At 67.7% G+C, this 55475-nt stretch carries 55 protein-coding genes, 2 pseudogenes and 1 riboswitch (1 of these 58 running past the window's edge); of the genes and pseudogenes, 34 read left to right on the plus strand and 23 right to left on the minus strand.

Annotation, left to right across the window (positions count from 1 at the left end; genetic code table 11):
• The first annotated feature begins 79 nt into the window (after positions 1–79).
• The gene (locus NX068_RS17780) at positions 80–661 is read left to right on the plus strand and encodes a Uma2 family endonuclease (RefSeq protein WP_263462602.1); all 582 of its coding nucleotides are present in this window, start codon (positions 80–82) and stop codon (positions 659–661) included.
• Here NX068_RS17780 and NX068_RS17785 read toward each other — a convergent pair whose 3' ends face one another.
• From NX068_RS17785 to NX068_RS17795, 3 genes are all read right to left on the minus strand, one after another.
• Positions 662–1243 (minus strand): YggT family protein, encoded by a 582-nt coding sequence (locus tag NX068_RS17785; RefSeq protein WP_263462603.1) that lies wholly within the window; start codon positions 1241–1243, stop codon positions 662–664.
• A 6-nt stretch (positions 1244–1249) separates the two neighbouring features.
• Positions 1250–2074, minus strand: a complete 825-nt coding sequence (proC, locus tag NX068_RS17790) for a pyrroline-5-carboxylate reductase (RefSeq protein ID WP_263462604.1) — start codon at positions 2072–2074, stop codon at positions 1250–1252.
• 67 nt (positions 2075–2141) lie between these two features.
• A complete protein-coding gene (locus tag NX068_RS17795) occupies positions 2142–2867 on the minus strand; it encodes a YggS family pyridoxal phosphate-dependent enzyme (RefSeq protein ID WP_263462605.1) in 726 nt (241 codons plus the stop codon).
• 91 nt (positions 2868–2958) lie between these two features.
• Between NX068_RS17795 and NX068_RS17800 the strand changes: the two genes are divergently transcribed.
• Together NX068_RS17800 and NX068_RS17805 are read left to right on the plus strand one after the other, a co-directional pair.
• The gene (locus tag NX068_RS17800; RefSeq protein WP_263462606.1) at positions 2959–4002 is read left to right on the plus strand and encodes a type IV pilus twitching motility protein PilT; all 1044 of its coding nucleotides are present in this window, start codon (positions 2959–2961) and stop codon (positions 4000–4002) included.
• Between the two features lie 69 nt (positions 4003–4071).
• Entirely contained in the window at positions 4072–5205 is a 1134-nt protein-coding gene (locus NX068_RS17805; protein WP_263462607.1) for a PilT/PilU family type 4a pilus ATPase, read from the plus strand.
• A gap of 3 nt (positions 5206–5208) precedes the next feature.
• Here NX068_RS17805 and NX068_RS17810 read toward each other — a convergent pair whose 3' ends face one another.
• Positions 5209–6378: a THUMP domain-containing class I SAM-dependent RNA methyltransferase gene (locus NX068_RS17810; RefSeq protein WP_263462608.1), complete on the minus strand. Its 1170-nt coding sequence runs from the start codon at positions 6376–6378 to the stop codon at positions 5209–5211.
• 220 nt (positions 6379–6598) lie between these two features.
• Between NX068_RS17810 and NX068_RS17815 the strand changes: the two genes are divergently transcribed.
• The 5 genes and pseudogenes from NX068_RS17815 to NX068_RS17835 form a co-directional block, all read left to right on the plus strand.
• Positions 6599–8254, plus strand: a complete 1656-nt coding sequence (locus NX068_RS17815; RefSeq protein WP_263462609.1) for a FecR domain-containing protein — start codon at positions 6599–6601, stop codon at positions 8252–8254.
• Positions 8255–8404: 150 nt separating this feature from the next.
• Positions 8405–11284 carry an EAL domain-containing protein gene (locus NX068_RS17820; RefSeq protein ID WP_263462610.1) on the plus strand — a complete coding sequence of 960 codons (2880 nt, stop codon included), beginning with the start codon at positions 8405–8407 and terminating at the stop codon, positions 11282–11284.
• Between the two features lie 86 nt (positions 11285–11370).
• Complete coding sequence (mobA, locus tag NX068_RS17825; RefSeq protein ID WP_263462611.1) at positions 11371–12030, plus strand: molybdenum cofactor guanylyltransferase MobA; 660 nt, start codon at positions 11371–11373, stop codon at positions 12028–12030.
• Positions 12027–13367 (plus strand): glutathione-disulfide reductase, encoded by a 1341-nt coding sequence (gene gorA / locus NX068_RS17830; RefSeq protein WP_263462612.1) that lies wholly within the window; start codon positions 12027–12029, stop codon positions 13365–13367. Before mobA ends, gorA begins: the two co-directional genes overlap by 4 nt.
• Before the next feature lie 13 nt (positions 13368–13380).
• Positions 13381–13584: pseudogene (locus NX068_RS17835) on the plus strand (hypothetical protein); the annotation flags it as partial.
• A 216-nt stretch (positions 13585–13800) separates the two neighbouring features.
• On the opposite strand, the gene NX068_RS17840 reads toward NX068_RS17835, so the two are convergent.
• Positions 13801–14034 carry a thioredoxin family protein gene (locus NX068_RS17840; RefSeq protein ID WP_263462614.1) on the minus strand — a complete coding sequence of 78 codons (234 nt, stop codon included), beginning with the start codon at positions 14032–14034 and terminating at the stop codon, positions 13801–13803.
• A gap of 111 nt (positions 14035–14145) precedes the next feature.
• Between NX068_RS17840 and NX068_RS17845 the strand changes: the two genes are divergently transcribed.
• The 9 genes and pseudogenes from NX068_RS17845 to NX068_RS17885 all read left to right on the plus strand — a co-directional run bounded on the left by NX068_RS17845 (position 14146) and on the right by NX068_RS17885 (position 19676).
• Positions 14146–14694: a MarR family winged helix-turn-helix transcriptional regulator gene (locus NX068_RS17845; protein ID WP_263462615.1), complete on the plus strand. Its 549-nt coding sequence runs from the start codon at positions 14146–14148 to the stop codon at positions 14692–14694.
• Between the two features lie 31 nt (positions 14695–14725).
• Entirely contained in the window at positions 14726–15061 is a 336-nt protein-coding gene (locus tag NX068_RS17850; protein ID WP_263462668.1) for a type II toxin-antitoxin system VapC family toxin, read from the plus strand.
• 354 nt (positions 15062–15415) lie between these two features.
• Positions 15416–15518, plus strand: a pseudogene (locus tag NX068_RS17855) (pilin); the annotation flags it as partial.
• A 107-nt stretch (positions 15519–15625) separates the two neighbouring features.
• Positions 15626–16096 carry a hypothetical protein gene (locus NX068_RS17860; protein ID WP_263462616.1) on the plus strand — a complete coding sequence of 157 codons (471 nt, stop codon included), beginning with the start codon at positions 15626–15628 and terminating at the stop codon, positions 16094–16096.
• A gap of 255 nt (positions 16097–16351) precedes the next feature.
• The gene (locus NX068_RS17865) at positions 16352–17080 is read left to right on the plus strand and encodes a hypothetical protein (protein ID WP_263462617.1); all 729 of its coding nucleotides are present in this window, start codon (positions 16352–16354) and stop codon (positions 17078–17080) included.
• Complete coding sequence (locus tag NX068_RS17870) at positions 17077–17928, plus strand: hypothetical protein (RefSeq protein ID WP_263462618.1); 852 nt, start codon at positions 17077–17079, stop codon at positions 17926–17928. Before NX068_RS17865 ends, NX068_RS17870 begins: the two co-directional genes overlap by 4 nt.
• Positions 17929–18079: 151 nt before the next feature.
• Positions 18080–18373, plus strand: a complete 294-nt coding sequence (locus NX068_RS17875) for a type II toxin-antitoxin system Phd/YefM family antitoxin (RefSeq protein WP_263462619.1) — start codon at positions 18080–18082, stop codon at positions 18371–18373.
• A complete protein-coding gene (locus tag NX068_RS17880) occupies positions 18370–18753 on the plus strand; it encodes a type II toxin-antitoxin system RelE/ParE family toxin (RefSeq protein ID WP_263462620.1) in 384 nt (127 codons plus the stop codon). The genes NX068_RS17875 and NX068_RS17880 overlap by 4 nt, the downstream gene beginning before the upstream one ends.
• Positions 18754–18773: 20 nt before the next feature.
• Positions 18774–19676 (plus strand): ABC transporter ATP-binding protein, encoded by a 903-nt coding sequence (locus NX068_RS17885; RefSeq protein ID WP_263462621.1) that lies wholly within the window; start codon positions 18774–18776, stop codon positions 19674–19676.
• 14 nt (positions 19677–19690) lie between these two features.
• Here NX068_RS17885 and NX068_RS17890 read toward each other — a convergent pair whose 3' ends face one another.
• From NX068_RS17890 to NX068_RS17900, 3 genes are all read right to left on the minus strand, one after another.
• Positions 19691–20263 (minus strand): Uma2 family endonuclease, encoded by a 573-nt coding sequence (locus NX068_RS17890; protein ID WP_263462622.1) that lies wholly within the window; start codon positions 20261–20263, stop codon positions 19691–19693.
• A 102-nt stretch (positions 20264–20365) separates the two neighbouring features.
• Complete coding sequence (locus NX068_RS17895) at positions 20366–20776, minus strand: CopD family protein (protein WP_263462623.1); 411 nt, start codon at positions 20774–20776, stop codon at positions 20366–20368.
• Positions 20777–20821: 45 nt separating this feature from the next.
• Positions 20822–21697: an NAD-dependent epimerase/dehydratase family protein gene (locus NX068_RS17900; RefSeq protein ID WP_263462624.1), complete on the minus strand. Its 876-nt coding sequence runs from the start codon at positions 21695–21697 to the stop codon at positions 20822–20824.
• A 21-nt stretch (positions 21698–21718) separates the two neighbouring features.
• Here NX068_RS17900 and NX068_RS17905 point away from each other — a divergent pair, with 21 nt between their 5' ends.
• The 4 genes from NX068_RS17905 to NX068_RS17920 all read left to right on the plus strand — a co-directional run bounded on the left by NX068_RS17905 (position 21719) and on the right by NX068_RS17920 (position 28210).
• Positions 21719–22741, plus strand: a complete 1023-nt coding sequence (locus NX068_RS17905; protein ID WP_263462625.1) for a CDP-6-deoxy-delta-3,4-glucoseen reductase — start codon at positions 21719–21721, stop codon at positions 22739–22741.
• A 19-nt stretch (positions 22742–22760) separates the two neighbouring features.
• Complete coding sequence (locus NX068_RS17910) at positions 22761–23897, plus strand: EAL and HDOD domain-containing protein (RefSeq protein ID WP_263462626.1); 1137 nt, start codon at positions 22761–22763, stop codon at positions 23895–23897.
• Between the two features lie 95 nt (positions 23898–23992).
• Positions 23993–25993, plus strand: a complete 2001-nt coding sequence (locus NX068_RS17915; protein WP_263462627.1) for an ATP-binding protein — start codon at positions 23993–23995, stop codon at positions 25991–25993.
• Positions 25994–26044: 51 nt separating this feature from the next.
• Positions 26045–28210 (plus strand): EAL domain-containing response regulator, encoded by a 2166-nt coding sequence (locus tag NX068_RS17920; RefSeq protein WP_263462628.1) that lies wholly within the window; start codon positions 26045–26047, stop codon positions 28208–28210.
• 93 nt (positions 28211–28303) lie between these two features.
• Here NX068_RS17920 and NX068_RS17925 read toward each other — a convergent pair whose 3' ends face one another.
• The 3 genes from NX068_RS17925 to NX068_RS17935 form a co-directional block, all read right to left on the minus strand.
• Positions 28304–28612: a c-type cytochrome gene (locus tag NX068_RS17925; protein ID WP_263462629.1), complete on the minus strand. Its 309-nt coding sequence runs from the start codon at positions 28610–28612 to the stop codon at positions 28304–28306.
• Between the two features lie 161 nt (positions 28613–28773).
• Entirely contained in the window at positions 28774–29631 is an 858-nt protein-coding gene (gene queF / locus NX068_RS17930; protein ID WP_263462630.1) for an NADPH-dependent 7-cyano-7-deazaguanine reductase QueF, read from the minus strand.
• A gap of 8 nt (positions 29632–29639) precedes the next feature.
• Entirely contained in the window at positions 29640–31127 is a 1488-nt protein-coding gene (locus NX068_RS17935; RefSeq protein WP_263462631.1) for a cobyric acid synthase, read from the minus strand.
• A gap of 304 nt (positions 31128–31431) precedes the next feature.
• Here NX068_RS17935 and cbiB point away from each other — a divergent pair, with 304 nt between their 5' ends.
• From cbiB to NX068_RS17955, 4 genes are all read left to right on the plus strand, one after another.
• Positions 31432–32394 (plus strand): adenosylcobinamide-phosphate synthase CbiB, encoded by a 963-nt coding sequence (gene cbiB / locus NX068_RS17940; protein WP_263462632.1) that lies wholly within the window; start codon positions 31432–31434, stop codon positions 32392–32394.
• A complete protein-coding gene (gene cobD / locus NX068_RS17945; protein ID WP_263462633.1) occupies positions 32387–33415 on the plus strand; it encodes a threonine-phosphate decarboxylase CobD in 1029 nt (342 codons plus the stop codon). Before cbiB ends, cobD begins: the two co-directional genes overlap by 8 nt.
• Positions 33412–34329, plus strand: coding sequence for a cobalamin-binding protein (locus NX068_RS17950; RefSeq protein ID WP_263462634.1), 918 nt, complete (start codon positions 33412–33414; stop codon positions 34327–34329). The genes cobD and NX068_RS17950 overlap by 4 nt, the downstream gene beginning before the upstream one ends.
• 220 nt (positions 34330–34549) lie before the next feature.
• Positions 34550–35596, plus strand: a complete 1047-nt coding sequence (locus NX068_RS17955; RefSeq protein ID WP_263462635.1) for an MBL fold metallo-hydrolase — start codon at positions 34550–34552, stop codon at positions 35594–35596.
• Between the two features lie 58 nt (positions 35597–35654).
• Here NX068_RS17955 and NX068_RS17960 read toward each other — a convergent pair whose 3' ends face one another.
• From NX068_RS17960 to NX068_RS17975, 4 genes are all read right to left on the minus strand, one after another.
• Positions 35655–36350, minus strand: a complete 696-nt coding sequence (locus tag NX068_RS17960; RefSeq protein WP_263462636.1) for a succinate dehydrogenase iron-sulfur subunit — start codon at positions 36348–36350, stop codon at positions 35655–35657.
• 34 nt (positions 36351–36384) lie between these two features.
• Positions 36385–36729, minus strand: a complete 345-nt coding sequence (gene sdhD, locus NX068_RS17965) for a succinate dehydrogenase, hydrophobic membrane anchor protein (protein WP_263462637.1) — start codon at positions 36727–36729, stop codon at positions 36385–36387.
• On the minus strand, positions 36726–37112 hold the full coding sequence (gene sdhC, locus NX068_RS17970; protein WP_263462638.1) for a succinate dehydrogenase, cytochrome b556 subunit: 387 nt from the start codon (positions 37110–37112) through the stop codon (positions 36726–36728). The genes sdhD and sdhC overlap by 4 nt, the downstream gene beginning before the upstream one ends.
• A 283-nt stretch (positions 37113–37395) precedes the next feature.
• Positions 37396–38526: a M48 family metallopeptidase gene (locus NX068_RS17975; protein ID WP_263462639.1), complete on the minus strand. Its 1131-nt coding sequence runs from the start codon at positions 38524–38526 to the stop codon at positions 37396–37398.
• Positions 38527–39095: 569 nt separating this feature from the next.
• Between NX068_RS17975 and NX068_RS17980 the strand changes: the two genes are divergently transcribed.
• The 9 genes from NX068_RS17980 to NX068_RS18020 all read left to right on the plus strand — a co-directional run bounded on the left by NX068_RS17980 (position 39096) and on the right by NX068_RS18020 (position 51474).
• Positions 39096–40682, plus strand: coding sequence for a DEAD/DEAH box helicase (locus NX068_RS17980; protein ID WP_263462640.1), 1587 nt, complete (start codon positions 39096–39098; stop codon positions 40680–40682).
• A 91-nt stretch (positions 40683–40773) separates the two neighbouring features.
• Positions 40774–40986: riboswitch (cobalamin riboswitch) on the plus strand.
• A 184-nt stretch (positions 40987–41170) separates the two neighbouring features.
• Positions 41171–42130 carry an ABC transporter substrate-binding protein gene (locus tag NX068_RS17985; protein WP_263462641.1) on the plus strand — a complete coding sequence of 320 codons (960 nt, stop codon included), beginning with the start codon at positions 41171–41173 and terminating at the stop codon, positions 42128–42130.
• Positions 42127–43182 carry a FecCD family ABC transporter permease gene (locus tag NX068_RS17990; protein ID WP_263462642.1) on the plus strand — a complete coding sequence of 352 codons (1056 nt, stop codon included), beginning with the start codon at positions 42127–42129 and terminating at the stop codon, positions 43180–43182. The genes NX068_RS17985 and NX068_RS17990 overlap by 4 nt, the downstream gene beginning before the upstream one ends.
• Positions 43179–44069 carry an ABC transporter ATP-binding protein gene (locus NX068_RS17995; protein ID WP_263462643.1) on the plus strand — a complete coding sequence of 297 codons (891 nt, stop codon included), beginning with the start codon at positions 43179–43181 and terminating at the stop codon, positions 44067–44069. Before NX068_RS17990 ends, NX068_RS17995 begins: the two co-directional genes overlap by 4 nt.
• A 26-nt stretch (positions 44070–44095) precedes the next feature.
• Complete coding sequence (gene cobW, locus NX068_RS18000) at positions 44096–45187, plus strand: cobalamin biosynthesis protein CobW (RefSeq protein ID WP_263462644.1); 1092 nt, start codon at positions 44096–44098, stop codon at positions 45185–45187.
• Positions 45187–48981: a cobaltochelatase subunit CobN gene (cobN, locus tag NX068_RS18005; protein ID WP_263462645.1), complete on the plus strand. Its 3795-nt coding sequence runs from the start codon at positions 45187–45189 to the stop codon at positions 48979–48981. The genes cobW and cobN overlap by 1 nt, the downstream gene beginning before the upstream one ends.
• Complete coding sequence (locus tag NX068_RS18010; RefSeq protein WP_263462646.1) at positions 48978–50063, plus strand: magnesium chelatase ATPase subunit I; 1086 nt, start codon at positions 48978–48980, stop codon at positions 50061–50063. Before cobN ends, NX068_RS18010 begins: the two co-directional genes overlap by 4 nt.
• Before the next feature lie 182 nt (positions 50064–50245).
• Positions 50246–50728 (plus strand): vWA domain-containing protein, encoded by a 483-nt coding sequence (locus NX068_RS18015; protein ID WP_263462647.1) that lies wholly within the window; start codon positions 50246–50248, stop codon positions 50726–50728.
• Positions 50729–50790: 62 nt separating this feature from the next.
• Positions 50791–51474, plus strand: a complete 684-nt coding sequence (locus NX068_RS18020; RefSeq protein ID WP_263462648.1) for an energy-coupling factor ABC transporter permease — start codon at positions 50791–50793, stop codon at positions 51472–51474.
• A gap of 63 nt (positions 51475–51537) precedes the next feature.
• Here NX068_RS18020 and NX068_RS18025 read toward each other — a convergent pair whose 3' ends face one another.
• From NX068_RS18025 to NX068_RS18060, 8 genes are all read right to left on the minus strand, one after another.
• Positions 51538–51942 (minus strand): GFA family protein, encoded by a 405-nt coding sequence (locus NX068_RS18025; RefSeq protein WP_263462649.1) that lies wholly within the window; start codon positions 51940–51942, stop codon positions 51538–51540.
• A 93-nt stretch (positions 51943–52035) separates the two neighbouring features.
• Entirely contained in the window at positions 52036–52455 is a 420-nt protein-coding gene (locus tag NX068_RS18030) for a type II toxin-antitoxin system VapC family toxin (protein WP_263462650.1), read from the minus strand.
• Positions 52452–52700, minus strand: a complete 249-nt coding sequence (locus tag NX068_RS18035; protein ID WP_263462651.1) for a FitA-like ribbon-helix-helix domain-containing protein — start codon at positions 52698–52700, stop codon at positions 52452–52454. Before NX068_RS18035 ends, NX068_RS18030 begins: the two co-directional genes overlap by 4 nt.
• Positions 52701–52886: 186 nt before the next feature.
• Complete coding sequence (locus tag NX068_RS18040) at positions 52887–53738, minus strand: hypothetical protein (RefSeq protein ID WP_263462652.1); 852 nt, start codon at positions 53736–53738, stop codon at positions 52887–52889.
• A 102-nt stretch (positions 53739–53840) separates the two neighbouring features.
• The gene (locus NX068_RS18045) at positions 53841–54440 is read right to left on the minus strand and encodes a GNAT family N-acetyltransferase (RefSeq protein ID WP_263462653.1); all 600 of its coding nucleotides are present in this window, start codon (positions 54438–54440) and stop codon (positions 53841–53843) included.
• 51 nt (positions 54441–54491) lie between these two features.
• Positions 54492–54731 (minus strand): hypothetical protein, encoded by a 240-nt coding sequence (locus NX068_RS18050; RefSeq protein ID WP_263462654.1) that lies wholly within the window; start codon positions 54729–54731, stop codon positions 54492–54494.
• A gap of 95 nt (positions 54732–54826) precedes the next feature.
• Positions 54827–55096: a hypothetical protein gene (locus NX068_RS18055; RefSeq protein ID WP_263462655.1), complete on the minus strand. Its 270-nt coding sequence runs from the start codon at positions 55094–55096 to the stop codon at positions 54827–54829.
• Between the two features lie 18 nt (positions 55097–55114).
• Positions 55115–55475: the 3' portion of a VOC family protein gene (locus NX068_RS18060; protein ID WP_263462656.1), read on the minus strand. The gene runs 56 nt beyond the window's last position; only the last 361 of its 417 coding nucleotides appear in the window; the start codon falls outside the window, past its right edge — the gene reads right to left on this strand; it ends in the stop codon at positions 55115–55117.

Here is a 55475-nt window from a genome sequence, read left to right on the forward strand (position 1 = left end):
GCCGCCGGGGTCCGCACCCCGACGGCGGGCGTTATACTTTCTGCCAGCCCCATCCGCAGCGATACATGAGGAGCACGACATGGGCCTGGCTCTGTGCGACGACCGGACTTACACCTACGCCGATTACCTGACGTGGCCGGACGACGTTCGCTACGAGTTGATCGACGGCGTTCCCCATGCGATGTCGCCGGCACCGTCACGGACGCATCAGGAAATTCTGCTGCAAATTGCAAGCCAGACGCTCAACACGCTGGACGGTAAGCCCTGCCGCCCCTTCGTCGCCCCCTTCGACGTGCGCCTGCCGCGCGGCAATGAAGCCAACGACGACATCGACACCGTGGTTCAACCCGATCTCGTCGTGGTCTGCGACCGCAGCAAACTCGACGAGCGCGGCTGCCGCGGCGCGCCGGACTGGATCGTCGAAGTGCTGTCACCCTCGACCGCCGGCCACGACCTCATCACCAAGCGCCGGCTGTACGAACGCGCCGGCGTGCGCGAATACTGGCTGGTGCATCCGGTCGACCACGTCGTCACCGTGTACCGGCTGCAGGACGGCGCCTTCGGCGCCCCCGACATTCACGAACTGAAGGAAACGCTCGCCGTCGGCGTGCTGCCCGAGATCGTCATCGACTGGGAGCGCGCGCTGCGCAACGTCGGCTGATCAGCCGCCGAACAGCAGCGGCGCGAAGTTGCCGCGCATGCCTCCGAGCAGCATCAGCACGATCTGCAGCACCAGCAGCAGGATCAGCGGCGACAGATCGACATTGGCGATCGTCGGCACGATGCGGCGGAAGGGGCGCAAAAAAGGTTCGGCCAGCGCATGCAGCAGCGGCGCCAGCGGCGCGTGCGGGCTGACCCAGGACAGCACCGCCGAACCGAGCACGACGGCGAACAGCAGATACACCATCATGCGGATCAGCTCGATCAGGCCGACGCCCCACAGGCCCACCAGCACCGAACCGACGTTGCCGCTGAACACCGCGCCGCGCAGGCTCAGCTCGATGGCGACCAGCAGCACCTGCACTACCCAGGCCGGCAGCAGGCTGGCCATGTCCAGGCCGAACAGGCCGGGCACGAAGCGGCGCAGCGGCCGCACCAGCCAGTCGGTGGTGGAGACGACGAACTGGCCGATCTGGTTGCGGAAGGAAATGCGCTGCCACTGCATGTAGAAGCGTGCCAGCAGCATCAACGTCAGGAAGCCGCCGGCGACGTCGAGGACCAGCAGCAGGATGTTGGCGAGCATCGTGGATCAGTCCTTGCCGAGTTCGGCGCCCAGTTCCTGCCCGCGTGCCCGCGCCGCGCCGACCGCCCTGACCAGCGCGCCGTGCCAGCCGGACTCGGCCAGGCTGTTCAGCGCCGCCGCGGTGGTGCCGCCCTTGGAGGTCACCTTCTCGCGCAGCACCGCGGGCGAATCCTCGGAGCCGGCCGCCAGCTTCGCCGCGCCAAGCACGGTATCGATCGCCAGCCGGCGCGCATCGGCCTCGTCGAAGCCGAGCGCACGCCCGGCATCTTCGAGCGCCTCGATGAAATGGAACACATAGGCCGGGCCGCTGCCGGAAATCGCCGTCACCGCGTCCATCTGGTCTTCGGTGTCGGCCCACACCACGCTGCCGACCGCGGCCAGGATGCGCTCGGCGGCCTCGCGGCCGTCGGCATCAACGCTCGGATCGGCATACAGCCCGGTGACGCCGGCACCGATCAGCGCCGGCGTATTGGGCATGCAGCGCACCAGCCGGGAGTAAGACTGGCCCGGCGCACCCAGCCAGCGGCCGAGGTCGTCCAGGCGCAGGCCGGCGGCGACGCTGATGACGATCTGCCTGCTCAGCTTGCCCGCGACCGGCGCCAGCGCGGCCTTCATCTGCTGCGGCTTCACTGCCAGCATCAGCACGTCGCAGTCCAGTGCCGCCGCGTCGAAGGACTCCACCGCGCGCAGGCCGAAGCGTTCGGCCAGCCGCGCACGCGTCTCGGCGCCGAGGTCGACGACCTGGATGTTCGCCGCTTCGAAACCGCGCTCGATCATGCCGCCGATCAGGGCCGCCGCCATGTTGCCACCGCCCAGGAAAGTGATCTTCATGATGTCCTTCTCTCTGTGAATGCCGGGCCAGACGCCCGGCTGTCATCCGTTGAATGTGCCTGCCGGCTCAAGACTCCACCGCCGGCCGCGTGCGCTCGCCGAAAATCGCCGTGCCCACGCGCACCATCGTCGCACCTTCGGCCACCGCCGGCTCGATGTCGTGCGACATGCCCATCGACAAGGTGTCGAGCACCAGCCCTTCGTCCGCCAGTTCCGCCTTCAGCGCGCGCAGCAGCGCGAAGCGCGAGCGCAACAGGGCTTCGTCGTCGGTCGGCTCGGGAATGCACATCAGCCCACGCAGTTGCAGGCGCGGCAGCGCGGCCACCGCTTTCGCCAGCGCCGCGGCCTCGTCCGGCGCGACGCCGCTCTTGCTGTCCTCGCCGCTGACATTGACCTGGATGCAGACATTCAGCGGCGGCAGATGCATGTCGCGCTGCGCCGACAGGCGCTCGGCGATCTTCAGCCGGTCGATGCTGTGCACCCAGTCGAAGGCATTTGCCACCGGCCTTGTCTTGTTGCTCTGCAGCGGGCCGATGAAGTGCCATTCGAGCGGCCCATCCAGCCCCTCTTTCGGCATCGACCCGCGCAGTGCCTCGACCTTGGCGACGCCTTCCTGCACGTAGTTCTCGCCGAAGGCGCGCTGGCCCGCGGCGGCGGCTTCGCGCACCGCATCGGCCGGCCAGGTCTTGCTGACGGCGAGCAGCCGGACCGAGGCCGGATCGCGCCCGGCCGCCTGAGCCGCCGCTGCAACACGGGCCTGCACGGCCCGCAGGCGCTGCTCGATTGTCGTCATGTCCGTGGTCTACTTCCTCTGGCTGAAGCGGCGAAAAGTATAACATTCCGCACCGATCGATCTTTTTGGGCGCCGCCCCCCAGGGAACACGATGGACATCACCGAACTGCTCGCCTTCGCCGTCAAGAACAAGGCTTCCGACCTGCACCTTTCGGCCGGCCTGCCGCCGATGATCCGCGTCCATGGCGACGTGCGCCGGATAAACCTGCCGCCGATGGAGCACAAGGACGTGCACGCCATGGTGTACGACATCATGAACGACGGCCAGCGCAAGCAGTTCGAGGAAACCTGGGAGTGCGACTTCTCCTTCGCCGTGCCCAACCTCGCCCGCTTCCGGGTCAACGCCTTCAACCAGAACCGCGGCGCCGGCGCGGTGTTCCGGACCATTCCGTCCAAGGTGCTGACGCTCGAAGAGCTGAACTGCCCGAAGATCTTCAAGGAGATCGCCGACACGCCGCGCGGCATCGTGCTGGTCACCGGCCCCACCGGCTCGGGCAAGTCGACCACGCTGGCGGCGATGATCGACTACATCAACGAGAACGAGTACGGCCACATCCTGACCGTCGAGGACCCGATCGAATTCGTGCATGAATCCAAGCGCTGCCTGATCAACCAGCGCGAGGTGCACCGCGACACGATGTCCTTCAACAACGCCCTGCGCGCCTCGCTGCGCGAGGACCCGGACGTGATCCTGGTCGGCGAAATGCGCGACCTCGAAACCATCCGCCTGGCGCTGACCGCGGCCGAGACCGGCCACCTGGTGTTCGGCACCCTGCACACCTCGTCGGCGGCCAAGACCATCGACCGTATCGTCGACGTCTTCCCCGCCGCCGAGAAGGACATGGTGCGCTCGATGCTGTCCGAATCGCTGCGCGCGGTGATCTCGCAGACCCTGCTCAAGACCAAGGACGGCCAGGGCCGCGTCGCTGCGCACGAGATCATGATCGGCACCCCGGCGATCCGTAACCTGATCCGCGAGAACAAGATCGCGCAGATGTACTCGTCGATCCAGACCGGCCAGAACGTCGGCATGCAGACCCTGGACCAGTGCCTGGCCGACCTGGTGCGGCGCAATGTGGTGTCGCCGGTCGAGGCGCGCCTGCGCGCCCAGAACAAGGACAGCATCGCCGGCTGAACGCCGGCTGTCATCCTTCCTTAACGCCTCCCGACCCCGCACCCCCACTCCGCAGGAGAGCACGCCCCGATGGAACGCGACCAGGCACTCAAGTTCATGCACGATCTGCTGCGGCTGATGCTGCAGAAGAACGGTTCCGACCTGTTTCTCACCGTCGGCTTTCCGCCGGCGATCAAGATCGACGGCCGCATCACGCCGCAATCCAACCAGGCGATGCAGCCCCAGCACACTGCCGAACTCGCGCGCGCGATCATGAACGACCGCCAGGCGGCCGAATTCGAGGCCACCAAGGAATGCAACTTCGGCATCTCGCCGGCAGGCATCGGCCGCTTCCGCGCCAACGCCTTCGTCCAGCAGGGCAAGGTCGGACTGGTGCTGCGCACCATCCCGCAGCGCATTCCCGGCCTGGAAGAGCTGGGCATGCCTGCGGTGCTGAACGACGTGGCGATGAGCAAGCGCGGCCTGGTGGTGTTCGTCGGCGGCACCGGCACCGGCAAGACGACTTCGCTCGCCGCCATGGTCGATCATCGCAACGAGAACAGCTACGGCCACATCATCACGGTCGAGGACCCGATCGAGTTCGTGCACCCGCACAAGAACTGCATCGTCACCCAGCGCGAGATCGGCATCGACTCCGACTCGTGGGAAACGGCGCTCAAGAACACCCTGCGCCAGGCGCCGGACGTCATCCTGATGGGCGAGATCCGCGACCGCGAGACCATGGACTACGCCATCGCCTTCGCCGAGACCGGCCACCTGTGCCTGGCCACGCTGCACGCCAACAGTGCCAACCAGGCGATCGACCGCATCATCAACTTCTTCCCCGAGGAGCGCCGCCAGCAGTTGCTGATGGACCTGTCGCTGAACCTGCGCGCGATGATCTCGCAGCGGCTGCTGCCGCTGAAGGAGCGCAAGGGCCGCGTGCCGGCGGTGGAAGTGATGCTGAACTCGCCGCTGATCGCCGACCTGATCTTCAAGGGCAGCATCCCCGAGATCAAGGAAGTCATGAAGCGCTCGCGCGAAAGCGGCATGCAGACTTTCGACCAGGCCTTGTTCGAGCTCTACGAGGCCGGCAAGATCACTTACGAAGACGCGCTGCGCAACGCCGATTCCATCAACGACCTGCGCCTGCAGATCAAGCTCCACAGCAAGCTCGGCGAACAGCCGAGCAGCGGCGGGCTGCAGGACCTCGGCCTGGTCTGAGGCTCAGCCTGCCGGGTCCGGCGCCCGGTCCTTGCGGCGATTGCTGCCGCTGACCATGCGGTACTCGAGCAGCCGGCATTCCAGTGCGCCGTTGAACAGCGGCGTGCGCTTGCTGGCCTTCAGGCCGATCAGCTTCGGCAGCGCCGGATCGGCGCTGAAGAAATAACAGCGCCAGCCACCCCAGCGCTGCTTCAGCGCATCGCCCAGGCGCGGATAGAAGGCGGCCAGTTCCTCGGCCTCGCCGATGCGCACGCCGTAGGGCGGATTCGCCACCATCACGCCTTCGGCCGCGGGCGGCGTCCGCTCCAGCACGTCGGCGCGGTCCAGCGTCACGCACTTCGCCAGCCCGCCCGCATCCAGATTCACCCGCGTGCGCCGCACCCATTCGCCGACGATGTCCGAGCCGAAGATCGGCAGGACACGCGGCGCCTGGCGCCGAGATTCCGCGGCGCGGCGCACCGCCGCCCAGCCGCTGCGGTCGTGGTGGCGGAACTTCTCGAAGCCGAAGCCGCGCCCCAGCCCCGGCGCGATGTCGAGCGCCATCATCGCCGCCTCGATCAGGAAAGTGCCGCTGCCGCACATCGGATCGAGCAGCACTTCGCCCGGCGTCCAGCCGGACAGGCGCAGGATGCCGGCGGCAAGGTTCTCCTTCAGCGGCGCCTCGACCGCAGCGGGCTTGAAGCCGCGCTTGTACAGCGGCTCGCCCGATGTGTCGACGTACAGCGTCGCCGTGTCCTCGGTCAGGAAGAGATGGATGCGTACCACCGGATTGACCGTATCGACGCTCGGCCGCCGGCCGCTGACGGTGCGGAAGTGGTCGCACACCGCGTCCTTGACCCGCAGCGTGATGAACTCCAGGCTCTTCAACGGCGACTTGCGCGCGGTGACGTAGATGCGGATCGTGTCGTCGGCGGTGAACCACTTCGCCCAGGTCACGCTGTAGGCGAGCTTGTAGATGTCGATCTCGGCCCGGTAGCGGCCCTGCGCCACCCGCCACAGCACGCGCGTGGCGAGCCGGCTTTCCAGGTTGGCGCGGTGGCAGGCCGCCCAGTCGCCCTGCCAGGCCACCCCGCCATGCACCGCCTGCACGCCCTTGGCGCCGAACGACCGCAGTTCGTCGGCGAGCAGGGCTTCGAGGCCTCGCGGACAGGGTGAAAAGAAGGCTTCGGCCATTGCGGGCTCCGGACAGAAAGAGGAGCGCATTGTACCGCCGGCCGCGGGCCTGCCGGGCGGAACGCCGCGTATCCGGCGCCGCCGACGCGATATGAGCAGGAAATATGCATTTTGGCGTTTTCCATGTATTTCTGCCCCCGCCTGGGGCTATCATTCAAAATGTAAGAAAAAACGTCGGGCGACGGCGGCCAGCGCATCGTCCACTGCCGCGAGGACCATCATGGACATCAGACCCCAGCAGCGACCGCCTGCCTCGCGCGCAGCCGGGATGTCGCCCTTCCTGCTCGGCCTCGCCCTGCTCGGCCACTGCGCCGCCGCCCAGGCGCAGCAGGATTTCGACTACATCGTCCAGCCCGGCGACAACCCGTGGAACATCACCACGCGTTATCTCAAGCACATCAACTACTGGCCGCGGATCCAGGACTACAACCAGATCCTCCAGCCGACCCGGATTCCGCCCGGCACCCGGCTGCGCATGCCGTTCGCGTGGATGCGGGTCGAAGCCGTGTCGGCACGCGTGCTCGATGTGCTCGGCACCGTCGAGCACGACAGCGGTGGCCGGACGGGCAGCCTTTCGCCCGGCATGACGCTTTCCGCCGGCACCCTGATCCGCACCGGCCATGACGGCAGCGTGACGCTGCAGCTTCCGGACGGCAGCCGCAGCCTGATCGAGGCCAACTCCGAACTGCAGATACACACGCTGCATCGCCTGCAGGCCTCGGACGGGCAACTGGTCGGCTTCGAACTGAAGCACGGCCGCATCGACAACAGCGTACAGTCCGTCCGGCACAACGGCGGCCGCTACACCATCGAGACGCCCGCTGCGGTGGCCGCCGTCCGCGGCACCGAATTCCGTGTCGCGGCGCTGGCCGGCGGCATGCTGGCGGAAACGGTGAGCGGCGAAGTCTCCCTGCGCAACCAGCGCGGCGAAACCCGCCTCGGCTCCGCCACAGGCGCGTATGCAGCCGCGGGCAAGGCGCCCGGGCAGGCCGTCCGCCTGCTGCCTGCACCGAGCGTGAAAGCCGTGCCCGACGTCATCGACCGCCTGCCTTTCCGCCTGCCGATCGAAGCCGTCGCCGGGGCGGTGCAATACCGTACCCAGATTTCTGCGCAGCAGAACTTCACCGCGCTCGCTTCGGACCTCGTCGCCGACGAAGCCGCGGTGCTCGGCAGCGCCGCGCTGGCCGACGGCCGCTACCGCATGCGCGTACGCGCGATTGACAGCCGCGGCCTGGAGGGCTTGAGCACCGAGCGCGAGATCGTCGTCGATGCGCGGCCGGAGCCGCCCTTCCCCAGCCAGCCGCCGGCAGGCGGCTTCGCCGTGGAAGACAAGGTCGCCTTCCGCTGGGCACGCGTCCCCGACGCCCGGGCCTACCATTTCCAGCTCGCCACCGACAGCAGCTTCGCCGCGCCGGTCGTCGCCCATGAAGCACTCGACGGCACCGAGTTCGTTGTCGACGACGGCCTGCCCGCCGGCGATTATTTCTGGCGCATCGCCGTCAGCACGGCGGCCGAAGGTCGCGGACCGTGGTCCGATCCCCAACCCTTCCGGCGCCCGCCGGCCGGCCCTTCCGCCGCACAGGCCGAAGTGGACGACGACACCCTCCGGCTGCACTGGCGCGCCGGCGGCGAGGGCGATCGCTACCAGATCCAGCTCAGCCGTGACGCCGGCTTCGAGTCACCCGAGCACGAGTTCGACACCGCCACCCCCGAGATCGCCCTCCACCAGCCCGAAGCGGGGACCTGGCACGTGCGCATCCGCATCCAGGAACCCGGCAGCCCGCCCGGCCCCTGGGGCCAGCCGCAGCAGATCGACGTACCGCACAACCGCTGGCAGGCGCTCTTCCTGCTGCTGCCGGTCATCCTCGCCCTATGAACTCCATCGCCCCCCCATCCACGAGAAACGCTTCCCCGCCCCCGGGGATGGCGAAGGGAGGCCGTTGCGGCGCATGTCGCCAGTTCGATGGATGGCATCACGCACGCATGATCCTGAACTTCCTGGCCGGGGTGAAAGGAGGCTAGCCCAGTGAGCCGCAGTCGCCTGGCCGAGGCCTCCGGACGCCACCTGCCATGGGCAGCGGCAGCCGCTCTCGCCTGCGCGCTGTCACTGCTGTCATGGCTGCCGGTGCAGCGCTTCGACCTGCTCGCCTACGACACGCTCGAACCGCTGTTCCACGGCAAGACCCGCACGCAGGATTCGGTCGTGATCGCGATCGACGACGACGCGCTCGACGCGCTCGGACGCTGGCCCTGGAGCCGTGCCGTGCATGCCCGGCTGATCGACCGGCTCAGCGCCGCCGGGGTATCCGCCATCGGCATGTCGATCCTGTTTGCCGAACCCTCCGCCGACGACCAGCGGCTGGCAGCGGCGATTGCCGCCTCCGGCCGCGTGGTCCTGCCGGTCGCGCCACGCGAAGCCGGCGACGCCGGCGGCGGGGTGACCGACCTGCTGCCCACGCCCGAACTCGGCGCCGCTGCGGCCGCGCTCGGCCACGTCGACGTCGAGCTCGACGCCGACGCCCTGGTGCGCCGCACCTACAGCCGCGCCGGCAGCGGCACGCCGCGCTGGGAAGCGCTTGCGCTGGCAACGCTGCGCCTGTCCAGCCCGGCCGGCCACGCGGCCGCCCTCGAGCAGCAGGCACAGGGCAGCGCATGGATTCGCCGCATCGCTTCCAGCCCGCTGTGGGTGCGCGAAGGCGAGCTGCTGCTGCCCTATCCCGTCGGCGAAACCAAACCGGCTCGCGTTTCGTATCACAGCCTGCTCGAGCACCCCGAACTGGCCGAGCAACTGCGCGGCAGAACCGTGTTCGTCGGCCCCACGGCCAAGGGCCTCGACGCCAGCCTGCCCACGCCCGACTCTCGCCACAGCCAGCCGATGGCGGCGGTCGAATTCCATGCCCGTGCTTACGACGCCCTGCGCAGCGGCCTGGTCTATCGCGGCGCCGGCAGCAGCGCCGCCCTGGGCCTCGGCCTGGCCTTGCTGGCGCTTGCCGCCGTCGTCCACGCCCGTATCCAGTCACCTTCCATCGCCGCTGCCGCAGTAGCCGGCCTTGCGCTTCTTCCGCTCGCCGCCAGCGGCATGGCACTCAATGCCTGGCAGTTGTGGATCCCGCCGACCCCTGCGCTGAGCAGCCTGCTGTTCGGCAGCCTGCTGTGGTTCGGGCTGTACCTGCAGCGCACCCGCGGCAGGCTGCGCCACGCCCAGCAGGACGCCGACGCCACGCTGCGCTCGATCGCCGACGCGGTATTCACCATCGACGAAAGCACCCGCGTCACGCTGACCAATCCGGTCGCGGAACGCCTGACCGGACTGAGCCGCGACGAAGCCCAGGGCAGCCTGATCGGCAACCTGGTTCGGGAACACACGGAGCAGACCTCGCAGATCGTCGGAACCGTGCTCGCCTGTCTGAAGAACCGGCACACGATACGCCTGCCGGAGCCGATCGAATGGCTGGGTCCCGACGGCAACAGCTACGCCCTCAAGCTCACCGCGACGCCGGTCGGCGGTGCCGGCGGCGGCGCGGTGCTGGCGTTCAACGACGTCACCGACGCCATCGCCGCCACCATCCGGCTGCGGCACGAAGCCACCCATGATCTGTTGACCGGACTGCCCAACCGCGCCCTGCTGCTCGACCGCCTGCGCCTGGCGCTTGCCAACGCGCGGCGCCACAACAGCATGCTGGCGCTGCTGTTCGTCGACCTCGACCGCTTCAAGCGCATCAACGACAGCCTGGGACACGACGCCGGAGACACGGTGCTGCGGGACGTGGCCGCGCGCCTGCAGGCGTCGGTGCGGGCCGGCGACACCATCGCACGCTGGGGCGGCGACGAATTCATCATCCTGCTGGACAAGCTGGAGGACCGCAACGCGGTGATCGCGGTGGCGCTCAAGGTGCTCGAAATCCTCGATCGCGAATTCGAGGCCGACGGCAACACCGGCCTGCTGCTGTCATGCAGCATCGGCATCAGCGTCGGGCCCGACGACAGTCCGAATGCCGAAACCCTGCTGTCGATGGCCGACAAGGCCATGTACCGGGGCAAGATCGAAGGCGGCAGCCGCTACACCTTCTATTCGCCGGAGATGAACACCTGGTCGCGCGACCGCCTGGACATGGAAACCGCGCTGCGCCACGGCCTGGCCAACCAGGAGTTCGAGCTGTTCTATCAACCGCAGATCGAGATCGCCAGCGGCCGCCTGGCCGGCCTCGAATCGCTGATCCGCTGGCAACGCCAGGGCAAGGGCCGGGTGATGCCGGACGAGTTCATCCCCGCAGCGGAGGAATCGGGCATCATCCGCGGCATCGGCGAATGGGCGATCCATGCCGCGATGAGGCAGACCGCCCACTGGAACCGCGAAGGGCTGCTCACGGTGCCGCTCGCGGTCAACGTATCGGCGCGCCAGTTCTCCGACATGACCATCGTCGACACCATCCGCGAAGGCCTCGCCGACAGCGGGCTCGCGCCATCGATGCTGAAAGTGGAGCTGACCGAATCGACCGCGATGCGCAATCCCGGCTACGCTGCCGAGCTGCTGCACAGCATCCACAACCTGGGCGTCAGCATTGCGGTGGACGATTTCGGCACCGGTTACTCCTCGCTGTCGCTGCTCAAGCGCTTTCCGGTTTCGGAACTGAAGATCGACAGGAGCTTCGTCGGCGACGTCAACGACCACGACGCCGCCGCCATCGTGCGCGGCACCATCGCGCTGGCCCACGGCCTCGGCATGACCGTAGTGGCCGAAGGTGTCGAGACCCAGGCGCAACTGCGCTTTCTCGCCGACCACGGCTGCGACGTCGCCCAGGGCTACCTGTTCGCCCAGCCCCTGCCGCCGGACGAGATCCGCAACTGGCTCAGCGGCCCGCCGCCGCACGTGCTGCACGCCATCGGCCTGCTTTCCAGCAAGTGAGCACCCGCGGCCCGGGTCCGCCTCGCCCTGCTTGCCGGCGAGCCGCTACAATCGACAGACTATCCCGAGACCTCATCGCCCGCACGATGTCCACACCCGCTCCACGTCCAGCCGACCGCCGCGTCACCGGGGTACTGCTCGCCGGCGGCCAGGGCAGCCGCATGGGCGGCGTCGACAAGGGTCTCACGGAGCTGGCCGGCAGGCCGATGGCGGCGCACGCGCTCGAGCGCCTCGCGCCGCAGGTGGATGAGCTCGTCATCAATGCCAACCGCAACCTCGATGCCTGGCGCAGCTTCGGCCACCCGGTGTTCGGCGACGACATCGGCGGCTTCGCCGGCCCGCTCGCCGGCCTGCATGCCGCGCTGCTGCACGCCCGCCACCCGCTGGTGGCCACCGTGCCCTGCGACTCGCCCTTCCTGCCGGGCGATCTCGTCGACCGTCTCGCCGGCGCGCTGCACACGGCCGGCGCCCAGCTCGCCGTCGCGCGCACCTTCGACCGGCTGCAGCCGGTGTTCTGCCTGTGCCGCCGCGAACTCGCCGGCCCGCTCGCCGAATACCTTCGCGGCGGCGGGCGCGGCGTCGCCCGCTGGCACGACACGCTGGACGTGGTAGAAGTGTCCTTCGACAACGAGGCCGCCGCCTTCCGCAACATCAACACCCCCGCGGAACTCGCGGAGGCCGGCCGCAGCATGAGCCTCGACGGCGCCCCGGCCGTCACCGACATCCAGCAAAGGAACCCGACATGAAGCAATACGACTACATCGCAATCGGCGGCGGCAGCGGCGGCGTCGCCACCGCACGGCGCGCGGCGGAATACGGCGCCAGCGTGCTGCTGGTCGAAGCCGCCCGCCTCGGCGGCACCTGCGTGAACGTCGGCTGCGTGCCGAAGAAGGTGATGTGGTACGCCTCCAACATCGCCCAGACCATGCGCGATGCACCCGGCTACGGCTTCGACGCGCCGGCAAGCCGCTTCGACTGGAACACGCTCAAGACCCGCCGCGACGCCTACATCGCCCGCCTCAACGGCATCTACGCCAACATGCTGGACAAGGCCGGCGTCGACGTCGTCGAAGGCTGCGCCCGCTTCGTCGATGCCCGCAGCATCGAAGTCGAGGGCCAGCGCTACAGCGCGCCGCACATCGTCATCGCCACCGGCGGCCGCCCGGCGCTGCCGGACATCGAAGGCGCCGAACTCGGCATCGACTCGGACGGCTTCTTCGCCCTCGACCGGCAGCCGCGCCGCGTCGCCGTCGTCGGCGCCGGCTACATCGCAGTGGAACTGGCCGGCGTGTTCAACGGCCTCGGCAGTCAAGTCGACATGCTGGTGCGCGGCCCCCACCTGCTGCGCCCCTTCGACACCATGCTGCGTGACGAACTCGGCGAACAGATGCAGGCCAGCGGCGTGCGCCTGAACTTCGGTACCCAGCCCAAGGCCGTCAGCCGCCAGTCCGACGGCAGCCTGCGCATAGCCTGCGGCGACGGCAAGGTCTTCGAAGCCGACGCGCTGGTGTGGGCCACCGGCCGCCGCGCCAACACCGACCGCCTGAATCTCGAAGCCGCCGGCATCGCCGCCGACGACAAGGGCGTCATCCACACCGACGCCTTCCAGAACACCGCCGTGCCCGGCGTCTACGCCATCGGCGACATCACCGGCCGCGCCGAACTCACCCCGGTCGCCATCGCCGCCGGCCGCAGGCTGGCCGCCCGCCTGTTCCTGGACCAGGCCGACAGCCGGCTCGACTACGACGACATCCCCACCGTCATCTTCAGCCACCCGCCGATCGGTACCGTCGGCCTCACCGAAGAAGAAGCCCGCAAGCGCTTCGCCAAGGTCAAGGTCTACACCACCCGCTTCACCGCGATGTACCACGCGCTGACCGAACACCGTCCGCGGACGGCGATGAAGCTGGTCTGCGAAGGTGCCGACGAACGCATCGTCGGCCTGCACGTCATCGGCGACGGCGCCGACGAGATGCTGCAGGGCTTCGCCGTCGCCGTCCGCATGGGCGCGCGCAAGGCCGACTTCGACCGCACCGTCGCCATCCACCCCACCAGTGCCGAAGAACTCGTCACGCTGCGCTGAGGGACCGGACACCATGCCGATGAACTACGAACAGCATCTGGACGAAGTCGCCACCCTGCTCTACGAACGCTACGAGCAGAGCGAAGAAACCGCGATCAAGCTGGTCATGACCGCGCAGGAGGACGACTTCTTCAGCGGCCACGACGACGATCCGTCCATCTGTACGCAGGAACGCGCGGAGGCCGACGCCCGCGCGGTTTACCGGAAGTACGGCCAGCCGCGCCCGGCGGCGGCTGCACAAAAACAGGCGGAACAACGGCCGAAGCGGAAACCCAAAAGGAAATGAGATGGCGATTCAAGGGCGAAGCGCTGGATGGCGTACGCCCTTGAACCAGCAATGATGGCCCCGGCCTGACACGATCGGCAGCACTTCACCATCGACTGCATGCGCCGGAACCTGCAGCGATCGCCGGCCCGCCGTGGCCGGGCACGCCTACTTCAGATCATCCAGCGAAGCGCCGAAGTTGATGTGGAAAGGCTGGCCGTCGATGACCAGCGCCGGCACCGACTTGACGCCAAGGCCTTCGGCTTCGGCGATGCGGGATTTCTGCTCGCCCAGATGCACGACTTCGACCGTATAGCGCGCAGGGTCGAGCGCGCTGGCGAACTGCTGCTCCGCAGATACGCAAACCGGGCAACCCGCGTGGAAGAACACAGCCTTGCTCATGATGACTCTCCTCTGTTCCATGGACATTTATGCATCGACTCGATGCATATTAAGCTTAGACCCCGCACATCATGCTAGTCAAGTCATGCATCGAGGCGATACATTATCTCCATGAGCACCGCCACCCTGTACCTCGAACGCCTGAGCGCACTGCTCCAGCAGGCCGTGCGCGAGGACGCTGCGCGCCACGGCCTGCTGCCGATCCACATCCAGGTGCTGCAATACCTCGTCCAGGCCAACCAGTACAGCGACCTGCCGATCGCCATCGCCGACTACTTCGGCATCACCCGCGGCACGGTATCGCAGACCCTGGCCGTACTCGAACGCAAGGCGCTGATCGTCAAGCAGGCCGACGCGCGCCACGGCAAGCGCATCCACCTGAAGCTGACGCCCGCCGGCATGGCGGTGCTGCAGGACAGCTGGGCCGAGCGCATGCAGCGCGCACTCGACATGCAGCCCGACGGCGCCGCGCTCGCCGGCACCCTGCGCGACATCCTCGTCGCCCTGCAACGCCTCAACGGCCAGCACGCCTTCGGCATCTGCCGGCAATGCGCCCACTTCCGCACCGACGGCGGCACCACGCACTGCGGCCTGACCGGCGAAGCGCTGGCCACCGAACAGACCGGGAAAATATGCCGAGAATGGGCAACGCCCGCCTGACGGCGAGATTCCCGTATCAGTTCTGCAGTGCCTGGCGGCCGTCAGCGCGCGAAATCACCGCGTAGTGATCTCGGAGATCACCTATGCAGAAATGCGCTATGGCCAGATCGGCAGAAAAGCCTTCCCTCGTCACAAGACGCTGGTCGACGAGTTCGTGCTTCGGCTGGATGAGATCCTGCCCTGGGACAGACACGCCGTGGACGCCGCCACGGAAGTGAAAAGAGCGCTGTCACAGGCAGGGACACCCATCGGCCCCAACGATGCAGCCATCGCAGGCCATGCCATTTCAAGCGGCCGCATACTGGTCACGAACAGCACGCGCGAATTCTGCAGGGTTCCCCGACTGATCCATGAGGATTGGGTCTGACCGGCCTGCGCCGCCTCTTCAGCGCCTTTCCTTCGGCGCAGAATCCTGCTCCGGCTTGCCCCGGACAGTCTGGCTACAGCCAAATCAGCCATCGCTGTCCGCAGCTCCCGGACATGCAGCCCGACTCTGTACGGTCATTTGCGCCGAATGACCGGCATGACTCCGAAGCGGAAAGCGGGAATGTCAACTTTTGACAATCCCGCTTTCCGCTTTGTCACATCCCGCCCCGCCCTGCTGTCAACCCGGCGGTCAAAAATCACGGAAACTTCCCCGAATTTGCGCTCCCGGACCTGGCACGGCTTTCGCTAAGTAGTTCTCAAGCGGAATGACCGCCGTACTCAAGGAGCAAGACAAATGAAAAAGATTCAGAAAGGCTTCACGCTGATCGAATTGATGATCGTCGTGGCGATCATCGGCATTCTGGCTGCGGTGGCGATCCCGCAGTTCAATGAATATCGTGCGAAGGCGAATGACTCGACAGCTCAAGCTGATGCCAAAAACGCAATTACCGTAATGACTGCGGCTCAACGCTAAGTCTGGTGACGAGAAATCGGAGATACTGAAATGAAAAAACTGCTTCTTTCCCTCGCCCTGGGGTTCGGCTTGGCCGGAAATTTGATGGCGGCTGACAACGCGGGCACAACAATTGCCGGAGCCGTTACCACTACCGATTGCAGCCTCCTGACAGAGGACGTCAGACTCAACCTTTCCTCCGCAGTGTTTGGCTCATATGCTTGCAATACCACCGACAACGTCATCGGCATTGCAACCTGCCACCCGCAAGGTCGTAAGGGCAACGTAACTGTAGCTTGCGACCCGGTTGATAACCCCGCCGCAATCCCACCATACACTGCCCCGGATGGTTGCACTGTACGAGCAGGTGGAACCGGTCCTAACGACGGTGAGATGACGGTACAGGGCGGTCTTGCATTTACTGCAAGCTCGGCCGGAGGCCGAGTTCAGGGAGAAGCCGCTCAGAACTGCACCACTGGCGGCAACACCAATGCTGAAGCTGAAAACGCGGCAGGGCTGTAAAAGCTGAAATAATCTGTATTCTGCTGGCCGAGCATTTAGGCTTTAGTCCATCGAAACCAAGCCATTGCGGTATCTACACGCAGGGCTTGGTTTTGGCTTTTTCATATCTATGTATCGATATTTTCAGAATAGTCCGGCTACTCAAAATAATCGTTTCGATAAGCCTACTTCAAAATGAAATTCCGACCGAAGGTCTATGCCGGGTTTCGCATTGCCCTCCGGGCACGCGTTGCATTTTTCGCTCTCTGGATAATCTTGATAGTTGTTGCCTGCGCAGTACTAGCAGCCCAATTCAGCGCCCGTCAACCAGTTACCACAGCACTCGATGTCGGGCTCACCACGATTCGACTGGCACTTCCGATCATAGCCATCCTCCTCCTCCAGGAACTCCTCTCCCGCGAGTTCGACCGCAAGCTCTATCTGACTTCCCTGACCTACCCGCGCCCTCGCCACCAGTTCCTGCTCGGCCGCGTCGCCGCCATCGCGCTGCTGATGCTCGGCCTGCTCGCCGTACTCGGTGTTTTGCTCGCCGGCCTGACCACCTGGATCGCCCACGGCTACGCCCAGTCCACACCCCCCGATCTCGGCCTGTCCTACCTCGTCACCCTCGCTTTCATCGCACTCGACCTGCTGGTCGTGCTCGCCATCGGCACCCTGATCGCCGTCACCACCACCACGCCCAGCTTCGTCCTGATCGGCACCCTCGGCTTCATGCTGGTGGCGCGCTCCTATTCCGCCATCGTCGCGCTGCTGACCCGCGACAGCACGCTGGTCGGCCATGCCGACAGCTACCAGTCGTCGCTGAGCCTGCTCGGCTATCTGCTGCCTGATCTGGCCGCGCTGGATGTGCGGATGATCTCGCTCTACGGCCAGTGGCAGTTCCTGCCCGAGGACTGGGCGCTGCGCGTGGTGTCGGCGCTGGCTTATGCAGCGGCGCTGCTGGGGCTGTCGGTATGGGCGCTGAACCGCAAGAAGTTCGCATGATGGATCGGAGGAACCTCGCTCCGCTGGCGGTCGCGGTGGCCGGCTTCGGCCTGTTTGCCACGATCTGGGCAACGCGCCCGCTCGTCAATGCCACACCATCGGCCGAAGTGTTCGACCGTGTGGTGCTGTCGGCGCCGGTGCAGTTGCTGCTGACCGGCGGTGACCGCTTCCTGGCGGCGAACTTCGAGTCGATCCGCGCCGTCGCCACCGCCAGTGACGCGCCCGAGGCGGCGGAAGCCAATGCGTCCTTCGCCATCCGTGCGCGGCGCGTGGTGGCGCAGTTGAATCCCTGCCACGAGGACAACTACTACCAAGGCAACGCATTGCTGACCTGGGGCGGCGCAGTGGCCGAAGGCAACGACTTGCTCAAGCGCGCGACCGATTGCCGCTTCTGGGACGAGGTCCCGCCTTTCTTCTACGGCTTCAACCAGTATTTCTTCCTGCACGACGTCGACGGTGCCCGCGCTGCACTGGAGACTGCTGCCGAGCGCGCCACCGACAACGCGGCCGGCTTTCGCAAGTTCGCCATCATGCTGGCCGCAGGCGAGTTGAAGGACGACAGCGCGGCGCTGGAATTCCTGCAGCGCGAGCGCGCCCAGACGAATGACCCCAAACTGCAGGGCATGCTCGACAAGCGCATCGCCCGGCTGCAGGGCCTGATGGCGCTGCGCGCCGCCCAGCAGCGCTACGAGGCGCGCTTCGGCCAGGCGCTGACCAACCCACAGGCACTGATCGACAGCGGCGAGCTGAACGCCTTTCCGGACGATCCGCTGCGCATCGGCTATGAGTTCGCCGAGGGGCGCTTCCGCTTGCGGGAGCTGAAGATTGCCGGGCTGGAAAGGCCGTAGGCAAGGGGTATCCAAACCGTCCTTGCCACAGAACGAGGCACCCGCCCAAGCTACCGGCATCGCCGACCTTCTCTTGGCGGCAACCTGGATTTGCTACCGAGTGCTTGCCTTCAGGCTAGAATTAAGGCGTCAACTCTGTACAGCCACCATCATGACCATCACCGCACGAGACATCGTTTCGCTGACCACCGCCCGCGCCCAGTTGTCGGAACTGGCGGATCAGGTCAAGGCAGGCGCGGAGAAGATCATCACCAAGAATGGTGAGAGCTATGTCGCACTGATCGATGCGCAACGCCTGGATCACTACCATCGGCTCGAACGCGCGCACATCCACATGCTGCTGATCGACGATGCCGCAAGCGGCTTGCGAGACGTTGCCGAGGGCCGCAGCCGGGACGCCCGCACGGCAATCGCCGATTTCAAGACACGCCGCGCCAAGGGATGAGCAGGATCGCTGCCGTCCTCGTCACCCGAAGCTTCGAGTTTCATCTCGGAGCCATCGAAGGCTTCCTGGATGAGACCGATGCGTCCGGGCATTTCGATACGCTCCTCGATACCCTGCACGACGTGGTGATTCCGAACCTCGAGCGGCACCCGGGCATGGGCCGCGATTTCCTCGCCCGCCCTGCGCAATCCGTCGAAGCGGCCTCACAGCTCGAGCGGCTCGTCTCACAACTCGAAAAGCTGGACCCCGCGGCCAGCCTGCGGGAATACGTGACGGCACAGCATCTGGTGCTGTATGCACACATCGGCGATACCGTGCATCTGCTCGCCATCCGTCACCATCGCCAGCTTTCGTTCGATTTCGAATCGCTGGACATGTAAAGTAGCCAAGGAAACCACCCATGACCTCCGCTCTCGAATTCCGCTCCGTCAGCAAGACTTTCCATTCGCGCGGCAAGACCGTGCAGGCCCTGCGCGACGTCAGCTTCGACGTCAGCGAAGGCGAGGTCTTCGGCTTCGTCGGCCCAAACGGCGCAGGCAAGTCGACCACGATCAAGGTGATGCTCGACGTCATCAACGACTACGAAGGCGAAGTGAAGTTGTACGGCGTGTCGGCGCGCGAGGCGGCTTCGCGCAAGGGCATCGCCTACGTGCCGGAATCGCCCGCGCTGTACGAGCAATTCACGCCGATGGAGATCCTGCGCATGGCGCTGGACATGTACGACATCCGCCGCGCGGATGCCGAGGCCTGGTGCATGCAGTGGCTGGAACGCTTTTCGGTGGCGCAGAACGCCCGGCGCCGCATCCGCGAGCTGTCGAAGGGCAACGTGCAGCGGGTGGCGCTGGCCCATGCGCTGGTCGTCGAACCGCGCCTGCTGGTGCTGGACGAACCGCTGTCGGGCCTGGACCCGGTGGGGCGCAAGGACGTGGTGGACATCCTCGCCGACTACAAGCGCGAAGGCGGCGCGATCTTCTTCACTTCGCACGTGCTGCACGACGTCGAGCGCATCGCCGACCGCTTCGGCTTCATCCACCAGGGCGAGTTGCTGACCACGCGCTCGCCGCGCGACCTGGTCAGCGAACGCGCCGACCGCTTCATCGTCCGCTACCAGGCCAATGCGCCGCTCGACGGCGAACACGCGGTGATCCGCGAAGGCGAGTACGAACAGGAACTGGACGAATCCGCCCTGCCCGCCTTCCTCGCTCGCCTGCAGACCGCCGGCGGCCGGCTGGTGACGGTGAAGCCGGCGGTGTCGCTGGAGACGGTGTTCTTCAAGATTCTGGAAGAGCGGCAGCCGGCCTGAAGGGCAACGCGAGCCTAAGCCCCCTCCACGCCTTCGAATACCTCGGCCACCGGGCAGCGGAAGTCGACGCTGGCCAGTTCCAACTCTTCATCCGCCGCAAACGGATAGAGCACCCAGTGCCCGGTGGCATCGCGGCGGAAAACTTCGACGCGGCGCTGCTCCGCCGAAACCAGCACGTACTCCTGCAATGAGGGCAGCGTGCGGTAAGCAGCGAACTTGTCGCCACGGTCGTAGGCTTCAGTGCTGGGCGACAGCACTTCGACGACCAGCACCGGGTGGCGCTTGACGTGGCTTGCCTCGGGCGTGCGGTCGCGCGGGTCGCAGGTGACGAGGATGTCCGGGTAGTAAAAGCTGTTTGCTGCTTCGACATGGACCTTCATGTCGGAGATGAAGGTCTTGCAGGGCTTGCCACGCAAAAGAGCATGCAAGCTGGCAAACAGGTTTCCCGCCACCGTGCCATGCGCGTCGGAAGCACCGCCCATGGCGAACACTTCGCCGTCCACGTATTCGCTGCGGAAAGGCTGTTCGCTTTCCCAGGCCAGGTAATCGTCTGGCCCGAAAGGCATCTTGGGCTGGGGCAGGCTCATGGTTTTCCTCGCCGCACATCAGGGTTTCACGCCATCAAGCATAGCCGCCCGGCACGGGTGCAGCAATCTCGCGGGCCGATGGAGATTCCGCGGCGTGCTCGCTCAGAACGGCTTGAGCACGACGAGGAAGACCACGACGAAGAGAACGAGCACCGGAATCTCGTTGAACACCCGGAACCACACGTGGCTGCGGGTGTTGCGGCCCTCGGCGAAGGCGCGCAGCAGGCGGCCACAGTAGAGGTGGTAGCCGATCAGGAAGACGACGAGCAGGGTCTTGACGTGAAGCCAGCCACCCGCGAAGCCGTAGCCGAACCACAGCCAGAAACCCAGCACCACGGCGAGGATGCCCAGCGGCGTCATGAAACGGTAGAGCTTCATTTCCATCATCGCCAGGCGCTCGCGGGTGGCGGCGTCCTCGACCATGGCGTGATTGACGAACAGGCGCGGCAGGTAGAACAGGCCGGCGAACCAGCTCACGACGAAGATGATGTGCAAGGCCTTGATGGTCAGCATGGCTACAAATCCGGATGATGGAAAAAAGAAGACGGAAGCGACGGCTCAGCGCCGGCCCGGCAGGGCGCGCAGTCCGTCCGCCACCGTCGAGTAGCGCAGCGCCGTGCGCAGTTCCCGCTTGATGCGGTGGTTGTCGAGCCGGCGCGATTCGCCCATGAAGGACAGCGTCAGCGGCGACAGCCGCTGGACGATCTGCTCGCGCGGCAGCCGCGGCGGACGCGGCAGCCCCAGCGCGTCGGCCACCGCGTCGAAATACTCGCCCATCTTCAGGCCGGAGTCGTCGCTGGCGTTATACACACGGCCGGCGCCGGCACGGAACATCGCCATGCAGGCCAGCCGGGCAAGGTCGTCGGCATGGATGTGGTTGGTGAAGACGTCGTCTGCCGCTGCGAGCACCGGGTCGCCGCGCCGCAGGCGTTCGAGCGGCAGGCGGTCTGCAGCGTAGATGCCGGGCGCCCGCAGCACGCTGACGCGCACGCCGTTGCGGCGCCCGAAGCGGCGCAGCCGGCGCTCAGCATCGACCCGCCGCAATGCCCGCGCGGTGCTGGCGCGACAGGGCCGCGTCTCGTCGACGAAGGCGCCGCCGCAGTCGCCGTAAACCCCTGTCGTACTTATGTATACGAGGCCCTGTGGTAGACTCCGGCCCGCTCCGGACGCGGCCAGGAAGCGTTTCATCCGGGTGTCGATGGCCCCCTGCGCAGGCGGCGGAGCGAAGTACAATACGACATCGGCAAGCCCGGCCAGCCGGATCAGACTCCTGCGGTCGTCGAGATCGGCCCGTACCGGCACCGCGCCCGCAATACGCAGCGCGTCGGCCGCATCGGCATGGCGTACGAGGGCGAGAACACGAAAGCGCTGCGTCAACCACGGCAAGCAGCGGGCGGCAACATCGCCACTGCCGACGATCAGGACTCTTTTCATCCCGTCATTATCACACGCACCATGAGCTACCGGATTTCCCTCCAGCCCGGCGACCATTCGTTCGACGCCGCCGACAGCCAGACCGTTCTCGAAGCCGCCCAGGACGCCGGCCTGCTGCTGCCGCACAGTTGCCGCGACGGCGCCTGTGGCGCCTGCAAGGGCAGGATCGTGCAGGGCTCGGTGGATTACGGCAAATACTCCGCCGGCGCGCTGAGCGCCGCCGACCAGGCCGAGGGCTATGCGCTGTTCTGCTGTGCAAAGCCGCTTTCCGACCTGGTGCTGGAAGCGCGCAACGTCACCCGCGCCGGCGACATCCCGGTCAGGAAGCTGCCCAGCCGGGTGCAGAAGCTACAGCGGCTGGCCGACGACGTGATGCTGCTCGACCTCAAGCTGCCGGCCAGCGAGGCCTTCCGCTTCAAGGCCGGCCAGTATATCGACATCCTGCTCACCGACGGCCAGCGCCGCAGCTTCTCGATCGCCAACGCGCCGCACGATGCCAGCCACATCGAACTGCACGTGCGCCGCATCGACGGCGGCCGCTTCACGTCCCACGTCTTCGAGGGCATGAAGGAGAAGGAAATCCTGCGCCTGGAAGGTCCGCTGGGCACGTTCTGGCTGCGCGAGGATTCGCCGCGCCCGATCGTCATGGTCGCGGGCGGCACCGGCTTCGCGCCGATCAAGAGCATCGTCGAACATGCGATCGAGACCGGCCTGCAGCGCCCGATCACGCTGTACTGGGGTTCGCGCGACCGCGCCGGCCTGTATCTGGACGAACTGGCGCGCAGCTGGGAAAGCCGCCTGCCGAACCTGCGCTACATTCCGGTGCTGTCGGACGAAAAACCCGGCGACGCCTGGGACGGCCGCCGCGGCCTGGTGCACCAGGCCGTGCTGGACGACTTCGCCGACCTGTCGGGCCACGAGGTCTACGCCTGTGGCGCACCGGCAATGATCGATGCGGCACGGGTGGGCTTCCATACGGAGCGCGGCCTGCCCGAGGACGCCTTCTTCGCCGACGCCTTTACCTTCGCCAGCCCGGCAAACTGAGCCGCCCACCGGAGCCGCAATGAGCCAGACCGTCCTGCTGACCCGCGAACCCGTGGTCAACAAGCGCCACGCCATCACCGCCAACCGCATCGTCGCCCATGGCCCCAACATCGCGGCGGTGGTCGAGGCGCTGAACGCGCAGGCGGCAGCCTGGCCGGCTCAGCACGCCGTCTTCGTCAGCCTCGGGCGCCTGGTGCCGACAGCGGAACTGATGAACTGGCAGATCCCGGACAACGCCACGATCGAGATTCCAGCCCAGACCCTGGGCCATCCGCACACGCAGGAGCTGATGGCCCAGTTGCAGGAAACCGGCCGGCCGATGAACCTGACCTGGTATACGCCCGGCACCGCCCTGCCGGCCGGCATCGACTGGCGATTCGTGCTGATGGATGCGCGCCGCGTCGCTTCCCCGGTCGGCGCGCCCGGCCTCAAGCTGGCCTGGGGCCTGGCCGACGCCGGCGCCTTCCCGCCGGCGATCGGCGCCGGCTTCGACGGCGCCTCGGGCTGGTTCTTCCTGCGCGGCAACCCGCCCACCCGGGAACTGTCGCCCAACCATGCGCAGATCGTTCGCCTGCTCAACCTGGTGCGCAACAATGGCGAAATCCGCGACATCGAAGCGGTACTGAAACAGGACGTCGCGCTGTCGTACAAGCTGCTGCGCTACATCAATTCGGCCGGTTTCGGCCTGATGTGCGAGATCCAGTCCTTCCGCCACGCGGTCAGCATCCTCGGCTATACCACGCTCAACAAATGGCTGTCGCTGCTGCTCGTCACCGCCAGCCGCGACCCGAGCGCGCCGGCGATGATGCAGACCGCGATCGCCCGCGGCCGCTTCATGGAAGAAATCGGCGCCGGCTACTTCGACGCCGCCGAGCGCGACAACCTCTTCATCACCGGCGCGTTCTCGCTGCTGCCGCTGCTGCTCGGCACTTCGATGCAATCGGTGCTCGACGAAATGAACCTGCCCGCCAGCATCACCGATGCCCTGGTGCATGGCGAGGGTGAATTCGCCCCCTTCCTGCGGCTGGCGCAACAGTGCGAGAATTTCGACGGCAGCGGCCTGGCCAAGGCGGTCGACGACCTTCACCTGCCCCGCGAGCGCGTCAACCACGCCTTGCTGACCGGCCTCGGCTTCGCCGACAGCCTGCAGGCGTGAGAAGCCTGACCCCGGCTGCAAACTCGGTCACATGCGTGACCGGCACGACCCGCTAAAATCCTCCCAAGCCACACCCACCGCGCGCCTCGCCGCCCATGCTTCCCGCCGCATTCTGCACTCTCGCACGCCAGCCCCGAACCGACGGCGCGGTGACCATCCTGCGCCTGCTGGCGGCCAGTTCGCCCAACTGGCCGGAAGTCGCCCTCGTCGCCGCCCGCGATCCCGTGCTGAGCCTCGCCCTGCTGATTGCCCAGCCGCTGGCCGGCGACGAACTCGCCGATGGGCTCAACAGCGTGCTGCGCCGGCGCCTCGAACGCATCGGCATCGACCTGCTGCGGGCCTGGCTGGTGGGGATCGGGCAAGCGGCCGGCCATGACGCGGCGGCATCCGAGCAAACCTTGCTGCAGGCCGAATGCGCGCTGCATCTCGCGATCGAAACACGCTATGCCCGCCCCGACGAAGCCTATCTGGCCGGGTTGTGGCACGGTTTCGCTCCCCCTTCGCCGGATGGCGGCAAAACCGCCGCCCCGGCCCGGCACATGCCTTCGCTGGCCGCGCTGGTCCATGACTGCGGCCTGCCCGCCAGCCTCGGCGACGCGCTCGAACTGGGCACCGTACTGGAAGAGCAGCTCGCGAGCGCACACCCTTTGCTGCCCATCGTCGCCGCGGCGCTGCAACTGGCCGACCCGCAATGGCAGGAGCGGCTGCCCGAAGCAGCCCGCCTGACCGGACTGCACGAAGGGGTGTTGAGCAGCCTGCGCACCGATGTGGGCTACATCGTCTCCGGCCATGCCGCCTATCCGCCGCGACCTGCCCCGGCAACCGGCGCTGCAGCAGCGGATGCTGCAGCAACCGGCCCGGCGGCGGCCGTAGCACTGGCCGACGACCCTTACCGCAGCGCCGGCATGCTCGGCCTGCTGACGGCGGCATTCGTCGACCTCGATCCGGCGCAGGTCGAAGACCGCCTCGCCATTGCCTGCCCACTGTTCGGCCTGCACGGCGTCCCCACGCTGCTGGCGGCCGACGAGGGCGGCATCCTGCGCCCCATGCTGCCCGCCACGGCAGGCAGCGCCGCCGCGCTCATCGACGAGCTGCGGCTCAGGCTGGACGACGAAGCCAGCGTCGTCGCACTGTGCGCGCGCAATGAGCACACTACCCGCTTCGTCCGGCACGGCGGACGCAGCGGACGCAGCCTGGCCGACTGGCAGATCGCCCGCTGGCTCGGCTTCGAAGGTTTCTGCTGCCTGCCGCTCACCACCAACGGCAAAGCCGTGGTGGCGCTGGTCGGCGTGGACCATGAAGGCGAACTCGACAACGATCTCTGCTGGCGCTACGCCGCACTGCTCGGCGCCGCAGTGCGTTCGCTGCGTGCCGCGCAGCGGACGCAGAGCGAAATCAGCGGCCGCGAAGCCGCGCTGCACCAGCGCTTCCACGATCACCTGCGCAAGATCGTGCACGAAGCGAGCAATCCGCTGACGATCATCAAGAGCCGGCTGGAAATGCTCGGCATCCAGCGCCCGGACGACACGCCGCTGAAGGACGAACTGGTGCTGCTCAACACCGAACTGGACCGCATCGACAACCTGCTGCGCAGCGCCAGCGCGTTGCCGCAGGAAACCCCCGAGACGCCGCGCTGCCAGGTACCGGCGCTGCTGCTCGACATGCGCTCGATCTACGGCGACACGCTGTTCGGCCAACGCGGCATCCAGTTCGAACTGCGCACGGCCGGGCAGCTTCCGCCAGCGGCGATTCCCGCCTCCGCGCTCAAGCAGGTATTGCTCAACCTGTTCCGCAACGCCTCCGAAGCGCTGCAGCCCGGCAGGCGCCTGGTGGTGTCGGCGTTGCCGCAGATCATCGTCGATGGCCGCGCCAGCCTCGAAATCCGTCTCGTCGACAACGGCCCCGGCCTGCCGCCGGAACGCATGGTCGATCCGTTCTCGCCGCAGCGCAGCCGGAAGGGCGGCAAGCATCAAGGCGTCGGCCTCAACATCGTGCACGACATCCTGTCACACTGGGGCGCAACCCTCCTGTGCCGGAGCCAGCCGGGCAACGGCACGAGCTTCCAGATCTTCCTGCCACTGGAACAATCGGCCTGAATATTGCATCATGTTGTGATAAATAACATTTAGACATAATTTTGGCGACTCATGTCGATTCCGGGCGATAAACCTTTCCAGCCCACAAAAAGCCTCGGCCCTGTGGAACCCGATTTCCGCATCCTGATCGTCGATGATGATCCGGCGCTGCGGCGCACCTTTCCGCACGTCCTCGCCCACCCCGGCCGCAGCTTCGACGAAACGGGCAGCATCGCCGAAGCCATCGTTCGGCTGGAGCAGCAGCATTACGACCTGATCCTGCTCGACTACCGGTTGCCGGACGCTTCCGGCCTCGCCCTGCTCGACTGGCTGGTCGAGCGCCGGCGCGACGAAGCCGTCATCATCATCAGCGGCGAAGACGCCATCGATGCCGCGATCGGTGCGCTGCGCCGCGGCGCCGACGACTACGTGCGCAAGCCCTACCACGTCGCCCAGTTGCAGCGCGCGGTGGAAAGCACGCTGCACAAGGGCGCGCTCGAGAAGGCCAACCGCGCGATGAGCCAGCGCCTCAGGGCCTCCGAGCAGTTGCACCGCTACCTGGTCGAAAGCTCACCCGACCTCATCTTCACCCTCGATGCCGAAGGCCGCTTCAGCTACATCAACCCGCGCATCAAGCCCCTGCTCGGCTTCGAACGCAACGCACTGATGCGGCGCCCGTTCACGACCCTGGTCATGCCCGAGGACATCGACCGGATCTGCAACCTGCTCAATCAGCCCAGCCGGATGCCGGGCGAGAGCTTCAACGTCGAACTGCGCCTGCGCCGCAGCCGCGGCAGCAGCATCGACGACTGCGTCACGGTCTCGCTCACCGGCCTGCCGATGCTGGCCCAGCCCGGCGACGGCCGCAGCGCCGGGCTCTACGGCGTCGCCCGCGACATCTCCGAACGCAAGCGGGCCGAGGAGATCATCTCCTTCCAGGCCTATCACGACCAATTGACGCACCTGCCGAACCGGGTGCTGTTCAAGGACCGCCTCGAACTGGCGATCGCGCAGGCCCAGCGCCGCACCGGCGCCCTGGCGGTGATGTTCATCGACATCGACCGCTTCAAGCTGGTCAACGACACCTACGGCCACGCCGAAGGCGACGCCCTGCTGCGCGCGATCGCGGCTCGCCTGTCGACCACGCTGCGCCGCGGAGACACGCTGGCCCGGCTCGGCGGCGACGAATTCACGATCCTGCTGCCCGACATCAACGTCCCCGAAGACGCGGAAACCATCGCCACCAAGATCCTCGACGCCCTTGCCGCGCCGATCACGCTGAGCCAGGGTGAATATCGCGCGACCATGAGCATCGGCATCGCCCTGTTCCCGCGCGACGGCACCACGGCCGAAGACCTGACGCGCCACGCCGACATCGCCATGTACCAGGTCAAGCGCTCGGGCAAGAATGCCTTCCGCTTCTTCGACCCGACGCTGAACACCCATCATCACGAGCGCATCGCGCTGGAAAACGACTTGCGCAACGCCCTGCTGCGCGGCGAGTTCGAGCTGCACTACCAGCCCCAGGTCAGCATCGCCCGCCGCCAGATCGTCGGCATGGAAGCACTGCTGAGATGGCGGCACCCGGTACTCGGCTCCCTGTCGCCCAACACTTTCATCCAGGTCGCCGAGGAGCTGGGCATGATCGGCGAGATCAGCCGCTGGGTCATGGAAGAAGCCTGCACCCAGTTGGCGCAGTGGCGCAGCGCCGGCCACCTGGAACTGCGCATGTCGGTGAACCTGTCGCCGCTGGATTTCGACAAGCGCGACATCGTCAGCTCGATCACCAGTTGCCTGACCCGCCATGCGCTGCCGCCGGGCCAGATCGAGCTGGAGATCACCGAGAGCCTGATGATGAACGACACCGCCGACGTCGCCACCAAGGTCCGGGAACTGCGCAGCGCCGGCCTCAGCGTCGCCATCGACGACTTCGGCACCGGGTACTCGGCGCTGGCCTACCTGCAGAAATTTCCGGTCAGCACGCTGAAGATCGATCGCAGCTTCGTCCGCGACCTCGACGGCCCGAGCACCAATCCGATCATTTCGGCCATCACCGGCATTGCCCGCGGCTTCGCACTCGACATCGTCGCCGAAGGCGTCGAACAGCCCGAGCAGGCCGAAGCCCTGCAGTTGCTGGGCTGCGACGTCATGCAGGGCTACTGGTTCGCGCGCCCGGCACCGGCCCACGAAGCACTGGAATGGCTGGCACAGCCGGCACGGCTGTTCGCCGGCCACTGATTCCCGGCGCTGTAGACACAAAAAAGCCGGCATCGCTGCCGGCCTGCGCCGGGGCGCCACCTGCAGGCGGCACCCATCATCCCGGAAGCGGGATCACTTCTGCGACAGGATCCACTCCACCAGCGCCTTGGCGTCGGCGTCATTGACCTGCGGGTTGGGGGGCATCGGAATCTGGCCCCAGTTGCCCACGCCGCCCTTCTGGATCTTGGTGGCCAGCGTGGCAGCGGCATCGGCCTGGCCGGCATACTTGGCCGCGACATCCTTGTAGGACGGGCCGACCAGCTTCTTCTCCACCGAATGACAGGCCATACAGTTCTTGGCTTTGGCCAGGTCGGCACTGGCGAAGGCCGGCGCGCTCGAAAGAAGACCCGCGGCAACCGCGGCAGCGACGAACAGTTTCATGTTTATTTCCTCGTTGATGGTGTTGGCCCTGTGGGGGCGGCCCGATGTTAACCCAGCACCTGAGCCATTCCTACCCGAAATCCCCACATAAAACAGCATCTTCGTAAGAAATTCACAGAATCGACCCGCGGATTTGACTCACATCAAAACCACATCCGGCGCTACTGCCTGACCTCCATGCGTTCGTCCGCCGGCAGGCCCTCGCGGCTGGCGCGGAAAGGGTTTATGTCGAGTCCACCCCTGCGCGTGTAACGCGCCCACACCGCCAGTTCGCGCGGCCTGCAGCGCGCCATCAGGTCGCAGAACACGCGTTCGACGCATTGCTCGTGGAATTCGTTGTGGCCGCGGAAGGACACGATGTAGCGCAGCAGGCCTTCACGCTCGATCGCCGGTCCGCTGTAGCGCACCACCAGCATGCCCCAGTCGGGCTGGCCGGTGACCAGGCAGTTCGACTTCAGCAGGTGGGAATACAGGGTTTCGGTCACCTCCTCACCGCCGGCGCGCAACTGCTCGGGCGCCGGCTGGTAGGTGTCGATGTCGAGCTCCAGACCGTCGAGGCAGATCCCGTCCGGATAGGCCGAAGTCCGTTGCGGGCGCTGCGCCAAGGGTTCGACGCTCACCCCCACCTCGGCGCCGGCAGCGGCCGAGAGGTCGCGCGCGATCAGGCCGCGCACCTCGTCCGCATCCGCGCAGTGCTGCTGATTGAAGGCGTTGAGATAGAGCTTCAGCGACTTGGACTCGATCAGCCGCGGCGAGGACGCCGGCACGCGAAAACTCGCTAATGCCACCACCGGCTTGCCGCGCGGATCGAGCCAGGACAGTTCATAGGCGTTCCACAGGTCTTCGCCGACGAAAGGCAGCGCATCGGGCTTCAGCCCCAGTTCGTCGCGCTTCAACTGCCGCTCGATCGGAAACAGCAGTTCGGGCGCGTAAGTGTCGCGGTAGGCGACGGCGCGGCCGAGCGGGGAGGATTCGGCGCCGTGCGGGCGGCTGCCAGCGGGATTCGCGGAGGTACTCATCGGCATGCTCATTTCGGCAGGGAGTGATCGAACAGGGCGTCGAGGTCGCAGGCGGCTTCGACCGCGTCGGCCAGGCGGTCCAGGTCGGCTTCGCGGCGCGCTGCCAGGTCGACCTGCTGCGCATCGTTCAGGCCAGCCCAGGCCAGCAACGCAGCCTGCGCCTCGGGCGCATCGAACAGGCCGTGCAGATAGGAGCCCAGAATCTGGCCGTCTTCCGACAGCGCGCCGTCTGCACGGCAGCCTTCCGCCCCGTCCAGCCACAGTGCGGGCCGCCGCAGCGCCGGGCCGGCGGACACGCCCATGTGAATTTCGTAGCCGCGCACCGGCGCTTCGCCGCCGAGCGCGGCATCGAGCCGGCCGGCGGCATTGACGAGCTGCTTGTGCGCTTCCAGCGTCGTTTCCATCTCCAGCCAGCCCAGCCCGGGCGTCGTCCCCGGTGCGCCTTCCAGCCCCAGCGGATCGGCCAGTTGCCGGCCCAGCATCTGGAAGCCGCCGCAGATGCCGACGACTTTGCCGCCATAACGAAGGTGACGGCGTATCGCCTCCTCCCAGCCTTGCGTCCGCAGCCAGGCCAGGTCGGACCGCACGCTCTTGGAGCCGGGCAGCACGATCAGGTCGGCCGGCGGAATCCTCTGCCCCGGCCCCACCCAATGGAAATCGACCTGCGGATGCAGGCGCAGCGCGTCGAGGTCGGTATGGTTGGAAATGCGCGGGTACACCGGCGCCACCACGCGCAGCGCGCCCTCGCCGGCGCGTACGTCGGCGGCGCCATCGGCCAGCGCATCCTCGGCGTCGAGGAACAGCCCGTGCAGATAGGGCAGCACACCGAACACCTTGCGCCCGGTACGCGCCTCCAGCCAGTCGAGGCCGGACTGGAGCAGGCCGATGTCGCCGCGGAAGCGGTTGATGATGAAGCCCCGTACCCGCGCCTGCTCGGACGGCGACAGCAGCTCGAGGGTGCCGACCAGGTGGGCGAAGACGCCGCCGCGGTCGATGTCGGCCACCAGCACCACCGGCACGTCCGCCGCCTCGGCAAAACCCATGTTGGCGATGTCGCGGTCGCGCAGGTTGATCTCGGCCGGACTGCCAGCGCCTTCGACCAGCAGCGCATCGTATTTCGCGCACAGGCGGCCCCAGCTCTGCAGCACCGCCGCCATCGCGGTGGGCTTGTAGGCGTGGTAGTCGCGCGCCGACAGGTTGGCGACCGCGCGGCCGTGGATGATGACCTGGGCGCCGATGTCGCTGGACGGCTTGAGCAGCACCGGATTGAAGTCGGTATGCGGCTCGACGCCGGCGGCAGCGGCCTGCAGCGCCTGGGCACGGCCGATCTCGCCGCCGTCGACGGTGACGGCGGAATTCAGCGCCATGTTCTGCGGCTTGAACGGTGCCACGGTCAGGCCACGGCGGCGCAGCGCACGCGCCAGCCCGGCGACCAGCGTGCTCTTGCCGGCATCGGAAGTGGTGCCCTGCACCATCAGGGAGATCGGAGGGGACATGGCGTAGAATCCGGGGTCCTCGGGTAAAGGGGGGCCTCTGGCCGGGCACTCGGCCGGAGCGGCCGGCCAGGAGCACGAAGCTCGCGGGCGGAAATCAGGCGCAGGATTATCGCCGATACCGCTGTTCCAGGCACGGCACCGCTCCTGAGCCGGGCGCCCTCCGGCCGGGCACCCCTAACCGGGCACCCCTAACCGGGCGTCCCTAACCGGGCGTCCCTCTCCCCTGCCGCCCCCGGGGAGGAAGAAAACAGTACGGCTTCATGCATCCTCCCAGTCTTTTACTCCAGCCCTGCCCTCATCCTCGATGCTGCTTTCGCTCCCAATCGTCCTTGCGCTGAAAATGGCTGCCGGCCTGCTGGCCGACCGGCTGTTCGGCGAAGTCCGCCGCTTCCATCCGCTGGTGGGCTTCGGCCGCTGGGCGCGCGCGGTCGAAGCCACCGTGCGCCGCCTGCTCGGTGAGCAGCGCTTCGCCGGCGTGCTGGCCTGGGCGCTTGCCGTGCTGCCCTGGGCGGCGCTGGCGCTGTGGCTGCGCGGCCTGCACCCGCTGGCGCACTGGCCGGTGGACATCGTGTTGTTGTATCTCGCCCTCGGCGGGCAGAGCCTCGCCGAGCACGCCGAAGCCATTGCCGTGCCGCTCGACGCCGGCGACCTGGACGAAGCGCGCCGCCGCGTGGGCTGGATCGTCAGCCGCGACACCCGTGCGCTGGACGCCGAAGGCGTGGCCCGCGCAGGCACCGAGTCGGTGCTGGAAAACGGCAACGACGCGGTGTTCGGTGCGCTGTTCTGGTTCCTGCTGGGCGGCGGCGTGGGCGTGCTGCTGTTCCGCCTGGCGAACACGCTGGATGCGATGTGGGGTTATCGCACGCCGCGCTACCTGCACTTCGGCTGGGCTGCGGCACGCATCGACGACCTGCTCAACGCCGTACCCGCCCGCCTCACCGCGCTGACCTACGCCCTGCTCGGCAACACCCGGCGTGCGCTGGCCTGCTGGCGTGCGCAGGCGCCTGCCTGGGACAGCCCCAACGCCGGGCCGGTGATGGCCGCCGGTGCGGGCGCGATCGGCATCGCGCTGGGCGGCGCGGCGATCTACCACGGCAAGCTGGAGCAGCGTCCACCGCTCGGCGAAGGTCCGCCGCCGGATGCCCGCGCCATCCGCGCCGCCGTCGCGCTGGTGCGGCGCGGCGTGCTGCTGTGGTGGATCGTCACCGCGGCGATGGCGCTTGTCTTCCCGCTTGCCTTCGCACTCGCAGGCCTGCCCCATGCTTGAGCACGGCGGACGCCTGCGCCGCGCCGCGCAGCAATACGGCATCGCCCTGGACCAGTGGCTGGACCTGTCCACCGGCATCAACCCCTGCGCCTATCCTGTGCCTGACATCCCGCTGTCGGCCTGGCATCGCCTGCCCGAAGACGACGACGGCCTGGAAGCCGCCGCCGCGCGCTACTACGGCAGCGATGCGCTGCTGCCGGTGGCCGGCTCGCAGCCGGCGATCCAGGCCCTGCCCGCCGTGCTGCCCGGCCGGCGCGTCAGCCTGCTGGCGCCGAGCTACGCCGAGCATGCCCACGCCTGGCAGGGGCGCGAACCACGATGGTTCGGCGACGACATCGATGGTGCTGAAACGGCGGTGGATGCCAGCGACATCGTCGTGCTGGTTCAGCCCAACAACCCCACCGGCCTGCTGTTCGAGCGCGACCGCCTGCTGGACTGGCGCACCCGGCTCGCCCGGCGTGGCGGCTGGCTGGTGGTGGACGAAGCCTTCATCGACACCACGCCCGAAGCCAGCCTGGTGCCGGAAGCGGGCGCCGACGGCCTGGTGGTGCTGCGTTCGCTGGGCAAGTTCTTCGGCCTCGCCGGCGCACGCGTCGGCTTCGTCTTCGCCCCAACGACGGTGCGCCGGCAACTGGCCGAAATCCTCGGTCCATGGACGGTCAGCGGCCCGGCACGCCATGCGGCGGGCGCCGCGCTGACCGACGCTGCATGGCAGGCACAGGCACGCACGCGGCTGGCGGCCGACGGTGAACGCCTCGCCGAGCTGCTGCACGCCGCCGGCCCGGACCGGCCCGGCGGCCCCAGCCTGTTCAAATGGCTGCCGACGCCCCGCGCCGCCGAATTGCACGATGCACTTGCCCGGCACGGCGTCCTCGTCCGCCTGTTCGACGGCGAGCCGCCCGGCGGCGCCTTGCCCGCCGTACCGCCTTCCCTGCGCTTCGGCCTGCCGCCCGACGAAGCGGGCTGGCGGCGGCTGGAGCGCGCACTGCGCGAATGCGCACCGGAGCGCTCCGCACCATGACCCTCGCACGCCTGCTCGCTTCCTTCGCTGCCATCGCCTGCCTGGGCCAAGGCGTGGCCCTTGCCTCCCCGGCTGCGGTCGAAACCATCGACGACAGCGACGCGGCCATCAGGCTCGAACGCCCGGCGCAGCGCATCGTCAGCCTCGCGCCTCACATCACCGAGCTGCTGTTCGCCGCGGGCGCCGGCCCGCGGGTCGTCGGCGTGGTCGCCTACAGCGATTTCCCGCCCGAAGCGAAGTCGCTGCCGCAGGTGGGCGGCTACACTCAGGTCAACCTGGAAGCCGTGGCCGCGCTGCGGCCCGACCTCGTCGTCGCCTGGCGCAGCGGCAACCGCGACGCCCACCTCGACCGCTTGCGCGCGCTGGGCATCCCGGTCTTCATCAACGAGCCGCGCAGCCTCGACGACGTCGCCCTCAGCCTGGAAAAGCTCGGCCGCCTGGCCGGCACCGATGCCGTTGCCGCCGAAGCGGCGCAGGTTTTTCGCACCCGCCACGCCGACCTCGCCAAGCGCTACCGCGACCGGCCGCCGGTAAGCACTTTCTATCAGGTCTGGAACGAGCCGATGGTGACGATCAACGACGAGCATCTGATCGCCGACGTCATCCGCCTGTGCGGCGGGCGCAACGTCTTCGGCAGCCTCGACACGCTGGCACCGAAGGTCGGCATCGAGGCGGTGCTCGCCGCCAACCCGGAAGCGATCGTCGCCAGTGGCATGGGCGAGGCGCGCCCCGACTGGCTGGACCAGTGGAAGCGCTGGCCGGATCTGGCCGCCAATACCAACGGCCACCTGTTCTTCGTTCCACCCGACCTCCTGCAGCGCCACACGCCGCGCATCCTGGACGGCGCCGCCCGCCTGTGCGAGCAGCTCGAATCGGTGCGGGCCGACCGCGGCGACGCGCCGGCCGCGCACTGACAGTCGGCAGAGCGGAGCGAACCCCATCACGCCCAGCCACAGGCGAACCCCACGGACCTTGACGCCCCAATCCCGGAATGATGGCTTTCGCCTTCGGCTCCACCCTGCCGCTTCAGTCGCGACGAGACGCTCATCGGCAAGCCCGAAACACGGACTGGCAGCGAAGAAAATCAGTTTTCGTTAATATTCTGCGTACGACAGCACACGCAGGAGACGCCCGATGCGCACGCCACAACCCGACTCACCCCCGTCCTGTCGCCCGCGCCGGCGCTTCGTGCAAGCGGGGCTTGCCGGCGCCGCTGCGTTCGGCCTCGCCGGCAACTGGTCGCGGCTGTCGGCCTTCGCCGCCGACATCGACAATTTCGTCCGCGGCCCCGCCGTGCCCGACATCGCACCCACACAGCTGTCGGAACACGTCTGGATGATCTGGTCGAAGGACGGCTTCCCGACGCCCGAGAACCAGGGAATGATGAGCAACATCACCTTCGTCCTCAGCCGCGAAGGCGTGGTGGTGCTCGACCCGGGCGGTTCGGTGCAGATCGGCGAGATGGCGCTGCGCATGCTCCGCCGCATCACCGACAAGCCGGTGGTGGCGGTCTTCAACTCCCACTACCACGGCGACCACTGGCTGGCGAACCACGCTTTCGAGGACGCCTTCGGCAAGGATCTGCCGATCCATGCGCATCCGGTAACGAAGCGGGAAATCGAAGGCATCCAGGGCAGCGCCTGGCACAGCCTGATGGAGCGCTGGACCAACCAGGCCACCGTCGGCACCCGCATCGTGCCGCCCACGCGCACCGTCGAGCACGGCGCCGAATTCGACTTCGGCGACGTCACGCTGCGCATCCACCATTACGGCACGGCCCACACGCCGGGCGACATCTGCGTCGAAGTCGTGCAGGACGGCCTGACCCATATCGGCGACATCGCCATGGACCGCCGCATCGCCAACATGGACGACGGCTCCTACGTCGGCACCTTCCGCTTCTACGACGAACTGGAAAAGAATGCGCCCTCGCGCATCTGGGTACCCGGCCACGGCCACCCCGGCGCCGAGGTGCTGAACTGGAACCGTGCGCTGTTCGAGGGCATCTACGAAAACTGCCTGAAAGCGGTCGAAGACGGCCACGGCGCCGACAGCGCCCGCGAGGCGGTGCTGAAAGACCCCCGCGTCGCCAGCCGCGCCGCCGATACCGCGGGCTTCGAATCGAACATCGGCAAGTACGTCAGCCTGGCCTATCTGGAAGCCGAGCAGAACGCTTTCTGAACCGCATGCGCGCTTTCCGGACCCGGTCTTGCCGGCCGCTTCCGGCGGACGCAGGAACTCAGGACGAACGCTGCAGCAGCGCCAGGCGGATGCGCTCGATCGCGTGCGAGGGGCTCAGGCCCTTCGGGCAGACTTCGGTGCAGTTCATGATCGTGCGGCAGCGGTACAGGCGGTAGACGTCGTCGAGGTAGTCCAGGCGCTCGGCCGTGGCGGTGTCGCGGCTATCGGCGATGAAGCGGTAAGCCTGCAGCAGCCCGGAAGGGCCGATGAACTTGTCGGGATTCCACCAGTAGGACGGACAGAAGGCGCTGCAGCAGGCGCACAGGATGCATTCGTAGAGGCCGTCGAGGCGGGCGCGCTGTTCGGGCGTCTGCAGCCGCTCGCGCTCGGGCGGCGGGCCGTCGGCAATCAGGTAGGGCTTGATCGAGTGGTAGTGGGCGAAAAACTGCGTCATGTCCACGATCAGATCGCGGATCACCGGAAAGCCGGGCAGGGGGCGCAGCACCACCGGCTCGGCCAGCCCGTCCAGTGCGGTCAGGCAGGCGAGGCCGTTGCGGCCGTTGATGTTCATCGCGTCGGAACCGCACACGCCCTCGCGACAGGAGCGGCGGAAGGCCAGGCTGTCGTCGACCGTGCGCAGGCGCATCAGCAGGTCGAGCAGTTTCTTGTCGCCGGCCTCGGCTTCGATCTCGTAGGCCTGCATGCGTGGCCTGTCGCCGGTTTCCGGGTTGAAGCGGTAGATCGAGAGCTTCATGTCGTCTCCTCCGCGCGGGCCTTGCCGGCAGTGCTCAGGCGAGCGGGGCGAAATGGGTGGCGAGCGTCAGCAGCACGCGCACGAGCACCGCGAACAGGATGAGCGCAAGCAACGTCAGCACGACCAGACGCAGGGCGCGGGGGTGGATGTAGTCGAGCACGATGTCGCGCATGCCGACCCAGGCGTGCGCGCACAGCGCAGCGAACAGCAGCATGATCAACGGGCCGCCGTGAAGGCCGGTGGCGAAAGCGTGCCAGCGCGCATGCTCGAGCGGCGGGCCGGACAGCAGCGCCAGGCTGCCGGCCGCGAGCAGGACCAGCACCAGCAGCGCGCTGATGCGCTGCACCAGCCAGGCGCTCTGGCCGCGGAACAGTCTCATGACAGCCCCCGCCAGGCCGCGAACAGGGCGGCGAGCAGCGCAATCGCCAGCACTGCGCGGGCGCTGGCACGTGCCGTACCGAGCGCGCTGCCGACGCCGACGTCCATCAGCAGGTGGCGGATGCCGGCGAGCAGATGGTGCGTTGCTGCCCATGCCAGGATCGTGCCGAGCACGATCCGCCACGGTGCCGGCAGCAAGCTGCGCAGGGCCTCGAACTGCGCTTCGCCACGCAGCGACATCTCCAGCCCGAGTGCCAGCGGCGGCAGGGCGAGGAAGAGCAGGACGCCGGAGACCCGGTGGAGGATCGATGCGATCGCACCGATCGGAAAGCGGATCCGGAAGAGATCCAGGAACACGGGGCGCGAGTCGCCGGGTTTCGCCATGCCCTCCTCCCTCATCCGCTCTGCAGCGGCTGTGCGAAGTCTGCCGGAGCCGCATCTGCGCCGGCTTCTCGTCTGACCATAGACCATGAAACGGGAAAAGGCTGCTCAGGCGGAGGTCGGAAGCATCGGGGGAGGGGCGCCGTCGAACCGTGCCCGGGCCAAGCCATGGCCGTGCGTCCAGAGAGCTTTCATCGGGCCGTGTTCTGAGCGGTCCGGCGTCGGGCCGATGAGCGTCGTGCCTGGCATCGTGGTCACGGCGCTTCCGGCCTGCGAGGCGCTCCTCTCAGCCTTCGAACATCTCGTAGCGCCTGCGCCTGTTCTTGCGCCACGCCCGCCACCAAGCGCGGTCGAAGGACATCGCCAGGCGCGGCAGCATCGGCGCGAGGAAATGCACGGCGGCCGAAGTCCCTTCGCCCTCGGGTACCCGGCAAGGCACGCGCAGCGCGCTCAAACGCTGCTGCAGGGACGGATGAAAGGCGTAGCGCTCGTCCAGGCTCTCCTCGACCGCCACCGCATGGTCGGACACCGTGCGCATGAAACCCGCCTCCACACCGAGCGCCATGTCGCGGAACGGCCACAATGCCGGCCGCGCGCGGCTGGCATTGTAGGCCTCGATCTGCGGCCAGAAATCGTGTTCGAGGAAATGCGACTTGAGGCTGACTTCGACCAGCGCTTCGCCCATCAGGTCATGGCCGACGAGCTCGGCCGCAATGGCATCCGCCTCGAACTCCTCGATGCGCGCCAGGCGCAGCATCTGGACGCAGAAGCCGACCGACTTCTCGTCCAGCCACGGCGCGATGCAGGCAAACCCGGTGCTCGCACGATCCAGGGTCCGCGCCCACCACGCGCGCAATGCTCCGGCGACACCGGCCCAGCCGCGCCGCTGGGCCGAAAGATGCCCGAGCTCATGGGCCAGTACCGCGGTGAACTGTGCCGGCGACAGGCTGTGCGCAAGCGGCAGGCCGATCATCAGGCAGGTGCTCAGCGGCCCGGCCATGCCCCAGGCAGGCCGCTGGTGGATGTGCGCGTTCATGTCGTCGGTGATGAACACCTGCTGGATCGGCTCGATGCCCAGCCGGGCGGCCATGGTATCGAGCAGCGCAAACAACCGCCCGGCCGTCTCGCGTGTCAGGCAGATGCCCTGCGGCCGGGGAGGTGCGCTGAACAGGACGTCGGCGACCGCGGCGCTACACAGCGACAGCAGCACCGCGCACAGGCTCCACAAGCCGCTGGCGAAGGGATGGCCGCTGACGACCGCGTCCCAGCTGCAGGCCAGCGCATGCACCACCCCACCGACCAGGGCGGCGAGCAACAGCATGCCTCCCGCCAGACCCGCCAGGGCAAGCAAGGTCAGACGCCGGGCGAGGCGTGCGCGTAATACGAACAGCCTTTTGCCGGAAGCGGGCGATTTCATGGGAAATGGAGTACCTGAGAACATAGAGCACCATTCTGAACCAGGAACTTTAACGCATTCCACGCAGGGTTCTCAGCCGGCACGGCCGGGCTTCCGGCACCGTGCAGCACCTTCCTCCGCCCGGGCAAACGCGGCATCTCCTCCATGCCTCTTCCTGCACGCAAGCACCGGCGCCCCTCCATGCTTTTTAATTATGTGTTACGAATTATTCCGAACGGATTTTCATTTTGCAACATATTTTTTTGGCATAGTTTGATTTTGCTCTGCAGCAAGGGCTTTCGGGCGGCATGGCAGGGGCCAGGCAGCGACTGTCGCCGGCAGCCCCCTGCCAGCCCAGGCATCGATTCGGGCACAGAGGCGATGCCGTCCGAGATGCGCCTTCACGCTGCTGTGCACAAAAAGCTCGCATCAAACCCGCATAGCCTCTATAGTGCCGGCTCGCCGTGGCTTGACCGATCGACCGCGGCGGCTCCTGCAACGATCCGGCCGGCGCCCGCCGCGGATCTCTCCCGCCAGCCCGGATTGGTGTCGCCACGAATGCGCGACGGACTGGCGCCGGACACCATCGAATGAATTCCGAAGTCGTCACTTTCGCCAGCCTCGGGCTGGCCGAACCCATCCTGCGCGCCATCGGCGAAGCGGGCTATACCTCGCCGACGCCGATCCAAGCCCAGGCCATTCCGCAAGTGCTCGCCGGTGGCGACCTGCTCGCCGCCGCCCAGACCGGCACCGGCAAGACCGCCGGTTTCACGCTGCCGCTGCTGCACATGCTGTCGCAGACCCACGCCCACCCGCATCCGCCCGGCCGCCCGCGCTGCCTGATCCTGACGCCGACGCGCGAACTCGCCGCCCAGGTCGAGGAGTCGGTCAAGACCTACGGCAAGCATCTGCCGCTGAGTTCGCTGGTGATGTTCGGCGGCGTCAACATCAACCCGCAGATCGGCGCGCTGAAAAAGCGCGTGGACATCCTGGTCGCCACTCCCGGCCGCCTGCTCGACCACGTCGGGCAGAAAACCGTGGACCTGTCCGGCGTCGAGATCCTGGTGCTGGACGAAGCCGACCGCATGCTCGACATGGGCTTCATCCGCGACATCCGCAAGGTGCTCGCGCTGCTGCCGAAGAAGCGCCAGAACCTGCTGTTCTCGGCCACCTTCTCGGACGAGATCCGCGAGCTCGCCCACGGCCTGCTGCACGATCCGGCCACGGTCGAAGTCGCGCCGCGCAACACCACCGCCGAACGCGTCGACCAGGCGGTCTACATGATCGGCCAGAAGCAGAAGCGCGAACTGCTGGCCCACCTGATCAAGGAAAAGCAGTGGTTCCAGGCGCTGGTGTTCACCCGCACCAAGCATGGCGCCAACAAGCTCGCCGAATACCTCACCAAGCACGGCATCGCCGCCGCCGCGATCCACGGCAACAAGAGCCAGGCAGCGCGCACGCGGGCACTGGCCCAGTTCAAGGACGGTTCGCTGCCGGTGCTGGTAGCGACCGACATCGCCGCGCGCGGCCTCGACATCGACCAGTTGCCGCAGGTGGTCAACTTCGAACTGCCCAACGTGCCGGAAGACTATGTGCACCGCATCGGCCGCACCGGCCGCGCCGGCGCCGCCGGCAACGCGATCTCGCTGGTCGATGACGAAGAGATCAAGCTGCTGACCGCGATCGAGCGCCTGATCAAGCGCCGCATCGACCGCGCCGTGGCCGAGGACTTCGTGCCCAGCGCCGGTGCCGAAGCGGCCCACGACGCCGACCACCAGCGCGAACCCTTGCAACGCCGTGGCGGCGGCCGTCCCGGCCAGGGCCGCAATGGCGCCCAGCCCGGCGCACCGCGCGGCGATCGTGCCAACGCCGGCGGACGCGGCACCGGCCAGGGCAAGCCGGGCAGCCGCTCGCAGCCGCGCCGCGGCGAGGCGGACGGCAACCGCGCGCCGCGCAGCAGCGAGTCACGCGAGATCAACGGCAACCGCACGCAGCCCTCGCGCCCCGATGTGGACGGCAACCGCATTTCCCATGCGCCCCGCCGCGGTGAGGTCAACGGCAACCGCGCTGTCGACAACCGCCGCACGGACGTCGATGGCAATCGCGCCCGCGCCAGCCGTCCCGCCGCGCCGCGCGCAGCCTTGTTCTCCGCCAAGCCCGGCAGCGGCAACCGCTGAGCATGAAGCGCCGGGGCAGCGCGGCCGCGCGCGCCCCGGCCCACTCCCACCCGGCTCGCGGCTTGCCAAACCCCCCGGCCCTCACTTAAGCTTCGCGCGCATTCGATCCAGGTGCCCTGTCACGCCGTCGCGGACAGGGTGAAACGGGAAGTCCGGTGATACCGCCTCCAGCGGCCATTCCGGCGCAGCCCCCGCTGCTGTAGTCCTGACGGATTCCGCCCCCTGCCACTGGGCCATGCCCGGGAAGGCCGCGGACATCCGGACGAAGGAGAGCCAGAAGACCGGCCTGGTCGATTGAAGGTCACTGCCCCGGGGTGCGGGCGATCGCCGTCTGGCCTGCCGTCCCGGCTTTGGCCTTCCGTTCTCCGTCCCCAGGCCGATCGTCGCCACAGCCGCAGCCATGGACCAGGACAGCAAGCACCACGACATCTCTTCTTCCCACGCCTTCGGGGCCGGCACGGCGCAAGCGCCCGGCGCCGGCGGCTGAGATGGCCGTGCGCCTGCTCGCCGCGCTGCTGGCCATGCTGCCCGGCACTTTCGCCTTCGCTGCGTCCAGCGCAGCACTGCCGCGCGTGATGTCGACCAACCTGTGCGCCGACATGCTGGTGCTCGGCCTCGCCGACCCGGCGCAGATCGTCTCGGTGTCGCGCAAGAGCCAGGACCCGCGCCGTACCGACATGTACGAACAGGCTCGCCGCCATCCCGTCAACGACGGCAGCGCCGAGGAAGTGCTGGCCCTGCGCCCCGATGTCGTGCTGGCGTCGCGGCGCTGGCAGGCACGCCACCAGGCCGCGCTGTTCGAGCGCCACGGCATCGAGATCGTCACCGTGCCCTACCCCACCGACTGGGACGGCATCTTCGCCAGCACCCGGCAGATCGCCGGTCGGCTCGGCCGCAGCGCCGCCGGCGAGGCGCTGGTGGCGAACGTCCAGGCCCGCATCGCCCACCTGCAGGCGAGCACGCATCCGGCCCGCGCGCTCTACCTGCGCCCCAACGGCGGCACTGCCGGCGCCGACACCTATGTCGACGCGGTGCTCCAGGCCGCCGGCGTGCGCAACCATGCCGCCGAGTCCGGCCGCCGCGGCTGGGGCCGGGTCGCGCTGGAGGACGTGATCACCGACCCGCCCGATGTCTTCGTCGTCAGCAGCATGCTGAACGACACCGCCTATGCCCGCTCCGGCTTCGCCCGCCATCCGCTGATGCGGACGCTGCTCGCCGAACGCCAGGTGGTGCGCATGGACGGCAACGACTGGGGCTGCAGCAACTGGCAGCTCATCGAGGCCGCCGAAGACATCGCCGCACAATTGGCCCGCCTGAGCCCGCCAGCCCCGATGCCCTTCAGCCGGGCACCCCTGAGCCGGGCGCCTTTCTACCCTGGCCGAGCAGGAGTGGAAGAAACAAGCGCCACACAGCCAATCACGGCCTCACCGGCACGGATACCACAATGACGGCCGGCCAAGCCACATCCCACGCACCGCTGCCGCGCACCAGCCAACGCGCGCTGCCGCTCAACGGCCTGCTCGCGCTGGCCCTGCTTGCGCTCGCACTGGTCTCGCTCGGCATCGGCCCGGTGCAACTGGCTCTGACCGACGTCGCCGCCGCGCTGCTGCCGGTCGGCGATGGCGCGTCCGAAGCGCTGGCCCGCCAGCATGCCATCGTCGCCGAGATCCGCCTGCCGCGCGTGCTGCTGGCGATCCTGGTCGGCGCCTCGCTCGGCATGTCGGGCGCGGCGCTGCAGGGCCTGCTGCGCAATCCGCTCGCCGAGCCGGGCCTGCTCGGCATCAGCTCCAGCGCCAGCCTGGGCGCAGTGCTGTGCCTGTACTTCGGCCTCGCCCAGTTGACGCCCTGGCTGCTGCCGGCGGCGGCGATGAGCTGCGCCGGCCTGGCGACGCTGGTGCTGTACCGCATCGCCCGCCGCGGCACCGGCAACCTGACGCTGATCCTCGCCGGCGTGGCGCTGTCCTCGCTGGCCGGCGCGCTGACTTCGCTGGCGATCAACCTCGCCCCCAACCCGACCGACGTCCAGGACATCGTGCTGTGGCTGCTCGGCTCGCTGGCCGACCGCAGCTTCGACGACATCCGCCTGTGCCTGCCTTTCGTGCTCGCCGGCCTGGCCCTGCTGGCCGCCTGCGGACGCGACCTCGATGCGCTGTCGGTGGGCGAGGACGAAGCCGCCAGCATGGGCGTCAATCTCGCCCGCCTGCGCGCGCAGGTGGTCGTCGGCACCGCGCTGTGCGTCGGCGCCAGCGTCGCCGTGACCGGCGCGATCGGCTTCGTCGGCCTGGTGGTGCCGCACATGCTGCGCCGCGCGGTGGGCTACCACCCGGCGCGCCTGCTGGTGTCGAGCGCGCTCGGCGGTGCAGTGCTGCTGCTGGCCGCCGACGTCGTGCTGCGCCTGGTCAGCGGCGGCTTCGAACTGATGCTGGGCGTGGTCACGGCGCTGATCGGCGCGCCCTTCTTCTTCGTGCTAGTGCTGCGCGAACGGCTGGGGCAGGCATGACGCGGCTGCTCATCGAATCCCTCTTCGTGCGCCACGGCAGCGCGACCCTGGTCGACGGCGTCTCCGCCGAAATCGGCCAGGGCGAACTGTTCGGCCTGATCGGCCCCAACGGCGCCGGCAAGAGCAGCCTGCTGCGGGCGGTGGCGCAGTTGCTGCCGCACCAGGGCGCGGTCGGGCTCGATGGCACGCCGCTGGCCGCGCTGTCGCCGCGCCAGCGCGCCACCCGGCTGGCCTATCTCGCCCAGGGCGACCATGCCGCCTGGCCGCTGACGGTGCGCGACTTCGTCGCCCTCGGCCGCCTGCCGCACCGCCCGCGCTGGCGCGCGGCGCCGGACGGCGACGAGGTCGTCGCCCAGGCGATGGCCCAGATGCGGCTGGAAGCGCTGGCCGAGCGCCGGCTCGACCAATTGTCCGGCGGTGAGCGCGCTCGCGCCCGGCTGGCACGCGCCCTGGCCGTCGATGCGCCGCTGCTGCTGGCCGACGAGCCGGTCGCGGCACTCGACCCCTTCCACCAGTTGAGCGTGATGGAACTGCTGCGCGAGCAGTGCGCGCTCGGCCGCACGGTGATGGTGGTGCTGCACGACCTGACGCTGGCGAGCCGCTTCTGCCACCGCGTGCTGCTGATGGACCACGGCCGCGCCGTGGCCTGCGGCGCCCCGCGCACCGTGCTCACCGCCGCCAACCTGCAGCGCGTGTACCAGGTGCAGGCAATGCTGGGCGAGCACGAACGCCAGCCCTACGTCGTGCCCTGGCGCTGCCGGCCCGAAGGCGCGGCACAAGCACCTGAGAACGATGTGGGCGCATCGGCGCCTGCACCCTCCAGCAAAGATTCGCATGCCGGAACGGCTGCTCCGCCCGCAAGCGCGTTCGCATCCCCTAGCCACTGAATTCCCGACCTTCCAGGAGAAACTCCATGTCCGTCCAGGCCAGAATCCCCGCCACCATCGTCACCGGCTTCCTCGGCAGCGGCAAGACCACGCTGCTGCGCCACATCCTGAACAATGCCGACGGCCGCCGCATTGCCGTGATCGTCAATGAGTTCGGCGAGCTCGGCATCGACGGCGACATCCTGCGCGGCTGCGGCATCGGCTGCGACGAGGACGGCCAGGAGCGCCCGGGCGAACTGTTCGAGCTGGCCAACGGCTGCCTGTGCTGCACCGTGCAGGAAGAGTTCTACCCGGTGATGCGCGAGCTGATCGCGCGCCGCGGCGAGATCGACCACATCCTGATCGAGACTTCCGGCCTGGCCCTGCCCAAGCCGCTGGTGCAGGCCTTCAACTGGCCCGAGATCCGCAACGCCTGCACCGTGGATGCGGTCGTCACCGTGGTCGACGTGCCCGCCGCCGCGTCCGGCCAGTTCGCCGCCAACCCGCCGGCGGTCGATGCCCAGCGCCGCGCCGATCCCAACCTGGATCACGAATCGCCGCTGCACGAGCTGTTCGAGGATCAGTTGTCGGCCGCCGACCTGGTCGTGCTGTCCAAGACCGACCTCGCCGACGCCGAGGCCCGCGCCCGCGTCGAAGCCCTGGTGCGCGAGGAGCTGCCGCCCGAAGTGAAGATCGTCGCCGCCGACCAGGGCCGCATCGACCTCGGCATCGTGCTCGGCCTCGGCGCCGCCTCGGAAGAGAACATCCACCTGCGCCAGAGCCACCACGATCACGAGGAAGGCGAGGAGCATGACCACGATCACGACGCCTTCGACTCGGTGGTCATCGATCTGCCGCTGGTCGAGCGCGAGCGCCTGCTCGAGATCCTGCACACGCTCACCGCCGAAAAGGCCATCTACCGCGTCAAGGGTTTCGTCGCCCTGCCCGGCAAGCCGATGCGCCTGGTGGTGCATGGCGTCGGCCGCCGCTTCGACAGCTACTTCGACCGCCGCTGGCTGGCCGACGAAACACCGCGCACCCACCTGGTGCTGATCGGCGAAGACCTCGATGCCGACACCCTGCGCGACGCCCTGAACGCGGCCGCCATCGCCGCCGACGCCCCGGCCGGAGCCGCCTGATGCACCTGCTCGCGGCCCAGCCCGGCGGCTTCGTCGACGACGCCTCGATCATCACGCGCATCGCGCAGGATCCGGCCGACATCGTCGTCCTCAGCGCCGCCGACACCACGCTGGCGCTGCTCGCCGCCGCCTGGCCGGCCGCGAGCGAGGGCATCGAAGGTTTTCCGACCCTGCGGCTGGCCAACCTGCTGCACCTGCGCCAGCCGGCGTCGGTCGACCTCTACCTCGACGACGTGCTGCAGCACGCCCGCGTCATCGTCATCGACCACCTCGGCGGCGAAAGCTACTGGCCCTACGGCACCGAGCGCATCGGCGAACTGTGCCGCGCGCGCAGCATCGCGCTGGTGATGTTCTCCGGCGACACCACCGAAGACAGCAACCTGCTGCAGAAGAGCACGGCCGATGCCGACACCTGCCGCACGCTGTGGCGCTACCTGCGCGAAGGCGGACCGGCCAACGCGCGCGCCTTCCACCAGTTCCTCGCCGCGCAGTTCTTCGCGCTGCCCTTGCCGGTGCCGCCGCCGCGGCCGCTGCCCTCGGTGGCGGTGTTCCACCCGCGCCAGGAGCTCGGCTCGGTGGAAAGCTGGCGCGGCGACTGGCAGCCCGGCGCACCCTGCGTCGCCGTGCTGTTCTACCGCGCCCACCTGCAGGCCGGCAACACCGCGGTGTTCGCCCACCTGTGCGACACGCTGGCCGCACGCGGCATGAACCCGCTGCCGATCGCGCTGCTGTCGCTGAAGGACGCGCTGTGCGCCGACACCCTGCGCCGGCTGTGCCGCGAACACGAGGTGGCGCTGATCCTCAACACCACCGCGTTCTCGCAGTCCGCGCTCGACGATCCCGGCGACCATGCGCTGGTCGACGACATCCCGGTGCTGCAGGTCATTCTGTCCGGCGGCAACGAGGAAGGCTGGCGGAGCGATCCGCACGGCCTGGCGCCGCGCGACATCGCCATGCACATCGCCCTGCCCGAAGTGGACGGCCGCATCATCAGCCGCGCGGTCAGCTTCAAGGGCTTGTCGCACCGCTGCGAACTGACCCAGTGCGACGTCGTGCAATACCGTCCGCAACCCGAGCGCATGGCCTTCGTCGCCGAGCTGGCGCGGCGCTGGTGCCGGCTGCGCGCGCTGCCCAACGCCGACAAGCGGCTGGCGCTGATCCTGGCCAACTACCCCAGCCGCGAAGGCCGGCTGGGCAACGGCGTCGGCCTCGACACCCCGGCCTCGGTGATCACCATCCTCGAACGCCTGCGCGACGAGGGCTATGCCACCGAGGCCATCCCGGCCGACGGCGACGCACTGATGCTGCAGTTGAAGGAAGGCATCACCAACGATCCCGAGCAGTGGGCCTTACGCCCGGCGCGGCAGAGCCTGGCGATGGAGACCTACCTCGCTTTCTTCGAGCGCCTGCCGCAGGCCGTGCGCAACGCGGTAAACGAGCGCTGGGGCCCGCCGGCCGACGACCCGATGACACGCCGGGGCCGCTTCATGATCGCCGGGCTGCGCTGCGGCCAGGTCTTCGTCGGCATCCAGCCCGCGCGCGGCTACGAGCTCGATGCCCAGGCCAGCTACCACGACCCCGACCTGGTGCCGCCGCACCACTACCTCGCCTTCTACTGCTGGCTGCGCGAAGTCTGGCGCAGCGACGCCATCGTGCACGTCGGCAAGCACGGCAACCTCGAATGGCTGCCGGGCAAGAGCGTGGCGCTGTCGGACGAATGCTGGCCCGACGTCGCCTTCGGCCCGCTGCCCCACCTCTACCCCTTCATCGTCAACGACCCCGGCGAAGGCACCCAGGCCAAGCGCCGCGCCCAGGCGGTGATCATCGACCACCTGATGCCGCCGCTGACCCGCGCCGAAAGCTACGGCCCGACGCGCGACCTCGAACGCCAGGTCGACGAATACTACGAAGCGCTGATGCTCGACCCGCGCCGCGCCGAGCTGCTGCGCCGCCAGATCCTCGACCACATCCTGCGCCACGACCTGCACCGCGATCTCGGCTTCGACGAGCCGCAGACGGCCGAGGAAGAGCAGCGCCTGCTCAACCGCACCGACGCCTACCTGTGCGACCTGAAGGAAGCGCAGATCCGCGACGGCCTGCACATCTTCGGCCGCTCGCCCACCGAACGGCTGCGGCGCGACACCCTGCTCGCGCTGGCGCGCCATCCGGTCGGCGACGGCCGCGGCGGCAAGGAAGGCCTGACCCGCGCGCTGGCGACCGACCTCGGCCTGTGCGGCGAGGATGGCAACAACAGCTTCAACCCGCTCGACTCCGACTGGGGCCAGCCCTGGCACGGCCCGCGCCCGGCCGTGCTCGCAGAACTCGGCGACGGCCTGTGGCGCAATGCCGGCGATACCCGCGAACGGCTCGAACTGCTGGCATTGCAGGTGCTGGAACAAGGCCTGCCGGCAGGCCACGACTGGCCGCTCGCCGGCGCCGTGCTCGAGCGCATCGACCACGAACTGCGCCCGCGCCTCGACGCCTGCGGTGAACAGGAACTGCTGCAACTGACGCGCGGCCTCGCCGGCCGCTTCGTGCCGCCGGGGCCGAGCGGGGCGCCCACCCGCGGCCGCCCCGACGTGCTGCCGACCGGGCGCAACTTCTACTCGGTCGACACCCGCGCCGTGCCCACCCAGACCAGTTGGGCGCTCGGCCTGAAGTCCGCCGCGCTGCTGGTCGAACGCTATGTGCAGGAGCACGGCGACTACCCGCGTGCGATCGGCCTGTCGGTATGGGGCACGGCGACGATGCGCACCGGCGGCGACGACATCGCCCAGGCCTTCGCGCTGATCGGCGTGCGGCCCAAATGGGCCGACGGCAGCCACCGCGTGGCCGACTTCGAGATCCTGCCGATGTCGCTGTTCGACCGTCCGCGCATCGACGTCACGCTGCGCGTGTCCGGCTTCTTCCGCGACGCCTTCGCCAACGTCATCCGCCTGTTCGACGCCGCGGTGCAGGCCGTCGCCGAGCTGGACGAAGCCGAGGACGTCAACCCGATCCGCGCCCGCATCCTGCGCGAAGCCGCCACACTGGCGGCCGAAGGCATGGATGCGAGCGAGGCCCGCCGCCACGCCGGCCACCGCATCTTCGGCGCCAAGCCCGGTGCCTACGGCGCCGGCCTGCAAGGCCTGATCGACGGCCGCAACTGGGACGACGACGCCGACCTCGCCACCGCCTGGCTCGAATGGGGCGGCCACGCCTACGGCCAGCACGACTACGGCAGCGAGGCCCGCAGCACCTTCGCCCGCCGCCTGTCCGGCATCGACCTGGTGATGCAGAACCAGGACAACCGCGAGCACGACCTGCTCGACTCCGACGACTACTACCAGTTCCAGGGCGGCATGACCGCCGCGGTGCGCCACCTGTCCGGCAGCCAGCCGGCGGTGTATTTCGGCGACCACGCCAACCCGCAGGCACCGGTGGTGCGTTCGCTGGAGGAGGAAATCAGCCGCGTCGTGCGCTCGCGCGTGACCAACCCGAAATGGATCGCCGGCATCAAGCGCCACGGCTACAAGGGCGCGTTCGAGATGGCGGCCACGGTCGATTACCTGTTCGCCTTCGACGCCACCGCCCGCGTCGTCCGCGACGACCAGTACGCCCGCGTCGCCGACGCCTACATCGAAGACACCCACACCCGCGACTTCCTGCAGCGCCACAACCCCGATGCGCTGCGCGAGATGTGCGAACGCCTGCTCGAAGCCATGCAGCGCGGCCTGTGGCAGGAACCCGGCGACTGGCGCGAACGCATCGAGCAGCACCTGCTCGCCGCCGAACAGCATCTGGAAAAACGATGAACGCCTCCACGACCTCCGCCGTGCCCCACTATCCTTTCGCCGCGCTGCACGGCCAGCCGCGCCTGCGCACCGCGCTGCTGCTCGCCGCCGTCGACCCGCTGATCGGCGGCGTGCTGATCGAAGGCCCGCGCGGCACGGCCAAATCCACCAGCGCACGTGCGCTCGCCGAACTGCTGCCGAAGGAGCACGGCGGCGGCCGCTTCGTCGACCTGCCGCTGGGTACCAGCGAAGAACAGCTCGTCGGCTCGCTCGACCTCGAAGCTGCGCTGCAGGACGGCCAGGTGCGCTTCCGCCCCGGCCTGCTGGCCCAGGCCCACGACGGTCTGCTCTACATCGACGAAGTCAATCTGCTCGCCGACGGCCTGGTCGATCTGCTGCTCGACGTCTGCGCCAGCGGCACCAACCGTGTCGAACGCGACGGCGTCTCGCACCAGCACCCGGCAAGGCTGACCCTGGTCGGCACCATGAACCCGGAAGAAGGCGAGCTGCGCCCGCAACTGCTGGACCGCTTCGGCCTGTTCGTGCACCTGGACGAGGCCATCGCCCCCGCCGCACGCCAGGCCATCGTGCGTGCCCGGCTGGCCTTCGATGCCGACCCGGCCGGCTTCGTCCGCCGCTTCGAGGCCGAACAGCGCGAGCTTGCCGGGCGCATCGCCCGCGCCCGCACGGCACTGGCCGGCATCGATTTCAGCGACGCGACCCACGACCGCGTCGCGACGCTGTGCCATGCCGCGCAGGTCGAAGGCGTGCGCGCCGACCTCGTGATGCTGCGCGCTGCGCGTGCCCACGCCGCGCTCGACGGCCGCAGCGAGATCACCGATACCGACATCGACGCCGTGGCCGAACTGGTGCTCGCCCATCGCCGCAAGGCAGCCGAGGATGTTCCGCCGCAGCGCCGCGACGAATCGGCGCCTAACGACACCCCCCAACGCAAGGATGCCGCGAACGATCAAACGGATCCGGGCGACTCCACCAACACCGAGCAGCAGGACCAACAGGACGACTGGGGCGCCCTGCCGCCGCAGCCTGTGCCCATCCAGGCCGTCAAGAATGTCAGGCCACTACGCCCAAAAAAGCCCTGACGCGTCCGGCGGCCGCGCCCGGCAGGGCGACCGCCGGACGCGTTGCCAGCCCGACAAAAAAAGGCCGCCCTGGCCCGGTCGCAGGCACACGCATCGACTGGCCGCGCACGCTCGCGGCCAAGGCGAACACGACACTCGCCCCCGCCCATCTGCGCTGGCGCCCGCAGCCGGCCGGCGGCGGCGTGCTGCACTGCATCCTGCTCGACTGCTCGGCCTCGATGCTGCGCGGCAAACGCCTGTCGCTGGCCAAGGGCCTGCTGCTGCGCTGGACCGCCGAGTTCTACCGCCGCCGCGAAGACCTCGCCGTGATCGGCTTCTCCGGCGAGCAGGCGCGCGTGCTGCAGCCGCCGCGCAAGGCCGTCGCCTTCAACGAAGCCTGGATCGCCGCCATCCCCGGCGGCGGCGGCACCCCGGCGCAGTCGGCCGTCGCCCTTGCCGACGCCCTGCTGCGCAAACGCCGCCGCGCCGTACCCGAACAGCACGTCGCGCTGTGGCTGCTGACCGACGCCCGCTTCGACGACATCCCGCCGCGCCCGCGCGGTGCCGACATCTGCACGGTGGTGGATTTCGACGATCCGGCAGTCACGCTCGGCCGCGCGACACGCATCGGCGCAGCCTGGGATGCGGAAGTGGTCCGCGCAACCGATCTGCTTGGAGTCCTATGAACCGTTCCCTATTCACCTGTAGTTAGCTGCACCCAACCCGCATCATTTCCCTGGAGAAAACCATGCACATCGAACCCGGAATCGTCGAAGGCTCCAAGATGCTCCTGAGCTACGGTACCGCCGCCGCAGCACTCGCCTACACCGCCAGGACCTCGCTCGACACCATCCGGCGCGACGGCGCCGCTTCGCTGCTGCTGCGCGCCGCGCTGGCCAGCCTGCTGGTGTTCTGCTTCTTCGAGGTCTTCCCCCACCACCCGGTCGGCGTCTCGGAAGTCCACCTGATCCTCGGCACCACGCTGCTGCTGATCTTCGGCCTCGCCCCGGCGGCGATCGGGCTGGCTGGCGGCCTGCTGGCGCAAGGCCTGCTGTTCGCCTCCTTCGACCTGCCGCAGTACGGCATCAACGTCACCACCCTGCTGGTGCCGCTGTTCGCCACCGCCGTGCTGGCGAAGAAGATCATCCCCGCCGATACGCCCTACGTGGATATCCGCTACGGCCAGGCGCTGAAGCTCTCGCTCGCCTATCAGGGCGGCATCGTCGCCTGGGTCGCCTTCTGGGCCTTCTACGGCCAGGGCATCGGCGCCGACAACCTGGCGGAAGTCGTCTCCTTCGGCGCCGCCTACATGACCGTCGTCATCGTCGAGCCGCTGATCGACCTCGCCGTGCTCGCCGCGGCGAAATTCCTCAACGGCCTGCGCAACACGATGTTCGTGGAGAAGCGGCTGTACAGCGGGACGCAGGGGTAAACGACAAGGCGGCGGGCGCACGAAACGCCCGCCGCACGTTGATCAAGGGCACAGGATGAGTGGTCAACCCGCTGGACGCTCCGCGAACTGCGGCAGGGAATCGCAGATTTCGTACCAGTCTGCCTTGGAAGCAACGAAGATATGTGCCGATGGGCGCGCGGACACCAATGGTGAATCAAGCGTGCCGAGTCGCAGCCGAAGCACACCGGGCATGCTGTCCCGCTTGCTGAAGATCGGCGAGCCGCAAGTGGAACAGAACAAGCGATGGACGCCTTCTGGCGTACTGAACGATTTCAGCATCCCTTTCCCACTCATGAGTTCGAGCGCGGCCTCATCCACAGTGGCATTCGCCGCAAACACCGAGCCGCTGGCCTTGCGGCAACGGGAGCAATGACAGAAAGCCGCGGCACGAAGATCGCCACGAATCACGTACTTGACGGAACCACACAAGCAGCTACCTTCATACATTGGGAAACTCCTCGTTCTACGCGTAAACCGCTCACGATGGGCGTGTGAAACGCCGCTGTAGCCAAAAGTGATATATTGAATCCGCCTAGGAATTCAACTGTCCCAAGGATCAATGAGCTCAATTCCGCAGTCGCTGAAATCCTTGACATTGCGGGTAGCCACACTCGCCCCCCGTGACTTGGCAATAGCCGCGATCATCGCGTCGAACTGGCTGATCGGCTTTCCGGCTGCTTTGCGCGAGGCTGCAATATCGGCGTAGGCATCCGCAGCGTCGGTATCGAAGCTCAAAACCTGCCCCAGCAGGTCAATGGCAAAGATGTCCATCACCGCAGCCTGGAGCCTGACCTTGCGCTGTCCGTCAGGCAGCAACTTGACGCCATAGAGCAACTCGCCTCGCGTGACCGTCGTCGTGAAGAGTGCAGAACGTGGCTGAGCTCCGAGCCATGCCATTGGCCGGGCTGCTGGGGCCGGCCGCAGGATCTCGGAAAGCACATTGGTGTCCAGAACGATCATGTCCTGAACTCCGGAGGCGGACGAACCGCTTCACGCGGCGGCAGTTCCAGTTCGACCCCACCGAGCTCCGCCACGCGTGCGCGGATGGCTTCCACCAGCGAAGCCCCCCGCACCGGTTCGACCGACAGCGCACCACGCAGGATGTCACGCGCTTCATCTTCCATCGAGCGGCCGTGTTGCGCTGCCCGGATCCGTAGCCGGGCCTTGAGTTCGTCGTCGATGTTGCGGATGGTCATGGTTGCCATAGTCACCTCCGACCTGCAGTCAATGACTGCAGATTAGTCATTGACTGACCGTCCGGCAAGCCATACACGCTCTTGCATCTTCTTGAACTGACAACGGCCTCCGGCCTATTAATGCTGAAAGCATGGATTCGGCGATCTTGCTGCACATCCAAGCCATACCGTAATAGCCGGCCATCATCCGGCTCATCACCTGATACCGAAGGCCATCTCGGCGAGCCGCGCAAGTTCACGGTGAACCTGAAGCACGAACACTGATGCGGTGCGTGCAACCCGTGTTCCGGACCGGGCACGAAGAAGCTGTACCGGGCGGGCATCCATGCCTGCCCTTGAATCACCGTACAGTCCCGGCGGCACTCGTGTGGCCGAATACCTGCCCGATGGAGACCGCGCCCGGCGCGTAGGCGGACATGGCAGCGCCGAGGATGGCGACGCGGCAAACGGGACGATGGTGCGGCTGACGGCACTCGTGAGCCAATGCTGGGGGTCGTGACCGCGCAGATGGCGGAACAGGGCGTAGGAAAGCGCACCATCCACGAGGACTTCCGCAAAGACGACCGGCGCGATGTAGATGACGTAGAGCGATGCAATGGCGAGGCCAGCGGCAAGCGCCAGCGCGACGAGCGGAATTGCGAGTTCGTCTGCATCTTCGATAGGGCTGAGCACCTCTTTGAATGGTGCGCTGGCGCCCGTGGCCAAACCGTCTGGAGGGATTGCGATCACATCGCTTGCGCCAGATGAGGCCTCGAAGGAGGCGGATGCCCCACCACCACCGAAATCACCGCCTTCGCCACTGCGGAACTCCGGTGCCGAAGAGCCTTGCCCGCCGCCCGTATTGCCGAAACCCGGCGAGAGATCGGGCAGATCCAGATAATCCTCGGCGTTGGTGCGAAGCCAGAGCCAGACAAGGAACAGAAAGCACAGGTAGGCGCAGCAAACCGCAAGCGGGTAGCGAATAGCCATGCTGTCCAGGCCGAGCTGGAGCATCACGAAGGAGCTCAGCAAACCGAAACCGCCGGTCAAGGCTGCGATGAGCGTCATCTGGGCGCGGGGAAAGGACCGATCGAGCAGTCGCTGCCTGACCCGGGCCACAGCCAAGGAGCGGAGAAAGGCGGAAGAACGCTGTCGCATCTGCTGAATTCTTCATCGGCCGCGAGGCCGGCTCAGCAGATCGTCGAGGTGCGCGCGCACCTCCGGCCATTCGCCCTGGTGCAGGCTGTACATCACCGTGTCGCGGATGCTGCCGTCGCGTCGCAGCGCATGGCCGCGGATCACGCCATCCTTTTTCGCACCCAGGCGCTCGATCGCACGCTGGCTGGCAAAGTTGAAATTGTCGGTGCGCCAGCCGACCACGTTGCAGCCCAGGGTATCGAAAGCATGTGTCAATAGCAGCAACTTGCAGACGGTATTGACGTGCGTGCGCTGCACCCGCTTTGCGTACCAGGTGTAGCCGATTTCCAGCCGCTTCACGGCAGGCAGGATGTCGTGATAGCTCGTGGAGCCGAGGACCGTGCCGCTGACCTTGTCGATGACGGCAAAGGCAAAGCGCTGGCCTTCCTCACGGCTCTTCAGGGCTGCTTCGACATACCCGCGTGTCTCATCGGGTTCAGGCACCGACGTAACACGCAGCTTCCACAACTCTCCGTCGGCGGCGGCGGCACGCAGGCCGGCTTCATGCTCGAGAGCGAGCGGGCGGAGCTGCACGCCGTGAGCAGCGAGAACAACGGGTTCGACAAAAGCCATATGTACGCTCGAATGTCTTCCTGAATCAAACCGGTCCGGCCTGTGATCCAGTCATGGATGACGGGACTGAGCCAATGCGATCGCAGCCTGGATCGCAGCCCGAGCCTGGGGGCTGTTCTTCCACCAGGTGGAGCCGACGATGGCCGAGGCTCGAGAAACGATATCCAGCGTATTCGCTTTACTCAGATGGACCAGGGATTCGAACCCCATCTGCTCGAGGCGGGCCACCACCGTGGGGCCTACTCCCTTCACGCCCAGCAAGGCCTTACGTTCTTCAGGCGAAAATGGCACGGTATTTCTCCATCGAAGTGCAGCAGTTCCTCAGTTGCTCTCTTCTTGCTGCACAGCCGGCTCCAGCACCGGCAACGCCCCTACCAGGCACGATGTCAGCCACGAAACGGTTCCTGAGTGCGCGGAGCATCCGGCGCCTGCTCGTCCAGAGACTCACGATACCTGATGCAGCCACGCATGAAGTGCTGCCACTCTGGAACGGCTATCCTGGGTTCCACTTTCTCCGGCAGGAGCGCCCACAGCGCCGGATGGTGCCAGCACAGATCATGGCCGGTACTGTCCCTGTGCGCGCGGATGCCTTGACGCAGCTTGAGAACCTCCACGATCAGCTGCTCTCGCGACATGTCCTGCAGGTCACTGTCCATCGTCTTTCCAATACGGCATCAGTTGTCGGACGCCCATGGCGCCCCTTTCAGCTCGACGACATTTCCTTCCGGATCGCTTACATAGATCGACGGCCCCTGGCCCTCCGCCCCATAGCGGGATTCGACGGCACCCGGCTCGACGCCTTTGCTCTTCAAGTGGCGAACGATCTCCTCGGCGTCGAAGGGATCGATGCGAAGGCAGAAATGATCCAGGTTCCTGCCTTCCTTCCCCGGAGCAACTCCACCCATGCTTCCCAGGCGACCATCCACGGGAATCAGGTCTATCAGCGAATCGCCAGCCCTGAGCTGGTACAGGCCAAGCTCCTCCTGAACCCTCTCCAACGAGCAGCCAATCACGCCGACGTAGAAATCGAGCATC

The organism is Thauera carbonicopians, from assembly GCF_025699485.1.
Lineage (GTDB): Bacteria > Pseudomonadota > Gammaproteobacteria > Burkholderiales > Rhodocyclaceae > Thauera.

Coding starts and splice junctions, on each gene's coding strand:
- NX068_RS18045 (WP_263462653.1), bottom strand. CDS start 54,440: ATGGCTTTTGTCGAACCCGTTGTTCTCGCTGCTCACGGCGTGCAGCTC.
- NX068_RS17910 (WP_263462626.1), top strand. CDS start 22,761: ATGAGCCAGACCGTCCTGCTGACCCGCGAACCCGTGGTCAACAAGCGC.
- NX068_RS17860 (WP_263462616.1), top strand. CDS start 15,626: ATGAAAAAACTGCTTCTTTCCCTCGCCCTGGGGTTCGGCTTGGCCGGA.
- NX068_RS17885 (WP_263462621.1), top strand. CDS start 18,774: ATGACCTCCGCTCTCGAATTCCGCTCCGTCAGCAAGACTTTCCATTCG.
- NX068_RS17800 (WP_263462606.1), top strand. CDS start 2,959: ATGGACATCACCGAACTGCTCGCCTTCGCCGTCAAGAACAAGGCTTCC.
- cobN (WP_263462645.1), top strand. CDS start 45,187: ATGCACCTGCTCGCGGCCCAGCCCGGCGGCTTCGTCGACGACGCCTCG.
- NX068_RS17990 (WP_263462642.1), top strand. CDS start 42,127: ATGACGGCCGGCCAAGCCACATCCCACGCACCGCTGCCGCGCACCAGC.
- proC (WP_263462604.1), bottom strand. CDS start 2,074: ATGAAGATCACTTTCCTGGGCGGTGGCAACATGGCGGCGGCCCTGATC.
- NX068_RS17805 (WP_263462607.1), top strand. CDS start 4,072: ATGGAACGCGACCAGGCACTCAAGTTCATGCACGATCTGCTGCGGCTG.
- NX068_RS17920 (WP_263462628.1), top strand. CDS start 26,045: ATGTCGATTCCGGGCGATAAACCTTTCCAGCCCACAAAAAGCCTCGGC.
- NX068_RS17880 (WP_263462620.1), top strand. CDS start 18,370: ATGAGCAGGATCGCTGCCGTCCTCGTCACCCGAAGCTTCGAGTTTCAT.
- NX068_RS17810 (WP_263462608.1), bottom strand. CDS start 6,378: ATGGCCGAAGCCTTCTTTTCACCCTGTCCGCGAGGCCTCGAAGCCCTG.
- NX068_RS18025 (WP_263462649.1), bottom strand. CDS start 51,942: ATGTATGAAGGTAGCTGCTTGTGTGGTTCCGTCAAGTACGTGATTCGT.
- NX068_RS17975 (WP_263462639.1), bottom strand. CDS start 38,526: ATGAAATCGCCCGCTTCCGGCAAAAGGCTGTTCGTATTACGCGCACGC.
- sdhD (WP_263462637.1), bottom strand. CDS start 36,729: ATGAGACTGTTCCGCGGCCAGAGCGCCTGGCTGGTGCAGCGCATCAGC.
- cobD (WP_263462633.1), top strand. CDS start 32,387: ATGCTTGAGCACGGCGGACGCCTGCGCCGCGCCGCGCAGCAATACGGC.
- mobA (WP_263462611.1), top strand. CDS start 11,371: ATGTCCACACCCGCTCCACGTCCAGCCGACCGCCGCGTCACCGGGGTA.
- NX068_RS18040 (WP_263462652.1), bottom strand. CDS start 53,738: ATGACGCTCATCGCAGCCTTGACCGGCGGTTTCGGTTTGCTGAGCTCC.
- queF (WP_263462630.1), bottom strand. CDS start 29,631: ATGAGTACCTCCGCGAATCCCGCTGGCAGCCGCCCGCACGGCGCCGAA.
- NX068_RS17795 (WP_263462605.1), bottom strand. CDS start 2,867: ATGACGACAATCGAGCAGCGCCTGCGGGCCGTGCAGGCCCGTGTTGCA.
- NX068_RS17900 (WP_263462624.1), bottom strand. CDS start 21,697: ATGAAAAGAGTCCTGATCGTCGGCAGTGGCGATGTTGCCGCCCGCTGC.
- NX068_RS18010 (WP_263462646.1), top strand. CDS start 48,978: ATGAACGCCTCCACGACCTCCGCCGTGCCCCACTATCCTTTCGCCGCG.
- NX068_RS18055 (WP_263462655.1), bottom strand. CDS start 55,096: ATGGACAGTGACCTGCAGGACATGTCGCGAGAGCAGCTGATCGTGGAG.
- NX068_RS17915 (WP_263462627.1), top strand. CDS start 23,993: ATGCTTCCCGCCGCATTCTGCACTCTCGCACGCCAGCCCCGAACCGAC.
- NX068_RS17905 (WP_263462625.1), top strand. CDS start 21,719: ATGAGCTACCGGATTTCCCTCCAGCCCGGCGACCATTCGTTCGACGCC.
- NX068_RS18035 (WP_263462651.1), bottom strand. CDS start 52,700: ATGGCAACCATGACCATCCGCAACATCGACGACGAACTCAAGGCCCGG.
- NX068_RS17870 (WP_263462618.1), top strand. CDS start 17,077: ATGATGGATCGGAGGAACCTCGCTCCGCTGGCGGTCGCGGTGGCCGGC.
- cbiB (WP_263462632.1), top strand. CDS start 31,432: ATGCTGCTTTCGCTCCCAATCGTCCTTGCGCTGAAAATGGCTGCCGGC.
- NX068_RS17935 (WP_263462631.1), bottom strand. CDS start 31,127: ATGTCCCCTCCGATCTCCCTGATGGTGCAGGGCACCACTTCCGATGCC.
- NX068_RS17995 (WP_263462643.1), top strand. CDS start 43,179: ATGACGCGGCTGCTCATCGAATCCCTCTTCGTGCGCCACGGCAGCGCG.
- NX068_RS17960 (WP_263462636.1), bottom strand. CDS start 36,350: ATGAAGCTCTCGATCTACCGCTTCAACCCGGAAACCGGCGACAGGCCA.
- NX068_RS17985 (WP_263462641.1), top strand. CDS start 41,171: ATGGCCGTGCGCCTGCTCGCCGCGCTGCTGGCCATGCTGCCCGGCACT.
- NX068_RS17785 (WP_263462603.1), bottom strand. CDS start 1,243: ATGCTCGCCAACATCCTGCTGCTGGTCCTCGACGTCGCCGGCGGCTTC.
- NX068_RS17895 (WP_263462623.1), bottom strand. CDS start 20,776: ATGCTGACCATCAAGGCCTTGCACATCATCTTCGTCGTGAGCTGGTTC.
- NX068_RS17780 (WP_263462602.1), top strand. CDS start 80: ATGGGCCTGGCTCTGTGCGACGACCGGACTTACACCTACGCCGATTAC.
- NX068_RS17840 (WP_263462614.1), bottom strand. CDS start 14,034: ATGAGCAAGGCTGTGTTCTTCCACGCGGGTTGCCCGGTTTGCGTATCT.
- cobW (WP_263462644.1), top strand. CDS start 44,096: ATGTCCGTCCAGGCCAGAATCCCCGCCACCATCGTCACCGGCTTCCTC.
- NX068_RS17925 (WP_263462629.1), bottom strand. CDS start 28,612: ATGAAACTGTTCGTCGCTGCCGCGGTTGCCGCGGGTCTTCTTTCGAGC.
- NX068_RS18020 (WP_263462648.1), top strand. CDS start 50,791: ATGCACATCGAACCCGGAATCGTCGAAGGCTCCAAGATGCTCCTGAGC.
- gorA (WP_263462612.1), top strand. CDS start 12,027: ATGAAGCAATACGACTACATCGCAATCGGCGGCGGCAGCGGCGGCGTC.
- NX068_RS17980 (WP_263462640.1), top strand. CDS start 39,096: ATGAATTCCGAAGTCGTCACTTTCGCCAGCCTCGGGCTGGCCGAACCC.
- sdhC (WP_263462638.1), bottom strand. CDS start 37,112: ATGGCGAAACCCGGCGACTCGCGCCCCGTGTTCCTGGATCTCTTCCGG.
- NX068_RS18030 (WP_263462650.1), bottom strand. CDS start 52,455: ATGATCGTTCTGGACACCAATGTGCTTTCCGAGATCCTGCGGCCGGCC.
- NX068_RS17875 (WP_263462619.1), top strand. CDS start 18,080: ATGACCATCACCGCACGAGACATCGTTTCGCTGACCACCGCCCGCGCC.
- NX068_RS17845 (WP_263462615.1), top strand. CDS start 14,146: ATGAGCACCGCCACCCTGTACCTCGAACGCCTGAGCGCACTGCTCCAG.
- NX068_RS17950 (WP_263462634.1), top strand. CDS start 33,412: ATGACCCTCGCACGCCTGCTCGCTTCCTTCGCTGCCATCGCCTGCCTG.
- NX068_RS17815 (WP_263462609.1), top strand. CDS start 6,599: ATGGACATCAGACCCCAGCAGCGACCGCCTGCCTCGCGCGCAGCCGGG.
- NX068_RS17890 (WP_263462622.1), bottom strand. CDS start 20,263: ATGAGCCTGCCCCAGCCCAAGATGCCTTTCGGGCCAGACGATTACCTG.
- NX068_RS17955 (WP_263462635.1), top strand. CDS start 34,550: ATGCGCACGCCACAACCCGACTCACCCCCGTCCTGTCGCCCGCGCCGG.